General features: G+C 60.5%; 52 protein-coding genes and 1 tRNA gene (2 of these 53 running past the window's edge). 33 read left to right on the top strand and 20 right to left on the bottom strand.

Going from position 1 to position 57,476, the window contains the following annotated elements; genetic code table 11:
* The 5 genes from ACN19L_RS18045 to ACN19L_RS18065 form a co-directional block, all read right to left on the bottom strand.
* A protein-coding gene (locus ACN19L_RS18045; RefSeq protein ID WP_426490856.1) for a ribonuclease Z crosses the window boundary here: on the bottom strand, window positions 1-816 show its 5' portion. It extends 102 nt beyond the left edge of the window; the window shows 816 of its 918 coding nt (coding positions 1-816); the start codon lies at window positions 814-816; the stop codon falls past the left edge of the window.
* A gap of 162 nt (window positions 817-978) precedes the next feature.
* A complete protein-coding gene (locus ACN19L_RS18050; RefSeq protein ID WP_044002696.1) occupies window positions 979-1,353 on the bottom strand; it encodes an STAS domain-containing protein in 375 nt (124 codons plus the stop codon).
* 101 nt (window positions 1,354-1,454) lie between these two features.
* Complete coding sequence (locus ACN19L_RS18055; protein ID WP_426490857.1) at window positions 1,455-2,285, bottom strand: DUF4198 domain-containing protein; 831 nt, start codon at window positions 2,283-2,285, stop codon at window positions 1,455-1,457.
* Window positions 2,286-2,351: 66 nt separating this feature from the next.
* Window positions 2,352-4,190: a glycosyltransferase gene (locus ACN19L_RS18060; protein ID WP_426490858.1), complete on the bottom strand. Its 1,839-nt coding sequence runs from the start codon at window positions 4,188-4,190 to the stop codon at window positions 2,352-2,354.
* 146 nt (window positions 4,191-4,336) lie between these two features.
* Window positions 4,337-6,157, bottom strand: a complete 1,821-nt coding sequence (locus ACN19L_RS18065) for an alpha-amylase family glycosyl hydrolase (protein WP_426490859.1) — start codon at window positions 6,155-6,157, stop codon at window positions 4,337-4,339.
* Window positions 6,158-6,476: 319 nt separating this feature from the next.
* Here ACN19L_RS18065 and ACN19L_RS18070 point away from each other — a divergent pair, with 319 nt between their 5' ends.
* Window positions 6,477-6,878, top strand: coding sequence for a DUF6960 family protein (locus ACN19L_RS18070; RefSeq protein WP_426490860.1), 402 nt, complete (start codon window positions 6,477-6,479; stop codon window positions 6,876-6,878).
* 101 nt (window positions 6,879-6,979) lie between these two features.
* Here ACN19L_RS18070 and ACN19L_RS18075 read toward each other — a convergent pair whose 3' ends face one another.
* A complete protein-coding gene (locus tag ACN19L_RS18075; protein ID WP_426490861.1) occupies window positions 6,980-8,329 on the bottom strand; it encodes a YfcC family protein in 1,350 nt (449 codons plus the stop codon).
* A 193-nt stretch (window positions 8,330-8,522) separates the two neighbouring features.
* Here ACN19L_RS18075 and ACN19L_RS18080 point away from each other — a divergent pair, with 193 nt between their 5' ends.
* Both ACN19L_RS18080 and ACN19L_RS18085 read left to right on the top strand, forming a co-directional pair.
* A complete protein-coding gene (locus ACN19L_RS18080; protein ID WP_426490862.1) occupies window positions 8,523-8,768 on the top strand; it encodes a hypothetical protein in 246 nt (81 codons plus the stop codon).
* A gap of 33 nt (window positions 8,769-8,801) precedes the next feature.
* Complete coding sequence (locus ACN19L_RS18085) at window positions 8,802-10,352, top strand: glycosyltransferase family 39 protein (RefSeq protein ID WP_426490863.1); 1,551 nt, start codon at window positions 8,802-8,804, stop codon at window positions 10,350-10,352.
* A 14-nt stretch (window positions 10,353-10,366) separates the two neighbouring features.
* On the opposite strand, the gene ACN19L_RS18090 is transcribed toward ACN19L_RS18085, so the two are convergent.
* From ACN19L_RS18090 to ACN19L_RS18115, 6 genes are all read right to left on the bottom strand, one after another.
* Complete coding sequence (locus ACN19L_RS18090; RefSeq protein ID WP_426490864.1) at window positions 10,367-10,993, bottom strand: hypothetical protein; 627 nt, start codon at window positions 10,991-10,993, stop codon at window positions 10,367-10,369.
* 137 nt (window positions 10,994-11,130) lie between these two features.
* A complete protein-coding gene (locus ACN19L_RS18095) occupies window positions 11,131-12,732 on the bottom strand; it encodes a M28 family peptidase (RefSeq protein WP_426490865.1) in 1,602 nt (533 codons plus the stop codon).
* 97 nt (window positions 12,733-12,829) lie between these two features.
* The gene (locus ACN19L_RS18100; protein WP_426490866.1) at window positions 12,830-13,180 is read right to left on the bottom strand and encodes a hypothetical protein; all 351 of its coding nucleotides are present in this window, start codon (window positions 13,178-13,180) and stop codon (window positions 12,830-12,832) included.
* Between the two features lie 48 nt (window positions 13,181-13,228).
* Window positions 13,229-14,530 carry a PAS domain-containing protein gene (locus tag ACN19L_RS18105; RefSeq protein ID WP_426490867.1) on the bottom strand — a complete coding sequence of 434 codons (1,302 nt, stop codon included), beginning with the start codon at window positions 14,528-14,530 and terminating at the stop codon, window positions 13,229-13,231.
* A 214-nt stretch (window positions 14,531-14,744) separates the two neighbouring features.
* Window positions 14,745-15,194, bottom strand: a complete 450-nt coding sequence (locus ACN19L_RS18110; protein WP_426490868.1) for a GNAT family N-acetyltransferase — start codon at window positions 15,192-15,194, stop codon at window positions 14,745-14,747.
* A gap of 71 nt (window positions 15,195-15,265) precedes the next feature.
* On the bottom strand, window positions 15,266-15,742 hold the full coding sequence (locus ACN19L_RS18115) for a hypothetical protein (RefSeq protein WP_426490869.1): 477 nt from the start codon (window positions 15,740-15,742) through the stop codon (window positions 15,266-15,268).
* A 164-nt stretch (window positions 15,743-15,906) separates the two neighbouring features.
* Here ACN19L_RS18115 and ACN19L_RS18120 point away from each other — a divergent pair, with 164 nt between their 5' ends.
* From ACN19L_RS18120 to ACN19L_RS18150, 7 genes are all read left to right on the top strand, one after another.
* A complete protein-coding gene (locus tag ACN19L_RS18120) occupies window positions 15,907-17,910 on the top strand; it encodes a tetratricopeptide repeat-containing sensor histidine kinase (protein ID WP_426490870.1) in 2,004 nt (667 codons plus the stop codon).
* A gap of 32 nt (window positions 17,911-17,942) precedes the next feature.
* On the top strand, window positions 17,943-18,494 hold the full coding sequence (locus ACN19L_RS18125) for a 2OG-Fe(II) oxygenase (protein ID WP_426490871.1): 552 nt from the start codon (window positions 17,943-17,945) through the stop codon (window positions 18,492-18,494).
* A gap of 35 nt (window positions 18,495-18,529) precedes the next feature.
* Window positions 18,530-19,249 carry a phosphodiester glycosidase family protein gene (locus ACN19L_RS18130; RefSeq protein WP_426490872.1) on the top strand — a complete coding sequence of 240 codons (720 nt, stop codon included), beginning with the start codon at window positions 18,530-18,532 and terminating at the stop codon, window positions 19,247-19,249.
* Between the two features lie 103 nt (window positions 19,250-19,352).
* On the top strand, window positions 19,353-21,551 hold the full coding sequence (locus tag ACN19L_RS18135) for a TonB-dependent receptor (protein ID WP_426490873.1): 2,199 nt from the start codon (window positions 19,353-19,355) through the stop codon (window positions 21,549-21,551).
* Window positions 21,552-22,106: 555 nt separating this feature from the next.
* Window positions 22,107-22,802: a hypothetical protein gene (locus tag ACN19L_RS18140; protein WP_426490874.1), complete on the top strand. Its 696-nt coding sequence runs from the start codon at window positions 22,107-22,109 to the stop codon at window positions 22,800-22,802.
* 69 nt (window positions 22,803-22,871) lie between these two features.
* On the top strand, window positions 22,872-23,963 hold the full coding sequence (locus ACN19L_RS18145; RefSeq protein WP_426490875.1) for a sensor histidine kinase: 1,092 nt from the start codon (window positions 22,872-22,874) through the stop codon (window positions 23,961-23,963).
* Window positions 23,964-24,033: 70 nt separating this feature from the next.
* Entirely contained in the window at window positions 24,034-24,831 is a 798-nt protein-coding gene (locus tag ACN19L_RS18150) for a LytR/AlgR family response regulator transcription factor (protein WP_426490876.1), read from the top strand.
* Window positions 24,832-24,871: 40 nt separating this feature from the next.
* On the opposite strand, the gene ACN19L_RS18155 is transcribed toward ACN19L_RS18150, so the two are convergent.
* The 4 genes from ACN19L_RS18155 to ACN19L_RS18170 form a co-directional block, all read right to left on the bottom strand.
* Window positions 24,872-24,953, bottom strand: a tRNA-Leu gene (locus ACN19L_RS18155).
* Window positions 24,954-24,978: 25 nt separating this feature from the next.
* A complete protein-coding gene (locus tag ACN19L_RS18160; RefSeq protein WP_426490877.1) occupies window positions 24,979-25,518 on the bottom strand; it encodes an iron-sulfur cluster co-chaperone HscB C-terminal domain-containing protein in 540 nt (179 codons plus the stop codon).
* Between the two features lie 44 nt (window positions 25,519-25,562).
* Window positions 25,563-25,880, bottom strand: coding sequence for a putative quinol monooxygenase (locus tag ACN19L_RS18165; protein WP_426490878.1), 318 nt, complete (start codon window positions 25,878-25,880; stop codon window positions 25,563-25,565).
* A 119-nt stretch (window positions 25,881-25,999) separates the two neighbouring features.
* Window positions 26,000-26,773 carry an SAM hydrolase/SAM-dependent halogenase family protein gene (locus ACN19L_RS18170; RefSeq protein ID WP_426490879.1) on the bottom strand — a complete coding sequence of 258 codons (774 nt, stop codon included), beginning with the start codon at window positions 26,771-26,773 and terminating at the stop codon, window positions 26,000-26,002.
* A 185-nt stretch (window positions 26,774-26,958) separates the two neighbouring features.
* On the opposite strand from ACN19L_RS18170, the gene ACN19L_RS18175 reads away from it, so the two are divergent.
* The 14 genes from ACN19L_RS18175 to ACN19L_RS18240 all read left to right on the top strand — a co-directional run bounded on the left by ACN19L_RS18175 (window position 26,959) and on the right by ACN19L_RS18240 (window position 42,791).
* Window positions 26,959-28,065 carry a PhoH family protein gene (locus ACN19L_RS18175; protein ID WP_426490880.1) on the top strand — a complete coding sequence of 369 codons (1,107 nt, stop codon included), beginning with the start codon at window positions 26,959-26,961 and terminating at the stop codon, window positions 28,063-28,065.
* Window positions 28,066-28,213: 148 nt separating this feature from the next.
* Window positions 28,214-28,654 (top strand): GNAT family N-acetyltransferase, encoded by a 441-nt coding sequence (locus tag ACN19L_RS18180; protein WP_426490881.1) that lies wholly within the window; start codon window positions 28,214-28,216, stop codon window positions 28,652-28,654.
* 161 nt (window positions 28,655-28,815) lie between these two features.
* Window positions 28,816-31,053: a ComEC/Rec2 family competence protein gene (locus ACN19L_RS18185; protein WP_426490882.1), complete on the top strand. Its 2,238-nt coding sequence runs from the start codon at window positions 28,816-28,818 to the stop codon at window positions 31,051-31,053.
* A 198-nt stretch (window positions 31,054-31,251) separates the two neighbouring features.
* Entirely contained in the window at window positions 31,252-32,064 is an 813-nt protein-coding gene (locus ACN19L_RS18190) for an enoyl-CoA hydratase/isomerase family protein (RefSeq protein WP_426490883.1), read from the top strand.
* A gap of 141 nt (window positions 32,065-32,205) precedes the next feature.
* On the top strand, window positions 32,206-32,727 hold the full coding sequence (locus tag ACN19L_RS18195) for a fatty acid hydroxylase (protein ID WP_426490884.1): 522 nt from the start codon (window positions 32,206-32,208) through the stop codon (window positions 32,725-32,727).
* A gap of 4 nt (window positions 32,728-32,731) precedes the next feature.
* Complete coding sequence (locus tag ACN19L_RS18200; RefSeq protein ID WP_426490885.1) at window positions 32,732-33,661, top strand: MerR family transcriptional regulator; 930 nt, start codon at window positions 32,732-32,734, stop codon at window positions 33,659-33,661.
* Between the two features lie 252 nt (window positions 33,662-33,913).
* Window positions 33,914-34,429 carry a sigma-70 family RNA polymerase sigma factor gene (locus ACN19L_RS18205; protein ID WP_426490886.1) on the top strand — a complete coding sequence of 172 codons (516 nt, stop codon included), beginning with the start codon at window positions 33,914-33,916 and terminating at the stop codon, window positions 34,427-34,429.
* Between the two features lie 189 nt (window positions 34,430-34,618).
* Entirely contained in the window at window positions 34,619-36,106 is a 1,488-nt protein-coding gene (locus tag ACN19L_RS18210) for a phytoene desaturase family protein (protein WP_426490887.1), read from the top strand.
* Window positions 36,107-36,115: 9 nt separating this feature from the next.
* On the top strand, window positions 36,116-36,958 hold the full coding sequence (locus tag ACN19L_RS18215; protein WP_426490888.1) for a phytoene/squalene synthase family protein: 843 nt from the start codon (window positions 36,116-36,118) through the stop codon (window positions 36,956-36,958).
* 101 nt (window positions 36,959-37,059) lie between these two features.
* Window positions 37,060-37,587 carry a hypothetical protein gene (locus ACN19L_RS18220; RefSeq protein ID WP_426490889.1) on the top strand — a complete coding sequence of 176 codons (528 nt, stop codon included), beginning with the start codon at window positions 37,060-37,062 and terminating at the stop codon, window positions 37,585-37,587.
* Between the two features lie 144 nt (window positions 37,588-37,731).
* Window positions 37,732-38,928 (top strand): carboxypeptidase-like regulatory domain-containing protein, encoded by a 1,197-nt coding sequence (locus ACN19L_RS18225; protein ID WP_426490890.1) that lies wholly within the window; start codon window positions 37,732-37,734, stop codon window positions 38,926-38,928.
* A 100-nt stretch (window positions 38,929-39,028) separates the two neighbouring features.
* Window positions 39,029-39,877, top strand: coding sequence for a 4-hydroxy-3-methylbut-2-enyl diphosphate reductase (locus ACN19L_RS18230; RefSeq protein ID WP_426490891.1), 849 nt, complete (start codon window positions 39,029-39,031; stop codon window positions 39,875-39,877).
* Between the two features lie 16 nt (window positions 39,878-39,893).
* Window positions 39,894-40,640 (top strand): fatty acid desaturase, encoded by a 747-nt coding sequence (locus ACN19L_RS18235; protein ID WP_426490892.1) that lies wholly within the window; start codon window positions 39,894-39,896, stop codon window positions 40,638-40,640.
* 156 nt (window positions 40,641-40,796) lie between these two features.
* A complete protein-coding gene (locus ACN19L_RS18240) occupies window positions 40,797-42,791 on the top strand; it encodes a tetratricopeptide repeat-containing sensor histidine kinase (protein WP_426490893.1) in 1,995 nt (664 codons plus the stop codon).
* Here ACN19L_RS18240 and ACN19L_RS18245 read toward each other — a convergent pair.
* Window positions 42,772-43,509, bottom strand: coding sequence for a LytR/AlgR family response regulator transcription factor (locus ACN19L_RS18245; protein WP_426490894.1), 738 nt, complete (start codon window positions 43,507-43,509; stop codon window positions 42,772-42,774). The genes ACN19L_RS18240 and ACN19L_RS18245 overlap by 20 nt on opposite strands.
* A 273-nt stretch (window positions 43,510-43,782) precedes the next feature.
* Between ACN19L_RS18245 and ACN19L_RS18250 the strand changes: the two genes are divergently transcribed.
* Window positions 43,783-44,352 (top strand): hypothetical protein, encoded by a 570-nt coding sequence (locus ACN19L_RS18250; RefSeq protein WP_426490895.1) that lies wholly within the window; start codon window positions 43,783-43,785, stop codon window positions 44,350-44,352.
* A 57-nt stretch (window positions 44,353-44,409) separates the two neighbouring features.
* On the opposite strand, the gene ACN19L_RS18255 is transcribed toward ACN19L_RS18250, so the two are convergent.
* From ACN19L_RS18255 to ACN19L_RS18265, 3 genes are all read right to left on the bottom strand, one after another.
* Window positions 44,410-44,775, bottom strand: a complete 366-nt coding sequence (locus tag ACN19L_RS18255; protein WP_426490896.1) for a heavy-metal-associated domain-containing protein — start codon at window positions 44,773-44,775, stop codon at window positions 44,410-44,412.
* 58 nt (window positions 44,776-44,833) lie between these two features.
* A complete protein-coding gene (locus ACN19L_RS18260) occupies window positions 44,834-47,131 on the bottom strand; it encodes a TonB-dependent receptor (RefSeq protein ID WP_426490897.1) in 2,298 nt (765 codons plus the stop codon).
* Between the two features lie 88 nt (window positions 47,132-47,219).
* The gene (locus ACN19L_RS18265; protein ID WP_426490898.1) at window positions 47,220-47,666 is read right to left on the bottom strand and encodes a hypothetical protein; all 447 of its coding nucleotides are present in this window, start codon (window positions 47,664-47,666) and stop codon (window positions 47,220-47,222) included.
* 308 nt (window positions 47,667-47,974) lie between these two features.
* Here ACN19L_RS18265 and mraZ point away from each other — a divergent pair, with 308 nt between their 5' ends.
* From mraZ to ACN19L_RS18305, 8 genes are all read left to right on the top strand, one after another.
* Window positions 47,975-48,451 carry a division/cell wall cluster transcriptional repressor MraZ gene (gene mraZ, locus ACN19L_RS18270; RefSeq protein WP_426490899.1) on the top strand — a complete coding sequence of 159 codons (477 nt, stop codon included), beginning with the start codon at window positions 47,975-47,977 and terminating at the stop codon, window positions 48,449-48,451.
* A 9-nt stretch (window positions 48,452-48,460) separates the two neighbouring features.
* Window positions 48,461-49,390, top strand: coding sequence for a 16S rRNA (cytosine(1402)-N(4))-methyltransferase RsmH (rsmH, locus tag ACN19L_RS18275; protein ID WP_426490900.1), 930 nt, complete (start codon window positions 48,461-48,463; stop codon window positions 49,388-49,390).
* A 138-nt stretch (window positions 49,391-49,528) separates the two neighbouring features.
* Window positions 49,529-50,263, top strand: a complete 735-nt coding sequence (locus tag ACN19L_RS18280; protein WP_426490901.1) for an FtsL-like putative cell division protein — start codon at window positions 49,529-49,531, stop codon at window positions 50,261-50,263.
* Complete coding sequence (locus ACN19L_RS18285) at window positions 50,247-52,577, top strand: penicillin-binding protein (protein ID WP_426490902.1); 2,331 nt, start codon at window positions 50,247-50,249, stop codon at window positions 52,575-52,577. The genes ACN19L_RS18280 and ACN19L_RS18285 overlap by 17 nt, the downstream gene beginning before the upstream one ends.
* Before the next feature lie 71 nt (window positions 52,578-52,648).
* Window positions 52,649-54,118: a UDP-N-acetylmuramoyl-L-alanyl-D-glutamate--2,6-diaminopimelate ligase gene (locus ACN19L_RS18290; RefSeq protein WP_426493600.1), complete on the top strand. Its 1,470-nt coding sequence runs from the start codon at window positions 52,649-52,651 to the stop codon at window positions 54,116-54,118.
* Between the two features lie 229 nt (window positions 54,119-54,347).
* Window positions 54,348-55,568 carry a phospho-N-acetylmuramoyl-pentapeptide-transferase gene (gene mraY, locus ACN19L_RS18295; RefSeq protein WP_226266687.1) on the top strand — a complete coding sequence of 407 codons (1,221 nt, stop codon included), beginning with the start codon at window positions 54,348-54,350 and terminating at the stop codon, window positions 55,566-55,568.
* Window positions 55,569-55,714: 146 nt separating this feature from the next.
* Window positions 55,715-57,103: a UDP-N-acetylmuramoyl-L-alanine--D-glutamate ligase gene (gene murD / locus ACN19L_RS18300; RefSeq protein ID WP_426490903.1), complete on the top strand. Its 1,389-nt coding sequence runs from the start codon at window positions 55,715-55,717 to the stop codon at window positions 57,101-57,103.
* Between the two features lie 143 nt (window positions 57,104-57,246).
* Window positions 57,247-57,476, top strand: the start of a protein-coding gene (locus tag ACN19L_RS18305) for an FtsW/RodA/SpoVE family cell cycle protein (protein ID WP_426490904.1). The gene runs 949 nt beyond the window's last position; the window shows 230 of its 1,179 coding nt (coding positions 1-230); the start codon lies at window positions 57,247-57,249; the stop codon falls past the right edge of the window.

The following is a 57,476-nucleotide window of genomic DNA, read 5'->3' on the forward strand; positions in this document are numbered from 1 at the left end:
GCTGAAGTGGCCGATGAGCAGGCGGTGCACCCGGGCCCGGCGGGCCAGCAAACCGGCCTGGCGGGCAGTGGAGTGGTGCGTAGCAGCGGCCCGCTCGCGCATATCGTCCAGGAAAGTGGCTTCGTGGTAGAGCAGATCTACACCGTGGACCAGGTCGGCCAGGTTTTCTGTGTACAGCGTATCGGAGCAAAAGGCGTAGCTGCGGGCCCGCTTGGGCTCGGCGGTTACCTCGGAATTGCGCACCTGGGTGTGGCCGTAGTCATCGAGCAGGTCGTCGCCGGAGGTGAGGGCCGTGAGTTGGGCAGGGGTGAGGCCGTTAGGCAGGCGCTCGGCCAGCAGGCGGCGGCGCTTGGGCTTCTCCCGGAACAGGTAGCCGCAACATGGAATGCGGTGGCGCATGGGCAGCGTATGCACCGTCAGGTTCTTGTCCTCAAAAATCTGGAGGTGCTGAGTGGTATCGACGGGAGTAAATTCCAGCTCAAAACAGAGGTGCGTATAGGAGTGCCGGAACTGCGTAGTCAGCACTTCATCTAAACCAGGCGGGCCAAACAGGCGTAGCGGCTCGGTACGGCCGTTCAGATGCATGGTGCCCAACAGGCCAAATAGCCCAAAAAAATGGTCGCCGTGCAGGTGGCTGATGAAAATGGTATGGATGCGCTGATGCCGGATTTTATGCTCCATCAGCCGGCGTTGGGTACCCTCGCCGCAATCGATAAGGTACTGGGTACCGCCCACCGTAAGGACCTGCGCCGTGTGGTGACGATCCAAGAAAGGGGTGGCGGAGGCACTACCCAGAATTTTCAGCTCGAACTCCAAAATTTAGCTGTTAGCTACTAGCTGCGGGCTGCTAGCATATGCGGTAAAACAAACTAAGGGCGCGGTTGCGGAATCACAGACGGAAATAAAAAAGCTGTTGGCTATTAACTATCAGCGGAAAGCTAACAGCTAATAGCCAACAGCTAACAGCTTCTATACCGGCTATTCCTTGCTGGTCAGGTCCCGCTCGATGGCGTGAAGAAAAATCCGGTCGATGCCTTCCTCCACCGTGGGCAGGATGTGCAGGACCGATTCCAGTTTGCTGATGGTAATCAGCTTCATGACGTGGTCCTGCAGGCCGGTGAGCACCAGCAGGCCGCCGGTAGAGTTGCACAGGCGGTTGGCAATCAGGATAGAGCTCAGTCCCGAAGAGTCCGTGTATTTTACGTTGCTCAGGTCCAGAATCAGATTATTGATGCCCTCGGCATTCAGCTTCACGAATTCCGACTTCAGATCCGGCGCAACAGTCGTGTCGAGCTTTTTCTCATCAATCGTGATAATCGTGTAGGTTTCTTTCTTATCGATGGAGTACTTCATACCGCAGGTTATTCGGTGGTTACGGGAGTTGCGAAGGTAACAAAAAAACTCTTGAGACGTGAGGAGTTGATGAAGGACGGAAAGTAGGCCAAAACGATGCACTAAGGCCGTTTTTTACCGACTATTCCAAAGGTCAGGGTGCTCCAGGTGCTCTGCCAGTCGGCGGGGAAGCCTGACGGAGTTGGTTGCAGATACACAGTGCTGGCAAGGTACTCACCAGCCTCCGATAAACGAAACAGCACCCGACCATTTTGGTTGCTGCGGAGCCTATGCAAGAGAGCCTGCGGCCGATGGCCACGTAACCAGAGAGCTACCGGCTGACCAGCTACCGGACGCCCGCTGCGAAGTACACGCACCGTAAACGCGGCACCCGGAGCCAGCGTGTACGGATTCTGTTCCGGTACCAGTTCCAGTGGCAGATTCAGTACCCGAGCCCAGGCGCGGGCAGTATCGGTCAGAACTGCCGGACCCGCCTGCACCAGGGTTTTGGCGCACCTGCGGTACGATTCCCGGACGAGCTTGGTTGCGTTGTCGGGACTAGGTGGTTGGGTGCCTGTGGCTTGTAAATTTTCCTGTTCTACGTAGGCGGCAAAATCAGCGGCTGAGAGGGAGAGGTAAGCATTATCGGTGGTCAGGGCCAGCAGGTGAGTGCCGGGTTGAGCCAGCGTAACGGTACTGGCCAGCGTGTCAGAAGCAGTAGGAAGGGCCAGCAGGCTAGCGGGGGGCTGGCCCGGGGCGAAGTGCCAGAAACTGATAAGGCGGTTACGCTTTCCGGCCCAGGCTTCCCCCTGAAAATTGCTGCCAATCAGCCGTCGGATGTGCACCTGCGCGCCTGGCAGCACCTGAAAGCGGGTTGGCTCCAGCCAAAACTCGCGGGCGGCCGCCGCAGTAACTACCAACACGCTCAGACTGAGGAACAGGTACTTGCGCATGAGGCAAAAAAGAAGTGAAGCCAGCCCTACGCCGCTTCACTTCAGGGGATGAACTGGTACACGTATCTAGTGTCGCTCCAGGGCTAGTTGATAAGCCCGGTCATAATGCACCCGCAGGTTTTTCCAGTCAAATAGCTCAGCAGAGCTTTCCACGTTGTTACGCTGCATGATTCGCTCACGGCGGTTGAGCTGCACGAAGTTCCAGAGCATATCGGTTAGTTCCTCGGCGGCTTCATCGAAGCTCTTTTCCTGGCGCTGCACCACAAAAATACCTTTGTCCTCGTGGTTGGGCACAGTCTGCATCACATAGTCGCCGAAGCCGGACAGGTCACTGGTAATGGCCGGTACGCCGCGGGCCACGCACTCCAGCGGGGTGTAGCCCCAGGGCTCGTAGTAGCTCGGGAAAATACCCAGGTGGCAGCCACGCACAAACTGCCCGTACTCCATGCCGAAGAGAGGGGAGGTGGGGGCCACGAAATCGGGGTGGTACACGATTTTCACCCGGTCATGCTGGTTGTTCACGAGGTTGGAGCGGCGCAGGAAATTCAGGATGTCATCCTGGGCGTCGTCCACCAGGTTGTGGGTAATGACGGGGGGCAGGTTGGAGGTTTTCCAGGTCTGGAGCAGGCGGCGGTAGCGCAGCTTCCAGTAGTCGTCCACCATGCTGCCCAGGTCGGGCAGGCGGTGGTCGGTGCTGGCGGCGGCGGCGTAGAACAGCCGCTCGCCCACCTGCTGCTCAATGGCTTCGCAGGTGGCCTGCACTTCTTCCAGCACGGCCCGGCTCTGCAGCACCTGGGGGTTGATGCTGTGGAAGGGCCGCTTGGTGATGAAGAACATGACCACGTTGCCCTCCAGCCCACTTTGCTGGAGGCGGTAATTGAGGCGGGCCAGGGCTTCCAGCGTCAGGTCGAAGCCCTTGTTGTGGTACTCGTAGCGGCCCGAGGTGAACAGGTACAGCGTCTTATCCAGGTCGAAGGAATACGACTGGAAAAAATGCGCCATTACAAACTCGTGAATCTTGCTTTTGTACTGCTGGTGCAGGTTCTGGAACTCGTGCAGGGCCACAAACCGCTCAATGTTGAGGCCGTTGGGCAGCACCGCGTCCGGAATCCGGTCGAGCAGGTAGATGCACTCCCGCACCGTTAGCTCGCTCACGGTGGTAAACACGTGGGAGCCGTGGGCGGCGGCCCGCTCCATCGTCACGGCCGGCTCAATGTTGAAGTGCCGGGCTTCGGCCTGCCAGTCCACCTGCATGAGGTGGTCGTAGAAGTTGGGGTCGTTCATGGCCAGGTAGCGGCCCAGCAGGGTGGCATGGGTGGTGAATACCACGTGCACTGGTACCTGCTCGCGGCGCAGCGCCGGAATGGCTACGCCCGTCATCCACTCGTGAAAATGGGTGATAACGCGCTGGGGGGGGACCACCTCGGCGGCCAGGATCTGCAAAAACACTTTCGCCAGCTCCCCAAAGGCCACTACCTGGTGCAGCAGGTCGTCGTTATCGGGCACCGGAATGTGATGGTGATGCCAGAGGTCGGACTTGATCTGGCCGAGGTGGGGGTAGGCCTGGTAGGGGTTGATGAGCACCACCCGGGGCCGGCCCGTTACCAGCCAGATGCCCATGCACACATCGTAGCCACGCTTGCGCATTTCCAATACGGCCCGGGAAAACGGATCAGAGAGCTTGGCCAACTGGTAGTCATCGTAGGGCTCAAACTCGCCCTGGGCCTGGTGCGCGAAATAGGGGCCCAGCAGACAATACCGGTCGTCCCAGACCTGCACGGTGGCGGGCACTTTGCTGCGAATAACGGTGTAAATCCCGCCAACCTGATTACAGACTTCCCAGGCGGCTTCCACCAGCAGGGCATCAGGAGCCACAGGCTCGGGCGTGGGTAAGGGAACTTGCATGAACAAACAACTACGGATGGGAGTACCGGCAAGATATACGGCCTACCGGAGTTTCCGACGGCCGTTGCAAGAAAAAGCGGCGTTTTACGGCTGGCGTGAAGCGCTACCGTAAAACGCCGCTCTGGCGTTGCTGAGAAAAACCAGGCTTACTGCGGATCCTGAGAAATAATCAGCACCGAGTACGGAGCCAAGCCAAATGTGCCGTGGAAGGGCTGGTCGTCGTACACACCGTTCTCCGCCTCCGAGTCCACGCTTTCAAAGTTGCCAAACTCGTGGTCGTAGCCCTGCCAGTCGGAGTTGAAGCGTACCCGCCAGGTACCGCCGCGGGGCAGGCCAATGGTGTAGTTGGGGTGGGCCCGGTCGGCGAAGTTGCAGAGCACCACGGTGGTGTCGCCGGGGCCACCCTGGTCGCGGCGGATGAAGGCCAGTATCTTGTCGTCGTTGTTGAGGTGGTGCACCTCCACGTACTGGCCCAACAGCCCGCGGGTGTGGCCATCGAAGTTGCGCCGCAGCCGAATCAAATCCTGATACAAGCGGCCCAGCCCGGCGTGTTCCTCAGCCCGGTTCCAGTCCAGGGGCTGGTCGTCGGAGAAGGAGCCATCGGCCAGCATGGTCTGCCCCTGAAAAATCATGGGAATGCCGGGTACCGTGAATACCAGCGCTGCACCCAGCGTAGAACGTTTTTTGGGGTACCAGGAAGCCGCGTTGCCGGGCATGATTTCCTCGGTGACGCGGGCTTTGCCGTTGGCCACTTCGTCGTGGCTTTCGGTGTACACCACGCGCTGAAACGCGTCACCGTTGTAGCGGGCCTCAATAGCCTCGGCCACGGCAAACATGTTGCGGTCAGCATCCTGGGGCGTTACCAGCGCGTCGCGCACGGGGTACACAAAGCGCGCGTCCCACTGCGTTGAGAAGCCCTGCCCGTCTTCCTCGGGGCTCTTGGTAATGTACTCATTGCCCATGAGGTCCTCGGCAATGGTGATTTTCCAGGGCATCCGCTCCCGGATTTCCTCGTTCACCCACTTCATCAGGCTCCAGCCGTCGGGCAGGTCACGGGAGGGGTCGTTGGTGCCATCCACGTTGCGAATGTGGGCAATAGCGTCGCAGCGCAGGCCATCCACGCGGTAATCTTCCAGCCACATCAGGGCGTTGTCCCGGATGTAGCGGCGCACGGCTTCGCGGCCGTAGTCGGGGCGGTTGTGGCCCCAGGGCGTTTCAGCCCGCCAGTCGTTGTAGAAGTAGATGCCGCCGCCGTCGTTTTCCTGCCAGCCGTCAAACTGCCACAGGTCCAAATCACCGGGCCCGAAGTGGTTGTACACCACATCCAGAATTACGGCAATGTTGCGGCGGTGGGCCTGCTTGATAAACTCCTTAAACGCTTTCGGGCCACCATAATCAATTTCAATGGCAAAAGGGTGGGCGGGGTTGTAGCCCCAGCTCAGGCTGCCCGGAAACTCGGTAGCCGGCATAATCTCCACGGCGTTGATGCCCAGCTCCACCAAGTGGTCGAGCTTCTCGATGGCGTCGTAGAACGTACCCGGCCGCTCGGGGTCGGGCGCGTGGAAGGTGCCGATGTGGAGCTCGTACACCACCAACTCGTTCCAGGCGGGCATCTGAAATGCCTCGTCGTCCCAGTCAAAACTGGGGTCATGCACAACGGAGTTGCCAGCCGAATGGGTTACCTCGCGAGTGTAAGGGTCGTTTTTGGTAAGCTCGCCGGTGGGCGTCGTCAGGTGAAATTTGTATTCCGTGCCGGGGCCGAGGTCAGAGAAGTCCGCGGCCCAATAGCCGTCGGCTTCGTGGGTGAGAGGATGAGTGGTGGCGTCCCAGTTGTTGAACGGGCCGACCACCGAAACGGCCGAAGCGGCCGGAGCCCACACCCGGAACGTGGTGCCGTGCTCATGCGGAATAGCGCCCATACCGGCCTGAAGCACGGCGGGGGCAGAAGGGGAGTCGGTTACAGGCATTGTAGTGTGTAAGAAAGGCAGCACAAAAGGTCAACAGTTAATGCCCCCTTTACTACAACTAAAGCATTAAGGTTGTGCTATGTATAGTGCTTTGACAATATGCCGGATGTCGATGTAGAGCGCAGAAAACCATTTTTTAGCTTGCCGAAACCCACCAGACAGGGTTAAGGCGGTTTGTTGCGGTGGTGCAAATACACCACAGGCCCGCCGGAAAAGCTGCATTTTTGCCGGGCGGCTGCCGGGTGCGCCACCGCAATGGTGCGGAACCGTCGCCCGCGCCCGGCTGTTCCCTATTCACCACCGTTAATACCTCCGCTGAGTGCCTCGTCCCAAACCTGTTGTGTACGGCCTGTATTCCTGGACGCCCGAGTATGGGCTGCGTTATATCCATCCTGCCAACCGCCGCGCCTTTGAGTGGCTGGAGCCACTGGGCAAGGTGTTTGAGAAGATTGATGAAACCGACGACTGGATTTCGCTCCGCTACGATGAGCAGCAGTTCAAGGTGAGCAGTGAGCTGTTCAAGGAGCTGTACGTGAAGCCCCCGTTTAGCTTCGGCGACTTAGTGCAGGAAACCAACCCCGCCGACGACCAGCCCGCCCATGAAGGCCTGATTTCCGACGTGTACTACGATGAAGCCACCGATGCTTTCCGGTTTCAGCTGGTGGAAAAAAAGCGCAAAATCAAGCGCGTGTTCGAGGCCAATGAACTGGAGCTACAGTAGAAAGTAAATGAGCAGCGGAGTAACTGAGTAATTGTTCTGCGGGCCGGCGCCGCCTGTGCAAACCGAACGGTTACTCAGTTACTCCGCTGCTCATTTACTTTCTACACGCCCACCGCAATACCGATAACTACGGCCACGGCGCCCAGTGCCAGCAGCAGCAGGTACAGGGGCAGCACAAATTTCCACCACTCATCAAACCGCACGCCGCAGGCCGCCACAATGGCCATGAGGGCCCCGTTGGTGGGCGTAATCAGCTCGCAGAGGCCGGCGCCGTACTGGTAGGCCAGCACCGTAACCTGCCGGGAAAGGCCGATGAGGTCGGAGAGGGGCACCAGCAGCGGCATTGTCAGCACGGCCTGGCCGCTTACGCTGGGCACGGGCAAATGCAGGGCCGTGTGCACGCCCATCATGCCCAGAGCCGCCGTCCAGGCCGGCAGGCCAGCCAGCGGAGCCGAGAGGCTGTTGACGATGGTATCGACCACCTGGCCCTGCTCCAGCACCACGAAAATGGCCCGGGCAAACCCGATCAGCAACGCCGAAAACGCAATATCCCGGAAGCCGGTAATGAAGCCCTCGGCGGTGCCCGTGAGCCCCAGGCCGCCCACGAGGCCGGCTACTACGCCCAGGGTGAAAAACAGGGCGGCCATCTGCTCAAACTCCCAGCCCAGCGTTAGCACGCCGTAGGCGAAGAAGGCAAACCCGCCGAACAGCAGGAGCAGTACCAGCCCGTGGTTACGGCCGGTAATGGCGGTGCCGGCCGGGTCGGCAGTATCAGTGGTTTCGGGCTGCACGCGGTGGCGCAGGGCGTAGCGCACGGTGCCGCCAATCCAGATAACCAGGGCCAGGGCCAGGAATATCAATCGGAACCCACCGCCTGAGAGCAACGGCAACTGGGCCAGTTTCTGGGCAATGCCCACCTGAAACGGGTTGAGCGGGCTGAACGCCGCCCCCACTGCTGCCGACCCAATGCTAACGGCCGCCGCCGTGAGTGTGGGGTAGCCGATACGCCGCATCAGAATGAGCAGTACCGGTACCAGCGGCACAATTTCCTCCTGCATATTCTCCAGCGCCCCCATGGTAGCAAACAGCACCGAAATGATGGGAATCACCACGGCCTCGCGCCCCCGAAACTTGCTTAGTAGCCAGTCAACACCCTGGCGCAACGCACCGGTAAGGTCCACTACCGTAAATGCCCCGCCGGCCAGAAACACCAGGAAAATTACGGACGCCGCATCCACCAGTCCTTTCGGAATATCGACTAAGGCCTGCAGAGGGCTAACCGGCGTGGCGGCTACCCGGTGGTAGGAGCCGGCTACTACCACTTCCCGGCCGGTAGCAGCATCGGGGTGGCGGGCAAACACGCCGGCGGGCAGCACGTAGCTCAGCAGGCAGGCCAGCAGAATAAACCCCACCAACAAAACCAACGGGTGCGGAAAGCGAATCGTTTTCATGCCGCGAAGGTAGGACGTGCGGGGAGTTATAAATGATGAGTTATGAGATACGAATGGCTATTCTGGCTGCTCTGAGCTAGGCGGCGCGAACCACAAGGCCTGCAGTAGCTGTTTACCGCAAGCCCTAGGGACCGGCTGGGTAGTATTGTCCGCTTATAACTCATTATTCATCTTTCATCACTCACCTCTGACCATGAAGTACGCCGAGTTCAAGCAGCTGCACATGTACCGGCAGGCAGCGCACTTGGCGCAGCACGGCCACTTGCTGGCCGAGCGGCGGCAGGACAGCTTTCGGCTACGGCTGTTTGCCTTAGGCGACTTCTACGCCGAGGAGTGGCGGGAATGGGAGGCGGAGCGAATTCTGTTCATCCATCTGTTTCAGCATCCGGCCGGCCTGCACGACTACCTCAGTGCCATTCGGCTGCCCGAGGAGCTATGATGCCGCATATCCGGCGGCTGCTATATTGGGGCGATGAAGCCTGCCCGTTTCCTGCCGCTGCTGCTGGCCCTGCTGAAGTTTACTACCAGTATTGTACTGGCCAGTCAGGAGTACGAGCTGCACCGCGACGAATACCTCTACCTCAATTATGGTCACCATCTGGCCTGGGGGTACCTGGAAGTGCCCCCGCTGATGGCCCTGCAAAGCTGGCTGACGCTGGCTTTGGGCGGAAGCTGGTTCTGGGTAAAGTTTTGGCCGGTACTGTGGGGTAGCCTCACGGTGTACACGGTAGCCCGGGCTGCGCAACGGCTGGGTGGCGGCCGCTGGGCGGTGGCGGTGGCCGGAATATGCTACCTCGTGGGGGCCTATACCCGGCTTAACTTTCTGTTTCAGCCCAATTCGTTTGAAGTATTGGCCTTCACGGCCGTCAGCTACCTACTCATCCGGTACCGGCAGGATGGTCGGCCGCGCTGGTGGCTGGCTATTGGCGCGCTGCTGGGACTGGCCCTGCTGAACAAATACTCAGCACTGTTCTTTATTGCCGCGCTGGGCCTGGCCCTGTTACTGACGCCGCTGCGGCGGGTGCTGCTCACGCGAGCCTTCTGGCTGGGAGCCGGCCTGGGCCTGCTGCTATGGCTGCCCAACTTAGTGTGGCAACTGCGGCACGGCATTCCGTTTCTGCACCACATGGCACTACTGCGCGCTACACAACTGGTAAACGTATCCGGAGCGGATTTCTGGAAAGACCAATTGCTGATGAACTTGCCGGGGCTGTGGGTGTGGACGGCCGGGCTGGTGGCGTTGCTGGCTGGGCCGTTGCGGCAGTACCGGGTCGTGGGGCTGACGTTCTGCGGTGGGTTGCTGCTGCTCACTGCGCTGCACGGCAAGAGCTATTACGCGCTGGGGTATTACCCCATTCTGTTTGCGGCCGGCGGGGTATGGTGGGAGCAGAGGTGGGCCCAGCGGCCGGCAATTGCCCGCCTGGCCCGTCCCGTCCTGCTGCTTTTGCCGTTGCTGCTGTGTTTGCCCCTGCTGCCGCTGCTGTTCACCGTGGAGCCCCCGGCCCGTATGCAGGCACTGGGGCCCCGTTATCAAAGCACCGGTGCATTCCGCTGGGAAGATGGCCGCAACCACGCCCTGCCCCAGGACTTTGCCGATATGCTGGGCTGGCGGGAGCTGGCCGACAAGACCTGGCGGGCCTACCGGGCGCTACAGGCGGCCACCCGTGCCCATACCCTTATTCTGGCGGCCAACTACGGGCAGGCCGGGGCCATCAACTACTACAACCGCCGCCGCCCACTGCCGGCCGCGCACAGCTTCAATGGTAGCTACCTGCTCTGGCAACACCAGATGCCGTCGCTGCCTTGGCACTACGTACTGCTTATTGATGATGAACCCGACAACCTGGCGGCGCATTTCAGCTCTTTCTGCCGGGTAGGAGAGGTGCAGAATCCATATGCCCGGGAACGGGGCACCGCCATCCTGCTCGGCATCCGCCCGGATAGTGCCCTCGTGCAACGCATCCGCCAGGAGCAGCGGCAGGGCCTGGCCGAATGGGGCGCGTTTCGGGAGCAGAGCCGTTGAGGTCAAGTGTGTGGTTACCGTTTCACCACCACGCTAGATTCCGGGCGCTCTACCTCCACTATCTCCTGCTTTTCCAGCATAATTTTCAGGTCGTAGCGAGTAAGCTCCAGCGGGTCGGGAGCAAAATACTCTGGCTGGTTCAGCGCCTGAACCTTTCTTTCATTATCAATTTCGTAGTTATTGGCCAGCAGCTTCACTGCATTGCCGGTAACGTCCTGCACCTTCCATAGCGAGTAGTGACCATTGCTGGTGCGCACGTGGTACAGGTCGCCTTTGTGAGGATTGGTGATGAACGTCTGGTTGGCCCGGTGGTTGTTGCTGCTGGCTACCAGCCCCCACATAACCAGGGCGGCCAGCCCAAGCAGGCCGATAAAATGCCACACGGGTACCTTGGCGCGCTGTTCCAGCTCCTGAAACGTCTGCCGGAGACGGGAATCCATTTCCTGGGGTTTGAGCACCTGCTGGCAGTGTCCGCACTCAGAGGCCCCAACCTTCCCAATGGAGAACAGCGGAACCCAGTACACGTGGGCGTAGCGACCAAATACGCTCATGCGCATTCCAGTGGAGGCCGAGCAGGCCAGGCACTCACCCGTGATGGGCTCAGTCAGTAAATGCGAGGAACGGTAGCCGTAGATAATCATGTGGAGTAAGCCAGGATGCGGAGTAACAGAACCGAAACACTGTCAAGGGCTAATATTCGGAATTTTTACCCGGAATCGAACAAGAAATAGTCCTAATATCCGCGCAGTTTGCCCGATTATTTTTCCAGGCGCCGGGGCTATTGCTTACCAAAGCGGAGCCCGAAGAAGTCGTTGGGGTTCCAGGCAGGCCGGGTTGGATTCTGGGCCACCAGATATCCAATCAGAAAATTGAGCTGCACGTATTTCCGGCCCGCTTCGTAGTCGAAGATGCCAGTGCTCTCGTCCTGGGGTTTATGGTAAGTGGCGGCCCGCCATTTCTGAACCTGCTCGGCCAGGTTGTTTTTGCCATCGGCGGTGCGGTTGCCGTATTTGATGTGCAGGGCCGGAATGCCTTGGGCGACAAAACTGTATTGGTCGGAGCGGATAAAGCGGTTCTGCTCTGGCTCCGGGTCATCCTCCACCATCAGGCCCAGGTGCCGGGCCGCCATGGCCACTGGTTGAGCCAGTGTGGAGTGCTGGGCCCCCAGCGGCACCACCGACAACAGCGGGGCAATGATGGTCGGCATGTCGGTATTGACATCGGCTACCAGGCTGGTTTTGGGCACCGTGGGATGGGCGGCAAAGTAGGCCGAGCCCAGCAGCCCCAGCTCCTCCCCGGTTTGCAGCACCAGCAGAATGCTGCGCCTGGGTTTGTGCTTCAGATGCGCGTACAGCCGGGCAATTTCCAGTACTGAGGCCACGCCCGAGGCATTATCGTGGGCCCCATTGTAGATAGAGTCGCCCTGTACGGGTGCGCCCACGCCCAGGTGGTCGAGGTGGGCGGAGTGTACCACGTATTCGGTACGCAGAGCCGGGTCGGAGCCGGGTATTTTGCCGATTACGTTGTACGAATCAATATCCTGGTACCCGGATTCCCAACTGGCGCTCAGCGTGCCGGGCAAGGCTACTGGGGCCGGGGTGCCCTGCCGCAGACGACTGAATACCTGGCCCGAATCGGTGGCGGCGTTGAGCAGCAGCGCCTGCAGTCCGGCCGCCGACAGCGTGCCCAGCAGCTCCACGCCCGAGCCGCTGACGAAGCCGCGGGAAGCGGCTACTTTTCCATCGGGCCCCAGTACGCTGGTAGTGGAGAGCGGGCGGGCCGGGGTAGCTGCCGTGGCGGGAGCCGGGCGGGGGCTGGCAAACAACACGCCCACGGCTCCGCGCCGGGCAGCCGTTTGGACCAGCAGCGTCTGGTCCTGGCTGGCGGCGGCCACGGTGCTGGGAAAGCGGCGCGGGGCACCCCGCACAATCACCACTACTTTGCCCCGTACATCCAGGTTCTGATAATCGTCGTAGCCTTGGTCGGGGGCAGAAATGCCGTAGCCCACAAACGCCAGCCCGGCTGGGGCCAGCCGCGCCTGGGGCTGCTCGGGGTGGGGCAGCAGGTGAATTTCGGCGGGGGCAACAACCGCCTGGCCTGAACCCGGCAGATACGTAACGGTAGCGCCGGGACGTACGGTGGCCCGGCGCAGGCGCACGCGCTGCGTAAACGTGCCCCCCTCTCCAGCCGGCTGCACGCCGAAGCTCCGGAGCTGGTCCGTTACGTAGTCAACGGCCAGTTGGTAGCCGGGCGTGCCGGGTTTGCGGCCCCGCAGCTTATCATCGGCCAGGTACTGGATGTGGGCTTGCAGGTCGCTGGGCCGCACTTGCTCCAAGGCTTTCCTTGCGTTGGCAGAAATTAGCTGGGCAGAAGCCGGCAAAGCGGCCAGAGGCAGAAGCGCTGACAGGAGCAGGTATACGGGGCATTTCATGAAGCCAAAGTACAACGAAACGCCTGGCTCCGGCCACCTGATTAGATTACCCCAGCTGCTCCAGCTCCTGCAACAGATCCTCGATAATGGTAGCGTGGTGGTCCAGCTGCTCCAGCCCAGCCCGCGACTCCTCCAACTGCCCGCGCTGGTACTGCTGCACCAGCTGCTGCCCGGTGCGCAGCATCCGCTGGAGCTCCTGCTCCAGGCGTTGATAGGGCATGGAGGTTCCGTATTTAGGTTTTACCGTATTCTGCAGCCACATACCCAGTGGATTTTCGGCCAGGGAAAACAGGCTGGGGTCCGGCTCCCGTACGCCGTACAGCACCGAGCGCAGCCGCGACTTAAACAGCACCTGCTTGATGCGGGCCTGCTGGAAATCCAGGTTGGTCAGCTCCATACGCAATACTGTTCAGCCCGAAAGCTCATCCTAAGAAAGAGGTGACGCTTACTGTGCATCCGGGGAAAGGTTTTCAAGTGCCCGCCGGGCCAGCGTGAGTTCGGTCACATCGTAGGCGAATACCGTAATGCCGGCTTTCTCGCCGTTTTCACGCAGCTGCTGGTAAGTAAAGTTGAAATAGGATGTTTCCAACTGGCCGGTTTGCTCATTGGCAATAGCTACAGGTATTTCATTGCCTACGAACATCTCACCTGTGTTGTATACGTTGTCGAGCAGGGTAATAAAGCCCTGATTCACTACCTCAGGTATGGCTTCGGCCACGGGTAGCCCCAACAGCTGCCGGCCGGCAAACATGCTCTGGTACTGTGTGTTTACGAACTCATAGTGGTGCTCCGGCCCGCGCAGCACACAAATAAGAGCCGGCGTGTGCATAAACAGGTTGTAGAAGGTTTCGCGCTGCTGTTGTACCTGCTGGAAAGCCTGATAAGCCTGATCTGAGAGCTGGGCCTGCTGCTCGTTCTGCTCCAGCAGCTCCTGCACCATCTGCTTCTGGTCGTGAATATCGGTGCCGCAGCCCACCCACATCAGCAGGCTGCCATCGGCAGCCAGGCGGGGCTGGGCCCGCACCAGCACCCAGCGGTACTGCCCGTCGTGGCGGCGCAGGCGGTATTCTACCTGGTAAGGCTGGGCCGAGGCCACGCACTCCTGCCAAGTCCGCCACACCCGCTCCTGGTCATCGGGGTGGAGGTTGCTGAGCCACTGCCGGCCGGTCTGCTCTTCCTGCGGACGTCCCGTAAACTGCAGCCAGCGGGAATTAAAAAAGTCCCGGTTGCCATCGGGCAGAGCCGTCCAGATCATCACCGGCAACGATTCCAGAATGAAGCGGGTCCGCTCGTTTTGCTCATCCAGAGCCCGCTGCATTTCCCGGCTGCGCAGCTCCGAGAGGTGGCGTTCCGTAACGTCCTGGGTGCGCTGCAGAATAAATGCCAGCTCGCCGGTTTCGCTTAGAACAGGATAGTGTGTGGCCTCCCAGTACAACTCCTGCAGACCTCCGTCGGCCGCCGGATCGGGCAGGTCATAGCGGATCAGGGGCATCGTGTGGGGCTCCCGGTAGCGGCGCACGTGCTCGTGCGATTCGCGGATAATGCGGGCCGATGCTTCATCGGTGGCCGGATAAGCTTCAAAGAAGGGCTTGCCCACGGCCGCTTCCCGGCTCTTGAGCGATACTTCCACATGGCTGTCCGTGTTATCCACGATGGTGGCATCGGCATCGGGCGCAATTAGCAGGAAGTTGTCGGGTAGAGCGCGGAATAACCGTTGATAATCAATGGGAAAAGCGGGCGTGGGCATATGCTCGAAAAAAGTAAATCTGGAAGCGGTGGCCGTCTCACAGCCATCGGTTGCGGCTGGTATAAGCCAGGTGGAAGTAGTGGCAGCAGCTCGCCATTCTAAAACCTGACGAATACGAAGGTGAAAAAAAATCGTTGCCGGGACGATGGTAAACAGTTCGGATTGGCGGCGGGAAAATTGCCTTGTCTGGTACCGCGGAAACGAGCATCCGCCGCTAGGCCCGTACCATGTGTATATGCGGAATACCGTCTTCCAGGTAGCCGGCGCCCACCTGCCGAAAACCGAAGCTCTCGTAGAAAACCTGCAAATACTGCTGGGCCCCAATCTGAATGGGCTGAGGGCCGAATTGCTGCCCCACGGCGGCCAGAGCCTCGTGCACCAGCGCCCGGCCCAGCCCAAAGCGGCGGTAGCGGGGACTCACCACCACCCGCCCGATGCTGGCCTCGGGATAAGCAACGCCGGCCCCAAACAGGCGGGCGTAAGCGGCCAACTCGCCAGTGGGCGCGTAGCCTAACAGGTGCAGGGCCATTTCATCGTGGCCGTCAATATCCTGAAACGGGCAGGTTTGCTCCACCACGAATACCTCGGAGCGTAATTGCAGCACTGCGTACAGCTGAGGTACGGTGAGGGCCGAAAAGGGAATTAAGTGCCAGGTCAGGGTCATAGGCGGGGCGTAGGCAGCGGCGGAAAGAATGCCGCAAAGCTACAACACCGGTGTCGGCTGGGCCAAGCGGCTCAGGCCCGCAGCCAGCGGTGCATCCTGGGGAAGTCAGCCGCGGTGGTCAGCCCCATCCATACCAGCAGGGGCAGTCCCAGGCTACCGCCGGACTCGTACTGCTCCACCAGCCACTCGGCCTGGCCCTTGTAGCCATCCGGATGAAACACGACCGTTGGCGGCAGGTCCAGGTAACAGCAGGCGGCGTAGGTCCAGGCCAGCACAGCCAACTCATCGCCTCCTTTTTCGGGGTGATGCTCGGTGATGTTGCCGCCCACACCCACACGCTCATCAGCCGGGGTTACGGCCAAATGGCCCGCCTCGTGCAGCAGGTCGCCGGGGTATAGCAGGCAGCTCCGATCCACCAGCAGCCGGCCCCGCTCCAGCAGGATACCGGGCAGAAAGGTGGGGTGTTTCATGGCTGTTTCGCGCACCTCCAGTCCGATTTCCCGCACGAAGGCCAGGAGCGTATCAACCAGCGGAGGGGCCGGGACCATAGGGGGAGAGCAAAGCAGGGACATAGCGCAGCGGGGAAGGAGACTGGCGGGGGCAGCAGCGTTGCCAACTCGATGAAGGACAGTAAATATTCAGGTTTTTTGATCAATATTTGTACTGGTTCAGCTTACCGGCTTGCCCCACTGGCCGTTCTGAGCTTTGCACTGTGTCCTACCCGTTCCCTATTGCTTGTCGACTGTCGTTCTGGCTGCACTGCCTGTTGGTGGTGGCACTGGTGTGGCTGCCGTGGCCGGGAGTAAGCCAAACACCCAAGCCCCACTGGCGCTCTGCGCTTGACAGCCTCCAGGCCCTGGAGCGGCAGCCCCAGTCCGACAGCAGCCGCGTACAGTTGCTGTGCCGCATCAGCGACCAGCTGTGGGCCTCCGATACCGAGGCGGCGGCCACCTACTCCCGCCGGGCCCTGGCCCTGGCCCGCCGCACACACGACCGGGCCGGTGAAAGCGCCGCCCTGAACCGATTGGGGGCCGCCCTGCGGGAAAGTAACCTGTCGCGGGCCCTGGAGCTGTTCCAGTCCTCCTTGCGCCTGGCCGAGCAGCTGCACGACACCACCCTGCAGGCCCAGAACATGCGCAGCATCGGTATCATTTACGTGTACCTGCGCGACCGGCAGCTGGGCCTCTCGTACTACTTCCGGGGGCTGCGGCTGGATAGTCTGCTCCGGGATGAGCGGCGGATTGTGGTGGATTTGAGCAACATTGGGCTGGCTTATGATCTGTATAACCAGGTCGATTCGGCGGCGTACTACCAAACGCGGGCCTATGCGCTGGCGCAGCGGCTGCATTCTTCCACCAACTACATCCTGTACGGGCTAGGCAACGTGGCCCGCAAGCAGGCCCGCTTCCCGGAAGCCCTCGGCTACTACCGCCGCAGCGTAGCCGAATCGAAGCGGCGGCGGCACCTGCGTAGCCTCAATTTCTCGTATCTGGGCATGGCCGCCCTTTACCAGCAGCTGCAGCAGCCCGATTCCAGCATCTATTACGCCCGGCTGGGGGCGCAGGCGGCCCGGGCCAACGGCTTTCTGCGGGGCCTGCTCAATGCCAGCGTTATCCTGACTCAGGAGTTTGAGCAGCGTCGGCAGCTGGACAGCGCCTACCGCTACCAGAAAGTGCTGGTAGCCATGAAAGACACGCTGTTTGGGCAGGAAAAGGTGATGCGCCTGCAAAACGTGGACTACCAGCAGCGCCAGCGCGACCAGCAGGCCGCTGCCGCCCAGCAGGCCCTGCGCAACCGGTACCAGACCTACGGGCTGCTGGCCGGCGTGGGCGGGCTGCTGCTGCTGCTGGCGTTGCTGGTGCGCCACGACCGGCAGCAGCAGCGCACCAATGCGGCTTTGCAAACCTCCCTGGCCGAGCTGAAGCAGGCACAGCTGATGCTGGTGCAGCGCGAGAAAATGGCCTTCTTGGGCGAGCTGACGGCCGGCGTGGCCCACGAGCTGCAAAACCCGCTGAGCTTTGTAAAGCGCTTTGCTGAGGTGAGCACCACGCTGGTGGATGAAATCAACGGGGCCCAACAGCTGGCCCGCGACGGGCGGCTGGAGCGGGAAATCCTGGATGGCCTCAAGCAGAATCTGCAGAACATCAGTCAGCACGGGCAGCGGGCCACGGCCATCATCAAAGGTATGCTGGAGCACGCCCGCACCGGTCAGCAGCCCCGGCAGCTCACCAACCTTAATCAACTGGCCGAAGAAAATCTGCACCTGGCCTATGGGGCGGCGCAGCAACAATTTGCCGGGTTTACGGCCAACCTGCGCACGGCCTTCGACCCTGCCTTACCCGCCATACCAGTAGTGGCCGCCGACCTAGGGCGCGTGTTGCTCAACCTCTGCTCCAACGCCCTGCACGCAGTGCGCCAGCGCCAGCTCAGCTCCGCGCCGGGTTACCTGCCGACGGTAGAAATCGGGAGCCGCCGGGCCAACGGGCAACTACAGCTGTGGGTTCGTGACAATGGGGCGGGGATAAGCCCGGAGGTGCAGCAGCGCATCTTTGAGCCGTTCTTCACCACCAAATCCGTGGGCGAAGGCACGGGCCTGGGGCTCTCCCTGGCTCACGATATTGTAGTAAATGGCCACCACGGCACACTAACCGTGGAGTCGGGCATGGAGGAGGGCACCACCTTCTGGCTGACGCTGCCCGGCGCAGCTATAGCATAAGAAAATCCGGTATGTAAACTCTGTATTGGTAGATGAAATTGACGCAAATAACCGATTCGATTTTCACGATTGAGGATTTTCTCACGCGCAAGGAATGCCTGGATTATTTGGTGCTAAGCGAAACTATTGGGTATGAGCTGGCCAAAGTGAATACGGCCAGCGGTAGCCGGGTGCACACAGGCGTGCGGAACAACAACCGGGCCTTCTACAAAAACGAAGAACTAGCTCAAACGCTATGGGAAAAAGCGCAGCCGTTTCTGCCGGCTCAGCTCGGTAATAGCCGGGCTATAGGGCTCAACGAGCTGTTTCGATTTTACCGCTACCAGCGGGGCCATCAGTTTAAAGGGCATTTCGACGAAAGCTACATCCGCAATGAGACGGAGGCCAGCTACTACACCTTCATGATGTATCTCAATGATAATTTTCAAGGTGGCGATACTACTTTTCAGAAGCTGCACATCCAGCCCAGGCAGGGAATGGCATTGATATTCCTGCATAACCTGTATCATGCCGGCAGTGAGGTAACGCAAGGCGTGAAGTATGTGCTGCGCACCGATGTGATGTACCGTACGCAGGTTGGGTAGTGAGCATCAGGCTACCAAAGTACGCAACGTGGGTAGTGGCCCTGTTCGGCCTGCTCAGCGCCTGTAACTCCACCACCACCCCGGAGCAGCCGGCCGCCACGCCCCGCTTCCTGACCTATACCGCCGACCCGGCCCGCCAGCGCGTGGCCCTGTACTGGCAGGACGAGGCCGGCCAGCCTCTGCGCAGCCTGGGCCGCCTGCGCGACTGGCTGCAGAGGCGGAATGAGAAACTGCTGTTTGCCTGCAACGGCGGCATGTTTCACGCCGGCAACGTGCCCGTGGGGCTGTTCATTGAAAACGGGCGGGTGCGCACGCCCCTGGATACCAGCCGGGGCCGGGGCAACTTCTACCTCCGGCCTAACGGCGTGTTCTATCTCACCAAGCAGCGGCGGGCGGGCGTGTGTCCTACTGATTCGTTTGCCCGCGTGCCGCAGGTGCAGTACGCCACTCAATCGGGCCCTATGCTGCTGCTGGCGGGGCAGCTGCACCCGGCGTTCCGGCCGGTGTCCGACAACCGCCACATCCGCAACGGGGTGGGCGTGCGGCCCGATGGGCGGGTAGTGTGGGTAATGTCGCGGCAGAAAGTCACGTTTTATGAGCTGGCCCAGGAGTTCCGGCGGCTGGGGTGCCGCAACGCGTTGTACCTGGATGGCTACGTGTCGCGCACCTACCTGCCGGCCCAGGGCTGGCGGCAGACGGACGGGGACTTCGGGGTGATGATAGGCGTGACGGAGCCAGCAAAGCCGGCCAACTGAGCGGGGACGACGCTTCATCCGCCTGATCCGACGCTTCGGTAACGCGGAGTTTCAGCGGCGGCGGCAGCGGGCCACTTTCGGGCATCACTTCGCCGCTGCTGCTATGAAACTGCTCTGCCTCCTGTTGCTGTGCCTGCTGGCCGGCTGGCCCTTCGCCCAGGCCCAAACCGCGCCCATCCACTTGCTCCAGGGCACCGTCCGCGACGAGCGGAACCAGCCCCTGCCCGGCGTCAACGTATTCGTGCAGGGCTCTTTTGATGGGGCGGCTACCGATTCGCTGGGCGCGTTTCGCTTTGAAACTACCCAGACCGGCACGGCCACCCTGCAGCTGAGCCTGCTGGGCTTCCAGACGCTCACGCTGCCCCTCAACCTAACCACCAGCCCCGCCCCCCTGACGTTGCGCCTGCGCACCGACCTCCACCAGCTGGGCGGCGTCACCATCACGGCCGGCTCCTTCGAGGCCAGCGACGAAAAGCGCAGCGCCGTGCTGCGTCCCCTCGATATTGTGACGACGGCCGGGGCACTGGGCGACGTGGCCGGGGCCCTCAACGCCCTGCCCGGCACCACCCGCGTGGGCGAGGAGGGCAAGCTGTTCGTGCGGGGCGGGGCCGCCGGCGAAACCAAAACCTACCTTGACGGCCTGCCCGTGCAGACGCCCTACGGGGGCACCGTGCCCAGCGTGCCGGCCCGGGGCCGCTTCTCGCCCTTCCTGTTCAAAGGCACCGTGTTCAGCACCGGGGGCTACTCTGCCGAGTTTGGCCAGGCCCTGAGCTCCGTGGTGCAGCTCAATACCACCGACTTGGCCCCTGAAACGCAGACCGGCATCAGCCTGATGTCGGTAGGGGGGAGCCTGAGCCGGGTGCGCCGCTGGGAGCGAACCTCCGTAGCCGTCACCGCCGACTACACCAACCTGCGGCCCTACTTCGGCCTCGTACCCCAGAGCTTTGGCTGGCAGCAGGCCCCGCAGGCCCTGGCGGGTTCCCTGAGCCTGCGCCACCGCACCGGGCAGGCCGGTATGCTAAAAGTGTACGGCGTGTGGCAGCACCAACGCCTGGCCCTGCGCCAGCCCGATGCCACCCTGGCTACTGAGCAAACCGTGGGCCTGCGCAACGGCAACGGCTACCTCAACGCCAGCTTCCGCAGCCCGTTGCGCCGGGGCTGGAGCCTGAATACCGGCGCCGCCCTCACCCGCGACGACAACCAGGTACGCCCCGACAACGTGCGCCTGCGGGAGCTGGAGGAAAGCGCCGTGGCCCGCCTGCTGCTCACCAACGACTCGGCCGGCACGCGCTGGAGCCTGAAGCTGGGCACCGAATTGCTGGCCCAGCACTACCGCCGCACCTTCCAGGCTGACCCTGAGGAGCCCGTATGGAGTGCGGGCAGCTTCCGGGAGCAGCGGGCCGCCGCTTTTGCTGAGGCCGACCTCCATCTCACCGACCGCCTGGCCGCCCGGGTGGGCAGCCGGGCCGAGTACTCCCGGGTGCTGGGGCGCTGGAACGCGGCCCCGCGTCTGGCCCTGGCCTGGCAGGCCAGTGAAAATGGTACGGTATCGGGGGCCTACGGGCTGTTTTACCAGACGCCCGCCAACGACCTGCTGCGGGTGAGCCAGCAGCTGCGCTTCGAGCGGGCCCGTCACGCCATGCTCAGCTACCAGTACAGCCACCAGAACCGCACCCTGCGCCTGGAAGCCTACCACAAAGCCTACCAGCACCTCACCGTGTACGCCGCCGCCCAGCCCCTCAACCCCCAGGCCTACCAGAGCACCGGCACCGGCTACGCCCGTGGCCTCGACCTGTACTGGCGCGACCGGCACACACTCAAAAACACTGATTATTGGGTGAGCTACAGCCTGCTGGATACCCGCCGCCAGGCCCGCCAGGACCCTGTGCTGGCCGTGCCCACCTTCGCCGCCCGCCACAACCTGAATGTCGTGGGCAAATACTGGGTGCAGCAGCTGCACACGCAGGTGGGCTTCACGGCCAGCTACGGCAGCCCCCGCCGCTACCACAACCCCACCCAGCCCGGCTACAACCAGGGCCGCCTGCCCAGCTACCAAGACCTGAGCCTGAACGTGAGCTACCTCACCCGCCTCTGGAATCAGTACACCATCGTGTACGCCTCGGTGAGCAACGTGCTGGGCCGCCCCAACGTGTTTGGCTACCGCTACGCCAGCCAGGCCGCCCCCGATGGCACCCTGGGCCGCACCGCCGTAACCCCCGCCGCCCCCCGCATGCTGTTTCTGGGCGTGTTCATCTCCATCAACAAAAACAAGCCCGCCGACCTGAACGCCGCCCCGGAGTAAACGGGGGTAAATTGTTCCGATCCGGCGGCTGCAAGCCGTCGGATCAGTTGTCGTGCACGGCCATTGGGAGTAGTGGCTACAAGCCAGAAGAACGTCACGTCAACAAAGAGCAAAAGAGCGTCATGCGGAGCCGAAGGAGAGGCGTCTCGCGGGCTGATGTAGGAGCAGTGACTCAACGAAGCGGTAAAGGCATTTCAACAAGCGCAGCAGGACGTGCTGAAGGTGCGCAGGCCGGGAAGGCGGCGAGCCTGGTCTTTCCTGGGTTCTGCAGCGGCCTCATTGGTTGCTGAAACGCCGGCCCGGCCGACACCCTCTGTTGCCAGACCATTCGTCATCCTCGCACGGTTGACACAGGGCATTGTGCGGCGGTCAGCAAGCGTCACGTGGGTGTAAACGCCCAAAGCGCCGACGAACAGTCCCGGCGTACCCAAATCAGTCAGGCTCCTGCCCCTGTCGCTTCATCCGGGTAATCCGACGCTTCGGTAACGGCAAGTTTCAGCAGCCCCGGCCGCGCCCCACCTTCGAAGCATCAACCACCACAACCCCCTTACTACCATGAAAACTGCTTTGCTCACTCTCACACTTGCCTGCGCCGCCCTCACCACCCAGGCCCAGGCCCCAACCACTACGGCCGCCGCTACCACTCCAACTCCGGCCAACGCCTACACCGCCCAGCTCGCGGCCACCATTCAGGAGCTGATGAGCACCGGCGACCCGGCCCAGCTGAAGCTGGTGTTCAACAAACTGGAGCGCGCTGCTGCCGTAGCCCCCCAGGACTGGCTGCCTCGCTACTACCAGGCCTACGCCCGCGCCATCACCTGCTTCGTGAGCAAGGAAGACGGGGACGTGAAGGACGCCTACCTCGACCAGGCCGAAGCCGCCCTGGCCCAGGCCCGCAAGCTGCGGGGCGACGAATCAGAGCTGCTGGTGCTGCAGGCCTACATCCACCAGGCCCGGCTGGGCATTTCGCCCATGCTGCGCTCCATGAAATACTCCGCTCTGGTCACCGAAACCCTTTCGCAGGCCAAGAAGCTGAACCCCGCCAACCCCCGCATCTACCTGGTGCAGGCGAACAACGTGTACTACACGCCCGCCATGTTCGGGGGTGGGGCCGAGGCTGCCAAGCCGCTCTACCAGGAAGCCCAAACCCGGTTTGCGGCCTTCACGCCCAGCTCAGCCGTGGCCCCTAACTGGGGCGAGCGGCAGCTGAAAGGCCGCCTCAAGCAGTACGAAACTGCCGCCGTGAAATAACGCTCGTTGCTGAAAAAGAGGTGCTACACATCCGGAAGCATCCTCTTTTCGGTATTTTTCGCCCTTCCCATGTTCCTGCTCATGCCCACCAATCAGTATTCCTCCATTTTGGGTAAATATTATCCCAAGCAAAAGCACTGGTTGAAGATGCTGGGCCTGATGCTGGTCCTGTCCGTGAGCCTGACTCTGCTGAACCTGCTGATCTGCCGCAGCTGCTCCCAGACCCGGGCGGATATGCTGGTCACGTTCGGCTACAATTTCTGCTACACCACCGGGCTGTGGCTGGCCAACGGGCTGCCCTCCGAGCTGCTCAACCGCTACGTCGACTGGACGCAGAACCCGCTGCGCCGCTTCCTGACCACGGTGCTGGTTTCGCTGGTGGCCTCACTGGTGGTTATTTTCGTGGTGTCGGCGGCCTTCCGGGTCGGGTACTTTCACCGGCCGCTCTGGAGCATCAACTGGCAGTCCTACGCCATTCCGCTGGGTATTACGCTCATTGTGTCGTTGTTCATGCACAGCCGCTCGTTTCTGCTTAGCTGGCGGGAAGTATCGGTGCGGGCCCAGCGGCTGGAAAAGGAAAATGCCCAGGCACAGGCCGACAGCCTGCGCCGCCAGCTGGATCCACATTTTCTGTTCAACTCCCTCAATGCCCTCACCTCGCTGGTGGAGGAAAACGACCCCGCCCGCGCCGCCCGCTTCATCCGCCAGCTCAGCCAGGTGTACCGCTACGTGCTCGAATCTCAGAATCAGGAAGTAGTAACCCTACCGGAGGAACTGCAATTCGGCGAGGCCTACCTGTTTTTGCAGCGCACCCGCCTGGGCGAAGGTCTGCAGGTGGAACGCCATTTTCCGGCCGCCGCTCCGCTGGATGAGTGGCTGGTGCCACCGCTGGCCCTGCAGTTGCTGCTGGAAAACGCCATCAAGCACAACGCCACTTCCCAGCGTAATCCGCTGCACATCAGCCTGACCCTGGATGAGGTTGACCGCACGCTTACCGTGCGTAATTCCCGCCACGTCCGCCGCTTGGGTGCGGGCGAATCGGGGGGGGTGGGCCTGAAAAACCTGCAGGCCCGCTACGCCTACCTCACGGCCCGGCCAGTACTGATTGAGCAGTCGGCTACTGAATTTACGGTAGTTCTGCCGCTGCTGGAGCTACGTTAGGTCATGGTGTTCCACTACATTTTCGCGTAGCACCGCCTGTGCGGCCGCAACTTCCGCCTACATTCACTGCATGACTCCTCCTGCCGCCCCACTTCGTGCCGTTCTGATTGAAGATGAACCTCTGGCTGCAACCCGCCTGGCGGGCCTGCTGCAGAAGCAGCCCCAGCCGGTGGTGGTAGTAGGGCAGGCCGAATCGGTGGCGGAAGCCGTAGAGCTGCTGCAGCGCCTGCAGGCCAACCCGCCGGATGTGCTATTTCTGGATATTCACCTAGCCGATGGCCTGAGTTTTGAGCTGTTCGAGCGGCTGTCCATCACCAGTCCCGTCATCTTCACCACGGCTTACGATAAATACGCCCTGCGCGCTTTTAAGGTCAACAGCGTGGACTACCTGCTCAAGCCCATTGACCCCGAGGAGCTGACGGCCGCCCTGGCTAAGCTACGCCGCCAGCAGCAGCCTGCCACCACCCAGTTGGATGCCGCCCTGCTGGCTCAGATTCTGCGCCAGGCCCAGCCCGCCAAGGAATACAAAACCCGATTTGTGGTACGGGTAGGGGAGCACCTGAAGGCTATTCCAGTGGAGCAGATTGCCTACTTCGCCAGCCTGGAAAAAGTAACCCTGCTGCACACCCGCGAAGGCCGCCGCTTCGTGGTGGATTACACGCTGGAGCAGCTGGAAGGCATGCTGGATCCGCTGGAATTCTTCCGCCTCAACCGCGCCTACCTGGCCCACGCCGAAGCCATCCAGGATATTATCCACTACACCAACTCCCGCCTGCAAACCATCCTCAAGCCCGCCGCCCCCGACAACGACACCGTGCTGGTCAGCCGCGAAAAAGTCGGGGCTTTTAAAGCCTGGCTGGACAGGTAAAGAAAAAGCCCCTCAACACAACTGCTGAGGGGCTTTTCTGTACCCGGAGCCGGGGTCGAACCGGCACATCTTTCGATATCGGTGTTTGAGACCGACGCGTCTACCGATTCCGCCATCCGGGCGCTTCCAGCCGTGCCTGCTGGTAGATCAGGAACGGGTGGCAAACTTAGCCAGAGATTCGCGAATGCGCAACAGGTAGCGCTTTTTTAGGTAATAGGTCCGCACCTGCGCCAGTGCCTGCGGGCGGGCATCCTGGGGTAAGCCTTCGTAGCCGGCTAGTACGGGTTCGATGCCTGCTTCCAGGGTGTCATTCAGAGCGTTAACTGCTGATTCAACGCGGGCGGCAACGGCTGGGTCGGGCTCGAATTCCAGCTCCATCAGCTGCTCATTCAGCTCCATCACTTCCAGTAAAAATTCTCCAGGAAGCTCCTGTTTCCCTTCTTCCAGCAGCCCGTGCCGGTTCAGGATGTAGGCCATACGCTGGTCAGTGTCCGACAAGATGCGGTAGGCATTGGTGTTGAGCGTGGCCAATTGCAGGATTTCCTGCTGCTTTTCGGGTGAGGCAGTAGCGTGAAAATCGGGGTGATACTCGCGGCTCAGCGCGTAGTATTTCTGCTTCAGCGCCGCAGCATCGGGGCGGAATGATTCGGACAAGCCGTAAAATTCAAAGTAGTCAGGCGTAGGCATGCGGAAAGGCGAGGGAAGAATAAAGCCACCAAAAGGTGCACAGGTTACGAAGAGTGCTTGGCTGAAGCAGGCGTCAGCACGGCCGGGTGTACGGAAAAAGCCAGGGGAGGGGCGGCAAACAACACTTTGGTAGCCGGCCATACCTGCCCAAACAGCGCGGAGCGTCGATACGCATTCAGGTGCTCCTCCGACTCCCAGTGGCTGTGCGTGCAATACACTGCCGGATCATGCAGGTCCTGCCACAACTCCAGAAACTGGCACCCCGGCATCAGGCGGATTCGCTCTTCCGATTCCTGAAAAATCTTCAGGAAAGCGGCTACTTGCTCCGGCTGGAACGTCATGCGCACAATGCGAATCAGCATGCTAAAATCAAAAGAATGAGGGAAAAAGGCGCCCTGTCAGGATGACAGATTTAACTTAACATAATAAATAGATAAAGGGTCTATTCCCGTCTAGGGCCGGACAAGCATGGTTTTACGGCTTATTCCCCCACAAACCGCACATCTACCTGGGAGTCGAAATGCAGACCAAGCAACTCGGAGGCATTGCCTTGGTTGATGCCGATGCAGAGACGGTCCTGACTGTTAAAAATGCACACGGCTTCACCGGGTGCGGCCGCCTGAAAATGGGGGGCAATTTCGCGCACGGTTTCGCGGGCGAAGTGGATAGTGCAGGGCCGGTCCCGGCCCACCACCTCCACCGCGGTGCGGCTGATATCCGTGACGAGGTTGCCGTAGTGGTCCACGTGCACCACATGGCCCGTAATGCGGTTATCCTGCAGGCGCATCTGCCGGTTCAGGAGCTGGTAGGTTTCAGTGGTGGCGGGCCCGAGGTCGGCAAGGGTACCGCCCTGGGCCAGATGCACAGCGGCGGGTACCAGCAGGTCGCGGGTGGGAGAGGCGGTGGCGGTATGATGGGTACCGAGCACTACCAGCTCCTCGGGCATGCCGTCGCAGAGCAGCGGCAGCAAGCCGTTATCAGCCGAAACAAAAAAATGGCCCCGAAACCGGGCCGCGTGCCAGGCTGCTTTAGGAGAGCCCAGGTCGTTTACACCCACCAGGTGCACCGTGCCGCTGGGAAAATCCTGATACACAGCCCCGAGTACGTGTACGGCGTGAGCAATGTTAAAGGGTTCGATGCCGTGGGTGATATCCAGTACCGGCACCAGGGGCGCAAGCTGCAGAATCCGCGCCTTCACGGCCGCCACATAATGGTCGCGGTAGCCGAAATCGGACAGAAACGTAATCAAGCCCATGACCGGAAATTGGGAGTTATTCGTACTATTGCCAGGACCCCGTGGGGGCGGCAAAAGTAGGCCTTTTGCCGCGAAACGGCAGCAGCAACGAACTACTGATTTTTGTTGTTATTGCTTTTACCCATGTGTGCTGTATCCGTCCGGCACGTTGTTACTTTCCTTTCGCTCTTAAAATTCCCTTCAGTTTGGTCGAAAAAATCATCACCCTGGAAAACGTGTCCCTGGTTGAGTTCCTGGGACCCGATAACCAAAATATCCGGCAGCTGGCGGCGGCGTTTCCGGGTAGCAAAATCATTTCCCGCGGCAACGAAATCAAGATTCAGGGCCAGACGGCCGTTATCAGCCGCATCAACGAGATTCTGTCGGCCTTGCTGGAGCACTACCACCAGTACGGGCAGATTACCGACAAAACGGTAAGCCAATACCTGTCGTCGGCCGATGAGGATCTGGACGAGGCCCGCATGGCGGCTTCGCCCGATGTTATCCTGTTCGGGGCCAAAGGCGGCGTTATCAAAGCCAAAACGGCCAATCAGCAGCGCTTGGTAGATGCCGTGCTTCGCAACGATCTGGTGTTTGCGCTGGGGCCGGCCGGTACGGGCAAAACCTACATTTCGGTGGCCCTGGCCGTGCGGGCACTCAAAAACAAGGAGGTCAAGAAAATCATTATTTCCCGGCCCGTGGTGGAGGCAGGGGAGAGCCTGGGCTTCCTGCCCGGCGACATGAAGGAGAAGGTGGACCCCTACCTGCGCCCGATTTATGATGCCTTGGAGGACATGCTGCCGCCCGAGAAATTCAAATTCTACCTCGAGAACAAGACCATTGAAATTGCGCCGCTGGCCTACATGCGGGGCCGCACGCTCAATAATGCCTTCGTGCTGCTGGATGAGGCCCAGAACACCACGCCCTCGCAGCTGAAGATGTTTCTGACCCGCATGGGCCCGAACGCCAAAGTGATGGTGAACGGGGACCGTAGTCAGATTGACCTGCCTACCAAGCAGAAATCGGGGCTGATTCAGGCCCTGGATATTCTGCAGGGCGTGAACGGTATCGGGTTCGTGGAAATGACGGCCGACGACGTGGTGCGGCACCGCTTGGTGAAGCAGATTGTGCAGGCCTACGATAAGTTCGACGTGCAGCAGCAGAAGGACCAGGCTAACCGCCCCGTGCGGGAGTATCGCCCCAGCTACCAGCGCCGTCAGGATGAAATTGCCCACCACGACCCCGGCAAGCACCCTGATGCCCGCCGCGAGGATGATGGCACGCAGGCGCTGCCCGTCAACCATGAGCAGTAAGCCACTCCGAACAGTACTTGAAAAGCGGCTACCGATTCAGGTAGCCGCTTTTTTGTGGTTCTGACTGCAGTAGGCTGCGTATGTTTGGAATCGTTACTTCCTTTTTACCACTGGCCGGCTGCTGTCGGCTTGTTCTCACTGCCTTCCCGTGATTCTTGTACACCGCGTTACCACCGAGCAGGACTTGCTGGCGGCCCTGGCTATTCGTCACACGGTATTTGTGCTGGGCCAGAGCGTACCCGCCGACCTGGAAAACGACCACCACGACCGCACCGACGCCACTCACTACCTGGCCCAAACCGAAGCCGGTACGCCCTGCGGGGCCGCCCGCTGGCGTACCACTGAAAACGGCGTGAAACTGGAGCGGTTTGCTGTGCTGGCTGAGTACCGCAACCAGCAGGTGGGCGCGGCGCTGCTGGCGGCCGTGCTCCAGGACGTACAGGCAGCCCATCCTACGGCCGAGATATACCTGAATGCGCAGGTTGCGGCCGTGCGGTTCTATGAGCGGCATGGTTTCGTGAAGGCCGGTGAGGCCTTTTGGGAAGCCGGGATTGAGCACTACAAAATGACGTGGCAGCGGCCGGAGTAAGCGGCCGCATTGGGGTGGATATCTACAAGCCGGGGCTGGTTTTCTGCAACTGCGGAATGCCAGCCCCGGCTTTTGGTATTCGGGCTATTTTCAGCATTTTACCTGCTGGTTGCGGACGAGCTTAGCGCCACGTATTACAACTATCCATTTAGTGTGCGGATATGGAAATAAAATGGGCTCCCAACGCCGCAGTTCGGCTGGTGCTGCCGCTCATGGCGGGCATTCTGCTGTACCTCTACACCGGCGAGGCGCTACCCGATTTGCGGTGGCTGACACTGGCCTTGACCTTTGGGTTTATGGCGCTGCAGCTGTGGGCCGCGGGCCGGCCCACGCCCGGCGCTACCGATGCGGCCGGGCTGCTAGCCTTCCTCACGCTGGTAGTAGCCGGAGCCGCCCTCACTCAGCAAACCACCGAAAACCGCCGTCCTGACCATCTGTACCGCTTCGGGAGCCGGATAGAATATTACCGGGCCGTGGTGGATGACTATACAGTGATACGGCCGGCTACCTACGCCACGACCGTGCGCGTGTCGGCGGTGCGGGTGGCGGGGCACTGGCAGCCGGCGCAGGGCGGTATCCGGGTGAGTATTCCGCGCGAAGAGGGCCTGGCTACCCCCCGGTACGGCGACGTGTGGGTGGTGCGCGGGGCCCCGGCCCCCAGCAAAGCCCCGCTCAACCCCGGCGAGTTCGACTACCGCCGTTATCTGCAGTACCATCAGGTATATCATCAGCAGTTTATTCACCCTGATCAGTTTCTGAAAATAGCCAACGACCCGCCCAGTACATGGCGGGCCATAGCCATGCGGGCGGCGCGGGTGCTGGACGGCGTATTCCGGCAGTACGTGCACGCCAAACGGGAATATGCGCTGGCCTCGGCCCTGGTACTGGGCATTAAGGATGAGGTGGATCAGGAAACCAAGCAGGCCTACGCCAACACGGGCACCACGCACATTATGGCGGTATCGGGGCTGCAGGTGGGGCTGCTGTTTGGGGCCGTCACGTGGCTGCTGAGCCTGCTACCTGGGCGTCGGGGTCCCTGGTTTCGGCTGGTTACGGCCCTGCTGGGACTGGCCGTTATCTGGAGCTACGCTTTCCTGACGGGCTTATCAGCCTCAGTGCTGCGCGCTGCCGTGATGTTCTCATTTATCATTCTGGGGCGCGCTTTTAGCCGGCAAGTGTCCATGTACAATCTGCTGGCCGTGGCGGCCTTCTGCCTACTCTGCTACGACCCGTACCTGCTTTGCGACGTGGGTTTTCAGCTGTCATTTCTGGCGGTGCTGAGCATCGTGTACCTGCAGCCACGCATCGTAAGCTGGCTAAACCCACTGGCGTATTTCCTGGGCAAGCAGCGACCCTGGCAGCCGAAAGTGGTGCAAAAAAGCTGGGGCTGGCTGGGCAGTTTTCTGCACTACGTGTGGGCGGCCACGGCGCTTTCCCTGGCGGCCCAGGTGGCTACTTTCCCGCTGGGGCTGTATTATTTTCATCAGTTTCCGATGAGCTTTCTGGCTTCCAACCTCATTGCAGTGCCTATTTCCAGCGGCGCGGTGTATGTGGGGCTGGGGCTGCTGGCCTTGAAGGGACTGGTAGCCCTGGTGGCGTTGGTGCTGCCTGACCTGGCGGAAGTTCTTGATTGGTTGCCATACGGGCTGGGGCGGGTATTTGAGTTTATGATTTGGGTGTTCAACAACTATATCTTCTGGATTGGGCGGATAATGCCCAGCGCGCTGATTTCCGGTATTCACGTAACCACTCCGCAGGTCTGGCTTATTGGGGGTGCTATTCTGGCCGTATTGCTGTTTCTGGCGTTGAAAAAGCTGCCCTGGCTGGCGCTGGCGTGCACCCTGCTGGGCGTGTTTGCCGGCAGTAAAGTGTGGGCGGCGTATCAGCTGGCACCTACCAAGCAGCTGGTTATCTATAGCATTCCGCGCCGCTCGGTGATAGGGTTTTGGCAGGGGGCCAGCGCCGAAATTGTTACGCTCGACTCGCTGCCGCTCACTGAAACCGAGCGGACCTACCGCATCGTGCCTGGCATTATTCAGCGGGAAGCGCGCCGGGTCAGTTACCGGCCCGGCTGGCGCGGCTGCCCCGTACCAGCTGTGGTAGCCGAGCCCGGCCTGACGCTGGCGGCTTGGCAAGGTCGGAAACTGGCCTTCGTGAGCGGCTGGCTCAGTAACGCCACCGCGCCGGTTCCGGGCCTCACGGCCGTAGTGCTGCGCCGCAATGCCCGGGTGCAGCCCCGGCAGCTGGCGGCTTTGTTCGGCTCCGAGGCTCCAGTGGTGTTCGACTCGTCCTGCAAAAGCTGGTATGTACTCCGGCAGGATTCTTTGCTGCGCGCCAGCGGCTTCAAAACCCACGATGTAACGCTGCAGGGCGCATTTGTCGTGACGCAGGGGCAGTAGGTGGGCGGAAGGCAGGCGTTGGCCGAAACCGAAGAGGCCCTTTTCATAGTATAGTGTATACTGTCAGGCTGGTAGCATCGCCTCAATTTTGCTACGTTTGGTTTTTACGCCCCCTGCTCTGTTTCAGCGCCTGCAGCCGCTCCCGCCCGGACTACCGCACCCGCTGAATTTCTTTCACCGTACTGCAACTCCCTGATTATGGAAGATATGCCCACTCAGGAACTGGAAGACCTGCGCTTCATTCGCTACGAAGCCCAGGACTCCATCGGCTATATTACCCTCAACCGCCCTGAAAAGCGCAATGCGCTGAGCGCCGAAATGGTCACGGAATTAAAGCTGGCCTTTGAGCACGCCGAGGACGATGCCGCCTGCAAAGTAATTGTGCTGCGGGCCGAAGGCGAGGTATTCTGCGCCGGTGCCGATCTGGCCTACATTCAGGAGATGCAGGGCTTCGGCTACACTGATAACCTGGCCGACTCCACCCACCTGATGCAGCTGTTTCACCAGATATACACCCTCAAAAAGGTGGTCATCGGGCAGGTGCAGGGCCACGCACTGGCTGGGGGCTGCGGCCTGGTCACCATCTGCGACTTTGCTTTTGCTGTGCCCGAGGCCAAATTCGGCTACACCGAGGTGAAAATCGGGTTTTTGCCGGCTATTGTGAGCGTGTTTCTGCTGCGCAAAGTAGGAGAGGCCCGCACCAAACAGCTGCTGCTCACCGGCGACGCCGTATCGGCGCAGATGGCACAGGAGTTTGGACTGGTAAACTTCCTGGTACCCCGTGAAGAATTAGCGGCTAACGTGTACCGCTTTGCCCGCCGCCTCTGCGTGGAGAACTCAGGTCAAAGCATGGAATCGACCAAGGAAATGCTGGCCCGCATTCCGGAAATGCCGTTGGAAGACAGCCTCCGCTACGCCGCCCGCCTCAACGCCGAAGCCCGCGGCTCCGACGACTGCCGCCGCGGAATTGCCGCTTTCCTGAGTAAGGAAAAAATAGTGTGGGATAACTAAGCCGCCCACCCCGGCAGCCTTGGCAAGAATACCCTGTTGGCTGGTGCCAGCAGGGTTTTTTTGTCGGGAGCCTGCCAATTTTTTGTACCTTTCTTCCTTATCTGGTTTCAAACTTCTTTTCCTCAGGCTGGTTTGCCCTCTATGACAACGCTGGCAGCCGTAGCCGTTACCACGGCTACTTTTATCGGAATGGAATTCGTGGCGTGGTTCATGCACCGGTTTGTACTGCATGGGCCACTCTGGTTTCTGCACCGTTCTCACCATGTGCGCCACCCCCACCGCTTTGAGCGCAACGATTTCTTTTTCCTGTTTTACGGCTCTTTGTCGATGCTGCTGATTATAGCTGGCTCCGACGAGAAAGATGCCCGATTCTGGATGGGAATTGGTATTGCCAGCTACGGTACGCTTTATTTCTTCGTCCACGATGTACTGATCCATGGTCGGCTGCGCTTTTGGCGCAAGTCGCGCAACGCATATCTGCGAGCGTTGAACATGGCCCACAAAATCCACCATAAAACCACCGGCCGCGACGGGAGCGAGGAGTTTGGACTGCTGTGGGTATCGCCGAAATATTACCAGCTGGCCCTGCGCCGCCCGGCACCTACCCGCGTGCTGCCCACCCGTCGAGCCACCGAATCATATCAGCCAACCAAGGAGGGGTAGTACAGTGGGACATTTTTCTATCAGCGACCTGGAGCAGCTTTCGGGAATCAAGGCGCATACGATTCGTATCTGGGAGCAGCGCTACGGCATTTTGCGGCCCGTGCGCACCGCTACCAATATCCGCACGTATTGCGACGACGACCTGCGCCGCCTGCTGAACGTGGCAACCCTGTGCGACCGGGGCTACCGCATCTCACAGGTAGCTAAACTCACGGAGCAGGAACTGGCCAAGGCTGTTATCTCCTGCGACGATGAAAGCCACTCGCACCGTTACTGCCACCATGTAAACGGCCTGCTGGCTGCCATGCTCGAAATGAATGAGAGCCGGCAGGTGTGCATCATGAACCAGGTGGTGGAGCAGTACGGCTTTGAGCAGGCGGTTTTACAGGTAGTGTATCCATTTCTGCAGCGTATTGGCGTCATGTGGCAGGCTGGCACCGTCAATCCGGCTCAGGAGCACCTGGTTACCCATCTGATCAAGCAGAAACTGATGGCCGCCACCGATGCGTTGCCCTCGGTGCAGCCAGCTACGGCCCGGCGCTGGGTGCTGTTTCTGCCGGAAGGCGAGATGCACGAGCTGGCGCTGCTCTTCATGAACTATGTGTTGCGCAGCCGCGGCCACCACGTACTCTACCTCGGTCAAAACCTGCCGATGGCTGAGTTAGGGCAGGTGTGCACGGCTTATCAGCCCTACGCCGTGGTAACTGTGCTGACGGCCGTGCCGGAGCGCCACGAGGTGCAGGATTTTGTGCACCAACTAGGACAGCTTTGCCCCGATGTTCAGCTGTACCTCTACGGTCCGCTGGCGCAGTTAGTGACTGAGCTTCCGCGCAATGCCGCTCGCCTGGGGCTTATAACGGAATTTATAAAACTGGCTAGCGACTTAACCCTGGCCGAAACGTGCGTGGCACTACCCGAGTTAATAGAACGATAATCTGCCCTTGCCCAACCTCGCGCTGCCCCGGCCGTACTGCTTACTGCAGTGGGCCGGGGCAGCGTGCGTAATAGCAGATGACAGCAGCTAATGAAAAGCTGCAGAGGGCTTGTAATGAGGTATTTGCGGAGATAAGGAGCGGAGAGCCGTATGAAATACGGGCATATCAGAAAATAAAATGATGTAGGTACGCTCAACTTTCAAATCGACGCGTATATTTGTTTAACTTTTTGCCACGAAAAGCTAAACAGCATGACCTCTCTGGAATTCACCGATCAAGTACAGAAGATTTCTTACTCCCTGAAGCCCGTGGCAATGAACCTGACGCGCGACGCAGACGATGCCAAGGACCTGGTACAGGAAACCTTGCTCAAAGCCATGCTGAACAAAGACAAGTTCAAGGCGGGCACCAACTTGAAGGCGTGGTTGTACACTATTATGCGCAACACCTTCATTAACAACTACAACAAAATCACCAAGCGCAATAGCAATATTGACAGCACGGAGTACTTTCAGTACTTCAATACCAACGAAAGTTACATTACGCACAACGGTGCGACGTCGGATTTCGTAGTAGGGGACATCAACGAAGCCATTGCCGGTCTTTCCGCCGATTATCGGACTCCGTTTATGATGTACTATATCGGTTACAAGTATTTGGAAATTGCGGAGAAGCTGCAGATTCCGATTGGGACCGTGAAAAACCGTATTCACATCGCCCGCAAAGAACTAAAGCAGGCGTTGAAGACATACGCCCCCGGCGTGTAGGGAATAGGGAGAGAGTACAGACCCGCCCCGGGCGTATCGCGGGCCGCAGATTACGATTACCACTCCAGGTAGCGTAGTTTGCGGCCCGTCTGTTTGTGGTCGGCCCCAGTAAAGCTGGTGGCCAAGCCAAACAATTGCGTATGCCCGCCTGATTGTAGCTTGCACTCCATCTCATCTGAATTCTTGCGTTTGGCTTCTCCCGTCTCTTCCCAACACGTTCTCGTCATCGGTGCCGGCTTTGCGGGCTTATCGGCGGCTACCTCCCTGGCTCAGCGGGGCTACCAGGTTACCATTCTGGAGAAAAACGAAGGTCCTGGGGGCCGGGCCCGGGTGTTTAGGGCCAAGGGCTTCACCTTCGATATGGGCCCAAGCTGGTACTGGATGCCGGATATCTTCGAGCAGTACTTCGCCCGCTTCGGCAAAAAAGTGTCCGATTACTATGAACTGGTGCGGCTGGACCCCTCGTACCAAGTTATTTTCAAAGGACCCGAAGCCGTGGATATTCCGGCCGCCATGAGTGAGCTGCGGCAGTTGTTTGAACGGTACGAGCCCGGCAGCGGGGCCCGTTTGGATGAGTTTCTGCGGCAGGCAGCCTATAAGTACGAGGTGGGCATCGGCAAATTTGTGCACATGCCTGGCCGTTCCCTGCTGGAGTTTATGGATCCGCGCCTGGTAGTGGACGCCGTACGGCTGGATTTGCTGCAGAGCATGCACAAGCATGTGCGCAAGTTCTTCCGGGACCCACGCCTGCTGGAGCTGGTGGAGTTTCCGATTTTGTTTCTGGGGGCCACTTCCGAGAATACGCCGGCCCTGTACTCACTCATGAACTACGCTGATCTGGCCCTGGGTACCTGGTACCCGATGGGCGGTATGCACAAGATTGTGGAAGGCATGGTGCGCCTAGCCGAGGAGCGAGGCGTGAAGCTGGAGTATAATCAGGAAGTGCGGCAGATTGTGGTGGAAAACGGCCGCGCTACCGGCGTGCAAACCGCCCAGGGCTTCCGCCCCGCCGACGTAGTAATTGCTGGGGCCGACTACCACCACGCCGAGCAGCACCTGCTGGCCTCGGAATGGCGCACCTACGACGAAGCGTACTGGGACTCGCGCACCATGGCGCCATCGTCGCTACTATTTTACCTGGGCATCAACAAGCGTCTGCCCAACCTGCGCCACCACAACCTGTTCTTCGACGAGGACTTCAGCCTGCATGCCCAGGAGATTTACGAAGACCCGAAGTGGCCCAGCCGCCCGTTGTTCTACGTGTCGGCCCCCAGCCAGACGGACCCCAGCGTAGCCCCGGAGGGCTGCGAGAACATCTTCCTGCTGATTCCGGTGGCCCCCAACCTGCCCGACCCTGAGGAAACCCGGGAGCGGTACTACAACCTGCTGATGGACCGGCTGGAAAAGCACTGCGGCACCAGCATCCGCGACGCGGTGGTGTACAAGCGCAGCTACGCCCACCAGGATTTCATGCAGGATTACCACAGCTACAAGGGCAACGCCTACGGGCTGGCCAATACCCTGCGCCAGACGGCCATCCTGAAACCCGGCCTGAAAAGTAAAAAGGTGCGAAATCTGTACTTTACGGGCCAGCTTACCGTGCCTGGCCCCGGTGTGCCCCCGTCCCTGATTTCGGGCCAGGTAGTAGCCAAGGAAGTGGAGAAGGAGAACCAGTAACTCAGCAGAATGGACCACGTTGCCCTTTTTACCGAAACCAGCCGGGCCTGCGCCAAGCTGATAACCAAACGGTACAGTACTTCCTTCACGCTGGGCATCCGTACGCTGGACCGGCGGTTTCACCTGCCGGTGTACTCGGTGTATGGCTTTGTGCGCTGGGCCGATGAAATTGTGGATACCTTCCACGACCACGACAAGGCCGCTCTGTTCGCCAATTTCAAGCGCCAGACCTACGAGGCCCTGGAAATAGGGCTGAGCCTGAACCCGGTGCTGCATGCGTTTCAGGACGTGGTGCGCCGCTACGGCATCGACCGGGAGTTCATTGATGCCTTCCTGTTCAGCATGGAAATGGACCTCGACGACCGGAGCTACAACCAGTCCCTGTACGAGCAGTACATCTATGGCTCGGCGGAGGTAGTGGGGCTGATGTGCCTGCGCATTTTCTGCGAGGGGGATAAAGCCCTGTTCGACCACCTGCGTGAGCCGGCCCGGCGGCTGGGCTCGGCTTTTCAGAAAGTGAACTTCCTGCGCGACGTGCGCTCCGACTATGAGGAGCGGGGCCGCGTGTATTTCCCCGGCGTGCAGTATGAGCGGTTCACCGATGAGGTAAAGCGCACCATTGAGGCCGATATCCGGGCCGATTTTGAGGCCGGCTACGCGGGTATTGTGCAGCTGCCACGGGCCGCCCGGCTGGGCGTGTACCTGGCGTACGTGTACTACCTCAAGCTCTTTCACAAAATCCGGCAGTTGCCGGCCGCTACCATTCTGGGGGAGCGGGTGCGGGTGCCCAACAACACCAAGCTGCTGCTGCTGCTGGGCTCCTACTTCCGGTACCGGCTGGCCCGGGTGTAAGGCCAGCGCGCGTTGGCAGGCTAATTGCCACAGGAGGAAGAAATCGGGCGCGCTACCAAATAGCGACGTTACTTTGTGTTCTTCTACCAACCCTGTTGCGCGTGAAGCTGAATCGATTCCTGTTCCTATTTCTGATCCTGACGTTCTCCACCCTCGTGTCAACCGAAGCCAACCCCTACGCGGTGCACCATCTGCGCCGCCAGTACCAGCAGGCCGCTACCAGCAAAGAAGCCGGCGAGAAATTTCATAAGCTTATGGCCGCCTATGATAAGCAGGATGCCGTGGTGCTGGCCTACAAAGCCGCCGCCGAAGCCATCCGGGCCCGGGATGCCTCCATGTTCAACAAGCTCACCTACGTGCAGCAGGCCGGCAAGCTGTTCGATCAGGCCGTAAAGCTGGACGATGATAACGCCGAAATCCGGTTTCTGCGCCTGAGCGTGGAAAGCAACCTGCCCAGCTTTCTGGGTATGAGCCAGCACGTGGAAGACGACCGGCAGTTTCTGGTGAGCACTCTGCTGAAGCACCCCAAATCCGGCCTCGACGCGGAATCCTTCGGGCTGGTGCGCGACTTTCTGGTGCAGCGCGGCCACGTATCAGATGCCGAGGCGCAGAAGCTCGCACAGCTCTAAGCAGTCGGCTATGTCCAGCTGCGCTTAGTGCTCGTGGCCCCGTATTCCGGCTGGAATGCGGGGCCACGGTGTATCAGAACGGGCGCGAAGTGCGTTTTAGGGAGCCGGGCACTGCCCGTCAGTTGCTTCGTTTTTCTGTCTGCTATGAAACCACTCCTGTTACTGTTGCTGACCACCACCGTTTCCACCGCCGCCTACGCCCAACAAGCTGTGCTGAAAGGCAAGGTACTGGATGAGCAGGGGCGGCCAGTACCCTTCGCCAACGTGGGCCCGCCCGGGGCTGAGCCGGGCACCGCCACCAATGAGGCCGGCGAGTTCAGCCTGCGGGTGAGCAAGCTGCCCCAGAAGCTGGCCGTTGTGAGCCTGGGCTACACCACCGCCTTGCTCGAGGTGACATCGGCCGCGCCGGTAACCGTTACGCTGAAGGCCAGTGCTGTGGCGCTGCCCGAGGTGAAAGTGCGCAACCCCGATCAGCTGGCCGCCGCGCTGGTGAGGCGGGCTTACGCCAAGCTGGCCCGGCACCAGCAGGAGGAGGAGTTTGGCAAAGCCTTCTACCGCCAGAAACAGGCCCATAACGGCCGCTACACCGAATTCGTGGATGCGTTTTACGATGTGCGCTTTACGGGGCAGGGCGTCAGCGGCTGGCAACTGGAGCAAGCCCGGTACGGCTCAGCCCAGGAGGATACGGGCGTGGAAATGACCAATTTCTCGGCCGCCCTGCGCCTGATTCCGGTATTCGACCCCAAACCCAGCCGCCGGACCCTGGCCGTACCCCTGAGTCCGGGCAGTGAGCGGATTTTTGCTTTTCAGCTGCGCGAAATTCTGGAAAGTCCGGGCCAGGAAACGGCCGTCATCGACTTCAGCCGCCGGCCGGGCGTCGATATCTTCGTGCCCGAAGGTACTCTGTATATTGACAGGCAGACGGCCGCTCTGCGCCGCATTGAGGCCACCGTGCCCATCGACCACCTCATGACGCTGCAACTGCGCCAGGGAACTACCCTCGATGCCCAGACCATGCGCATGACCACCGATTTTGCTCCGCACCGTGACTCCCTGAGCCGGGTGCAGGCCATTCGGGCCGAGCAGCAGATTGTGCTGCGCTACCAGAACCGGCCCGATACCACCACGCTCAACGGCAACCTGTTTTTTTACCGCTACACCGCTCGACCTGCCGGCAAAGGCTACAAAACTACCGGGGCCAGCTACAACGACCTGAAACAGGCCCGAAAAAAGCCCTACGATGCCGGATTCTGGCATAACCGGGAAATATTGCGGGCCTCCCCGGCCGAGGAACGGGTAATCCGGGATTTGGAACAACGCAAGGCATTCGGAGCGTTTTAGGCATACGAGCCGAAAACCTACGGTTGGGTTTTTCGGTTTGTGTCCTATCTTCCGCTCCAGGCGTAACCTTCTACCAGCCTCAGCAGTTAGTCCGTTAGCTATGCCGCACCACCTGAGCGTCCGTATCGACCCCAATTCCGGCTTTTGCTTCGGCGTTATTTATGCCATTCAAATGGCCGAAGACCTGCTGGAGGAGCAGGGGTACTTGTATTGCCTCGGCGACATCGTGCACAACGATGAAGAAGTAGAGCGCCTGCAGCGCCGGGGGCTGCGCATCATCGATTACGAGCAGCTGGCTGCCCTGCGCAACGAAGCGGTGCTGATTCGGGCTCACGGGGAACCGCCGGCTACCTACCAGATGGCGCTGACCAACAACCTGACGCTCATTGACGCCTCCTGCCCGGTAGTACTAAAGCTGCAGAACCGTATCAAGAGTAGCTTCGACCGCCAGGAAAAGATTTTTATCTATGGCAAACACGGCCACGCCGAGGTGCGAGGACTGCTGGGGCAGACGCACGGAGAGGCGGTAGTATTTGAAAATCTGGACGAGCTGCTGCGCTACGAGCTGCCCCAAAACATCACGCTTTACAGTCAGACCACCAAAAGTACCGACTCATTCTACCGCATTAAGGAACAATTGGAAGGGCGGGGGCACCAGGTAGTCGCCAACGATACTATTTGCCGGCAGGTAAGCAACCGGGACAAGGATTTGCGGCGGTTTGTGGCTCAGTTTGATCAGATTGTATTTGTGTCGGGCACGAAAAGCTCCAATGGCAAGGTGCTCTACCAAGTGTGCAAGGATACCAACCCAGCCACCCACTTTGTGTCAAAAGTAGAAGAAGTGTGCCCGTCCTGGTTTAAGCCGGGTCAGACAGTGGGCATCTGCGGAGCTACCAGCACGCCCATGTGGCAGATGGAGCAGGTGCGCGACACGCTGCTGCAGTTTTAAGCCGTACCTTCAGCAAATGCCCGTGTTGCCCGATACTTTCCCTGCGCCGCCTGCCCGGCGGGTAAAGCCGGCTCCCCTGGGTTGGTGGGGGGTAGGCGTAGCCGCTTTGGTAGTGCTGAGCTGGGCGGGGTTGTTGACCTACCTGCTGGCGTTTTACCAGCCAGACTGGCGTACGCCCTGGCCCTACTTGCTGGCTTTGTTGCAAACTCACCTGTACACTGGCCTGTTCATTACGGCTCACGATGCCATGCACGGCGTGGTAAGTCCCAATCGACGGCTGAATAATGCCATTGGAATACTCGCAGCGGGGCTTTTTGCCTTCAACTGGTTTCCGCGGATGCTGCCCAAACACCACGCCCACCACCGCCACGTAGCCACTGAGGAAGACCCCGATTTTCACGACGGCCGGCATAGCAGCTTCCTGGCGTGGTTTGTACGTTTCGCCTGGAACTACGTCACGGTGGCCCAGGTGGTCCTGATGGCCGTTACGTACAATGTGCTGAAGGCTTTTTTCCCGATGGCCAACGTTATTGCCTTCTGGATGATACCGGCCGTACTGGCCACACTGCAGCTGTTTTACTTTGGTACCTACCTGCCGCACCGCGGGGAGCACGCGCCCGACAACGTGCACAGGTCGCGCAGCCAGTTCCGGCACCACCTGTGGGCATTTGTCAGCTGCTACTTTTTCGGGTATCACTACGAGCACCACGATCAGCCCTACCTGCCGTGGTGGCGGCTGTGGCAGGCCAAGCCTACCCGGTAAAATGAGTAAGATGCTGGGAATGAGTGAAACATAAGTCTTTTTGTATATTGGGCTGATAAGTGTGCTTGGTGCGCCCTGCTTCAACAAGACGGTTTGCCCAATATGTTTTGCTGGTTCTCACAGTATGCTGCTTTTCGGCCGTGGGCTTTCACCCTGATGTTTCTGCTGTGGGCCGTGGGCAAAAGCCGGGCGACGCCACCATCAGGCCTGCTGGGGCCGGAGGAATTGCCGGCTGTGGAGGCACACCGGGTAATCAGGCAGATGACGCGGCAACTGCCTGCCGCGCTGCAACGGCAGGATACGGCCCAAATCAGACAGCTACACTGGTGGGTCGGGCGGGCCTGGGGCGGGCTGAACAGGCCAGAGAAAGCGGCCTGGCATTACAGAAAGGCCTTAGGCCTGAGCCAAGATGGGAGCGAGGCATCTGCGTGGCTGGAGTGGCTGTTGGGTAGGGCTCTACTGAGCCAGGGCGACACGGGCCAGGCCCGGCAGGCGTACCGGTTGGCCTACAGTATTTTTCAGCGGCGGCGACACGTAAGGGGGCAAGGGCAGGTGCTGGAGCAGTTAGGGGACCTGTTTGGGCGCATGGGGCATTGGAACCAGGCGCAAAAAAGTTACGAGCAGGCATTAGCGGCCTGGCAACTTACCCATGATAAGGCCAGGGCTGCCCACGCGCTAAACCTGCTGGGCACCGCGCACCGGGAGCAGCGCCACTATTTTCGGGCCCAGTACTACCTGCAAAAAAGCCTGAGCTGGGCTCAACAGCAGCCCGATAGCGCTTTGGTTAGTGAGGCCCTGACGGGTATTGGCAGCGTCCACCAGTCGTTGCGAAACGCCGAAGCTGCTGCTCCTTATTTCAAGCGGGCTTTACAGACGCTGCCCCACCACGCTCCACCGCACAAACGGGCGGCGGCTTTGGCCAGCCTGGGCATTGCGTATGACTCGTTAGGCAACGCTGCATTGGCAGTTCAATACTTCCGAACTGCCCTGCAGCCAGCCCGTCAGGCCGGCTCCTACGTGCTGCTCAGCCAGCTCTATAATTCTTTGAGCAAGCTGTACCGTGGGCAGGGGCAGTGGCAGGAAGCGCTGGCTGCCCTCGCGCGCTATACGGAACTGCAGGATAGTGCCTACGCCGAGCAGCATCTGGCTCAGGTGGCGGAGCTGCAAACCCGGTTCGAAACTGAGAAAAAGGAAAAGGAAATTCAACTCCTGACCAAAGAGCGTCAGCTCCAGCAGGCCCACCTGCGCCGCCAAACTGTGGTGCGCAATCTGCTGCTGCTAGGTACGGCGCTGCTGCTACTGATGGTGGTAGTGCTGTATCGGGCGCAACGGCGGCAGCAGCATACCAACCGGCTCCTGCGCCAGAAAAATACGGCCATCAACCGGCAAAAAGAGGAGCTTGACCGCCTCAACCGCACCAAAGACACGCTGTTTTCCATCATCTCTCACGATTTGCGCGGGCCGCTGACCTCGTTGCATTCCTTACTGGCGCTGCTCAAGCTGGGCCGTTTGCCTGCCGACCGGCTAGCCTCCCACTCTGAGCGGCTGACCCGTATGCTCGACGGAACCCTGCACCTGCTGGATAACCTCCTGAACTGGTCAGCGGCACAGCTCAAGAGTGGGGGCAGCGTCCGGCCCGAGCGCATCCGGCTGGAAGAGCTGGTTCAAGAAACAGTGGCCCTGTTTCAGGGCGACGCCGAGCGCAAAGGCATCCGGCTGCGCAGCGAAACACCCGACTGGTGCCCTGCCCTGGCCGATATAAACATGGTACGACTGGTGCTTCGGAATCTGCTGAGTAACGCCCTGAAATTCACGCAACCCGGCGGCCAGGTGCACATTTCGCTAATGGCGCGTACTAACTGCTGGGAGATTACCGTGCAGGATACCGGCGTTGGAATTGATGCCGCGGGGCAGGCACGTTTGGCCGAACCCAGCAATTATTTTTCCACGCCAGGGACTGCCCGCGAAAAAGGAACGGGCCTGGGGCTCCCGCTGTGCCGCGAGTTTGTGCACCGTAACGGCGGAGAGTTCTGGTTCCGGAGTCAGTGGGGCGCTGGCTCCAGCTTTCATTTCACGCTGCCAATAATGCCGGGGGAAACGGATAGCTTCAAGCCGGATCAGTTGGCTTACATCAGTGCTGCCGCCGAATAAGGGAACGATTCACGATGCGCTCCGTTACCCGCTCCCGGTAGGTTTGGCCCAGGGGCAGGGCGTGCCCGCCCACTTTCACTTCCAGGTTGCTCACGGAGTCAATGCGGGAGGCATTGACGAGGTAGGAGCGGTGGGTGCGCACAAACATGCCGGGCGGCAGCTGCTCCTCCAGGTTTTTCAGGTTCACCAGCGTTAGGTGCGTGCGCCCATCGGCCGTGTTGATTTTGGTAAAATCCTTGAGCGCCTCAATGTAGAGTACCTCCCGGTAGTGCAGCCGCACAAACTGTGCGTCCGTTCGGATAAAAAATGAGCCCCAGCCTGTGAGCGTATCGTTTTGCACATCAGTAGCTGACGGGTTCACCCGCAGAATACCTGCTACTTTGGTAACAGCTTTTAGAAATCGGTCCAGGGAAATCGGTTTCAGCAGAAAATCAATAACATCCAGATTAAAGCCCTCCATGGCATATTGCGGGTAGGCTGTCATCAGAACTACCAACGGTGGCTGATGCAGCGACCGAACCAGATCAATCCCACTGAGATGGGGCATGGTCACATCTGAGAACAATACCTGCACCGGGTTCTGCATCAGGTAGCGGTGCGCATCCAACGGATCGGTAAAAGCAGCCTTCACATCCAGAATATCCGTCATGGCTACGTACGCTTGCAATAGGTCCAGCACAAGCGGATCGTCATCAAGGAGCAGGCACGAAATCTTCATACAGAGGTGTTAGTTGCAAGTATTAAGGTGAATATAGAAATATAAAAGTGATTAGTCTTATTTATTATTAAAAGAAAACAATTTAAGCTCGTAAAAATGGCCGGCTGGTCGACTTTTCTACTGGCTTGCTATACTTTCTTGCGCAGCATACGCAGGTCCTAAGTAGCTTATAACGTACACAACTTGTTCTTTTTTGCTCCGTGTCTGTTACCTACCACCGTTGGTACTCGATGTCATTTCCTATGCCCGTCCAACAAGCCACACCTGTCTGCTATGACACCTGCTTCTTTTACCACGTTGCCGGGCGCGCCCCCAGTTATTCTGGGCGTAGCTCTCACTATTTCCACGCATGAGGGCCTGCGCCGTTCCTTACGTTCGGCGTTTGGCCTAAGCACCCGGGCTATCAACCTGCGCATCGACCCCGGCATGGACCTTATCTTTTTGTGCGAAACCACGCTGCCCGGCTCCTTGCCCTGTCTGGCCTCCCTGACCCACCCTGGCGTGACGGCCGTTACGCTACAGGAAGCATCCCTGGAGTGGGTGCCCGACCCGGAGCACGCCATTGGCCGGGGTACGCCTACGCTGGGTGCGCTGGAAAGCGGTAGCTGCTTTCTGACGGCTAATAGCCGCAAAATTCCCATTGCCACCTTTGGCCCCCGTAACGTGCACCCCACCCATATCGAAATGGAATTGCTGGGGCAGCCTAACCTGCTGGAGTTTCTACGCTCCGAATGGTTCACGCTGGAAATATCCGGCACCAACCGCCGCCGCCTGAACCGTCCTCTGGCTTTCACCGCCAACCTACAGTTTGAAGTACGCATGCAAAGCTCGGCAGCCGCCTGATCCTAAGTGAGGAAGGTGCAACAAAAAAAGCCTCCCGGCATTCGGGAGGCTTTTCTGCTAATGGGTGCTGTTCGTCTTTTTGCAGCAATCAGGCAGTCGGTCGTATGCCCGGGCATCGGCCGTTACCTCATCGGCGTCGTAGCCGGTTTTCTGGACAGCGGTGCGCAGGGCCGCCGGCGTGGTTTTATCGGGGCGGTAAGTTACCGTGAGCACCTTGCTGGGCACATCCAGCGAAGCAGACTGTACGCCTTTCTCGTAAGCCAGCGACTTTTCGAGGCGGGCCTTGCACATGTCGCACACGGCAGAGGTTTTGAGGTGCAGGGTTTCGGTACTGCCTTTGGCTTTGGGGGTGGTTTGCTGGGCAAACGAAGTAGCTGAGGCCAGCAACGAACCGGCGAGCAGGAGGGAAGACAGAGCTTTCATACGATGGAAAACAGAGAAGCGGAGGCTAAAATTCAGCAAGAAAGAATTTTGACTGGAGTTATTGCAGCGTAAACCGGAGGCCGGCGTAAGTGAGGCGGCCGTACACCGGGCCCCAGATCATGGCCGCGTCAAAATTCGGGCCGAAGGGCGCGGCAGCACCTTCAATGGGATTGGACTGACGGTAGTTGGTCAGGTTTTCCACGCCCGCGTACACCTCAACCCGCTTGAAAGCCCGGGTGAGCTGCGTATTCAGCAGCGCGTAGCGCGGGGCAAACGGCAGCGCCGCCTCGCCGGAGCTATGTTGGTGACCCATGCCGCCGGGACCGTCAGCCAACGGGCGGCGGCCGAAGCCCTGCACCGTAAAATCAGCCCGCCACTTATCAAAAGCCGTGGCGTAGCCCAGGTTCAGAAACAGCCGGTGCCGGGGTGTGAGCACCTTGGGCAGCAACTGGCCATTGTAGGTGGTGCGCACATCCAGGTATTTGTAGGCTGCTTTGGCCTGTAACCCTTTCACGGGCTCTACCTGCACCTCTGCCTGGAAGCTGCGCGAGAAGCTGCGTCCGCCCGGCTCCAGGTTGCCGATGCGCAGGTAAGTCGGTACTGAATAGGGGTCCGATACTACCTGATTTTGAAACTCGGTATGGTAGTAATCGGTGATGAAGGTGCCGGGCCGCCCGAAGGCGTTGAAGTACTGCGTAAACGAGCCGCCCACGTTCCAGGCCGTTTCGGGGCGCAGGTTGGGGCTGATAACAAACTCCCGGGAGCTGACCAGCATACCGGCATTTTCGGCAATGGGATTGGCCGTGCGCTGGCCCCGGCCGGCGGCCAGGCGCAGCACCGTGTTTTTGGCCGGGTCGTACTTTACATTAAGGCGGGGCGTGAGAAACCAGCCGTAGAGGTTGTGGTAGTCGAGGCGCAGGCCGGTTACTACCGTCAGGTTACGGGCGTTCTGGTAGGTGTATTCGGCAAAGGCTCCGGGCACCTGCTCCAGGCGGTTGCGGTGCTCCCGGGCGTAGCGCTCCGCCGGGGTTTCGGTTACGTACGTGAAGCCCGTGCGGAATACCTCCCGGTAATCATCGTGCAGAAAGCTCAGGCCCGCCCGGTAAGTGTGGGCCGTGGTGCCAATGATGCTCTGGAACAGCAACGTGGCCAGGCCCGTGTACTGGGTGCCGTCGTAGGTGCGCAGGCCGTAGCGGGAGGTAAAGTCGTGGCTGGTGCCGCTCAGCAGCAGGCCCAGGCTCTGGTAGGGGCGGCCGGGCCAGGTGTAGCTGGTTTTGGCGTAGCCCGTGTAGCGGTTGGTTTCCTGCGTGGTACCGTAGGATGGGCCCGGCTGGGGCTGGCCTTCCCGGTAGCCCAGCTGCCCGCCCTGCCGGGTTTCGCGCAGTGCACCCAAACCCAGCTCCGTCACCAGCCCCTTGCCCGATAGGTACTTCCACTTGTTGAACAGGTTGAACTGCGTAGCCAGCGGCAAATCCAGAAACGAGTCATTGTTACGGTCGACGCGGCGGCCCAGGTGGTCGGTGTGCAGCAGCAGGGCGGTGCTCACCTTTTTGCTCACGCGGGAAGCCAGGTTCAGGTTTACATCAAATTTGCCCAGGTCGTTGGCGTAGGCATTGAACAGCAGCCGGTCGGCTTTGTCAGGCTCCTTCAGGCGCACGTTCACCTGGCCCGAAATGCTCTCGTAGCCATTCACCACCGAGCCCATGCCCTTGATGATGTCGATGCTTTCAATCCAGGGCCCCGCCAGGTAGCCCAGGCGGTAGGGAGTAGAGAGGCCCCGAAGCGCCGGCAGGTTGTCGATGGTGAGCAGGGAATACGCACCGTCCAGCCCCAGCAGCTGAATCTGCTTGGCCCCCGACACGGCATCGGTAGTTGAAACTTCCACCGAGGCATTGGTTTCAAAGCTCTCGGCCAGGTTGCAGCAGGCCGATTTGGTCAGGTCGCGGCTGGTGATGACCTGAGTGTTGGTGGGCGTAAGGCCGGAGTACGCAAGGGCCCGGCCTTCCACCGTTACCTCGCCCAGCTCCTGCGAGCGGCGCAGCGCCACGCGCACGTAGCCGCCGCCGGCCTGCACGGTATCGGCCTGGTACCCCAGAAAGTTGATGATGAGGCGGGTATCGGGCGAGGCGGGCCGCACCAGGGAAAAGGCGCCCTGATTATCAGTAGTGGTGGCGCTGGCGGGCGTGCTGAGCCAGCGTACCACGGCACCCGGCACCGGCGAGTTGGTGGTGCCGTCCAGCACCTGCCCGCGCACGGGCGCCACCGAGGCGTCGGGCACTTGGGCCACGGCAGCGGTACTGCCCAGCAGCAGGCCCAGGGCCGCGGTAAACCGACCAGGGCTTGATAGTAAATTCATGGCAAGCAAATGGTTAGCGTTTCTGACAGGTGGTTCCGACGGAGCACACCAGAAAATCCTCGGGAGGCGAGGAAAACTCAGAAAAACGCTAAACCACCAGTACGCCCACAAACGTGAGCAATTGCCGCCCCGCCCGCAACGGAGGCGAGGAATCCGACGCGTGCCAGCCCTGCGGGGCTCCCACGGGGGCCGCAGCCACTATTGGCCACACGGGGCTGGCAGGCCACTGGGGCAGCACGGTCGGGAGCGGATACGTTAACCAGCAGAGCTCCGCCGAGGGGGCATCCAGCTTATGAAAATGCGCCCCAAACTCGCAGCAGGACTTCGGTAACTGCGCCTTGCTGGTTTGGTGGGAGTTGTGCTGAATTGCCCGCGGAGGCGGACAGCCGTGCCGTATGGGGCTGAATATAACCGCCGCCGTGTGCCGACCACTTTGCCGGCAGGTGTGCTGCTGCACCGTGAGCCCTACCGAGGAGGTGAGGATCAGCAGAGCCAGCCAGAAGCTGAAGAGCCGATGCAGCAAAGGGCGTTTCATAGGTGGGGCAAATATACAGCTTAAACCCTACACCGCGGGGTGCGAAATGCCGCGGCGAACTGTGCAAAATTCCGGAACTTTGCCGGGCAGTTAGGTGCCGCAGGCAGAGAAAAAGAGTTGGAGTGCTCCCTGCTGCCATTTTGACGCAACGCAGGGGTTCGGTAAAGTTGAGGAATGAAAAACTGCGTTTAGAGCGAATAGGCGGGGATTTAGCGGGTGGTAGAAAATGGTAAATAGTGGTGGGGTTTTCCGAGGGGTTGCGTACTTTTGCTATGTCCCGTCGCTATGTCGTCTCATTCCTCCTCCGCATGTCTCAGCTGCTCTCCGGCGAATACGAGTGCAAACTCGACCCCAAAGGTCGGGTGGTGCTGCCGGCGAAGGTGAAGGCCAGCTTGCCCGAAGCATCCGGCAACCAGCTGGTGCTGGTGCGCGGCTTCGAGCCCTGCCTGGTGCTGTACCCCCGGGCCGCGTGGCGCTTGATTCATGAGAAGGTGATGGCCCTGGACGAGTTTAATGAGGAGTACCGGCAGTTTCAGCGTAATTTCTTCCGGGGTATGACGGAAGTGGAGCTGGACAGCATTGGCCGGTTTATGCTGCCGGGCACCATGCGCCGCTACGCCGGCATCGAGAAGGAAGCTATTGTGGTGGGGCTGGGCAACCGATGCGAAATCTGGGACCCCGCGCGTTACGACGACTTCCTGATCAAAGACCAGCAGAGCTTCTCCAAGCTGGCCCAAAAATTTCTGACCACCGACCCCACCGCCGGCAATCCGCTGGCGGCTTAACCTGTTGCCTTGAACCAGTACGCCAACGATACCGACTACCACCGCCCCGTGATGCTGGCTGAGTGCCTGGAGGCCCTGCAGCTGCAACCCGGCGGCCGCTACGTGGACGTGACGTTCGGGGGCGGCGGGCATTCGGCCCGCATCCTGGAGCGACTGGGGCCGGGTGGGCACCTGTACAGCTTCGACCAGGACGCCGACGCCGAGCAGGAGGCCGCCAAGCTGGCCCGGCCCGGGTTTACCTTCATCCGCAGCAACTTCCGTAATCTGTTTTCGGAGTTGAAGCGGCATGATGCTCTGCCCGTGGATGGTCTGTTGGCCGATTTGGGCGTGTCGTCGCACCAGTTTGATACCCCGGAGCGGGGCTTCAGCACCCGGTTCGATGGGCCGCTGGATATGCGCATGAACCCCGAGGGCGACGAACCCTCGGCCGCCGACATCATTGCCGACTATTCGGAAGCCGAGCTGCACCGCATTTTTGGCATGTACGGCGAAGTAACCAACGCCCGCACGCTGGCTGCTACCGTGGTGGCCGCCCGCCGTGGGCAGAGCATTACCACCATCGGGGGCCTCAAGAAAGCCATTGCCCCGGTAACGCCCCGCGGCAAGGAGAATAAGTACCTGGCCCAGGTGTTTCAGGCCCTGCGCATTGAGGCCAACGACGAAATGGCGGCCCTGCGCGAAATGCTGGAGCAAACGGCCCAGGTGCTGCGCCCCGGCGGCCGACTGGTAGTAATGAGCTACCACTCTTTGGAAGACCGGCTGGTGAAGAACTTCCTGGCCAAGGGCAAATTTTACGGCGAAGTGGAAAAGGACCTGTTCGGGCGCACCAACGTGCCCTTCGAGGTGCTCACCCGCAGGCCCATCGAAGCCACCGCCGAAGAAATTGCCCTGAACAGCCGGGCCCGCTCGGCAAAGCTGCGCGTGGGCATTAAGAATTAGGAATTAAGAGTTATGAATGATGAATTGCTTGGTTTCTGCGCAGGTCATTTGATGGTAGTGCCGTCAGGCCACGCCAATACTTCCTACCAGAACAGCACGAATTCCTAATTCATAACTCATAACTCAGCACTCAACCAAATGGCCTCCAATACCCTGCGTCCTGCCAACCAGCCCCGCGCCAACACGCCCCGCGTACTGGCTCCTGAGCCGGTATTGGAGCCCGTGGCCGCCCCGGAGCCGCAGCCCCAGCCGGCCCCGCGCGCGCCCCGGCCGCCCCGCACGCCGCGCCCCGAGCCCGAAAAGCGCAGCTCTTGGAGCGTGTTTTCGCTGCTGGAGCGCGTGACGCGGGTAGATGGCCTGTTCCGGGAGGGGCTGCCGGTGCGCTACCTGCCCAAGCTGCTGTTCATTATGTTCCTGACGCTGGTGTACATCGGCAACACGCACTACGCCACCCGCATGAACCGCAGTATTCAGAAGCTGAAGGTGGAAACTGAGGACCTGCGCGCCGACTACACTACCCTGAAATCGGACTACATGGAGGCCAGCAAGCAGAGCGAGGTGGCCCGCAAGGTGGCCGCCTACGGGCTGGTGGAAAGCTCCTCGCCGCCGTTCCGCATTACCGTGCCCGCCGGCCACCTCGACGAGGCCGAGCTGGACATGCTGCCCGTACTCACGGCCGACTCGGTAGCCGCACTGGTGGCCCGGGCCAAGGCCGACTCCCTGCGCCGCGTGGCCGGCCCCGCCGTGGGCGACACCGTGGAAATCGGGGCCCCACCCGTGCCCATCGGCACCGATGCCACCGGGGAGCCGGTTTCTGACACTGAAACTTCCAATCGTTCCGCAACGCCTCGCCGCAATGAAAGGAAACGTTAAAAAAAGCATTGTAACCCGCGTTCGGCTGGCATTTTTGGGCGTGTGCCTGTTTTCAGCAGCCATTGTGTGGCGTGTCACGCACGTGCAGTTCAAGGAAGGAGCCAAGTGGAGCGCCCTGGAGCAGGAGCGCCGCATTGTGTACCAGCCGGTATTTGCCACCCGCGGTAATATCTATTCTGATAACGAGAGCATCATGGCTACCTCGCTGCCTTTTTACCGGGTAGCCTGGGACCCCAGCGTGGTGAGTGAGGCTCTGTATCAAGCCAAAGCGGATTCACTGGCGCTGCTGTTGTCCCGGTTTTTTGGTGACCGAACCAAAGGAGAATATCTGAGTCGGCTGGGCCGCGCCCGGCAGAACAAAGTGCGCTACCTGCGGCTGAACTCCCGCCAGATTAACTTCCAGGAGAAGAAGGAGCTGGCCCAGTGGCCCATTTTCCGGGAAGGCAAAAACCGGGGTGGGGCCATTTTTGAGAAAGTGGACAAACGCTTCCGGCCCTTCGGCGGGCTGGCCCAGCGCACCATCGGCTTCATCAACGAAGACAAGAACGGGGCGGGCCTGGAGTTCACCTTCAACAAGCACCTGGCCGGCAAAGACGGCGAGGCCCTGTTTGAGCGCCTGCCCGGCGGCAACAAGCCCATTTACGACGGTACCGAGGTGAAGCCGCAGCCCGGCTACGACATCAAAACCACCCTCGACATCAACCTGCAGGACGTGGCCGAAAATGCCCTGTATAAGTCGCTGATGGTGAATAACGCCCAGTACGGTACGGTGATTCTGATGGAGGTGAAGACCGGCGAAATCAAGGCCGTGGCCAACCTGGGCAAGGTGGCCGAGGGCGTGTACCGCGAGGATTACAACTACGCAATTGCCGACCAGGGCCGCACCGAGCCGGGCTCTACCTTCAAACTGGCTTCCATGATGGCCGCCTTCGAGGAAAACCCCGATTTGCAGCTCACCGACACCATCAACACCGGCAACACCGGCTCCAAGAAGATTGGCGGGGCCGTGAAAACCGACTCGCACCCCTACGGCCGCATCACGCTGCAGCAGGTGTTCGAGAAGTCGTCGAACATTGGGGTGGCGATGCTGGCGGATAGGGTATTTGGTCGCAACCCCAGCAAGTACACCGATTACCTCAAGAAGTTTGGGCTGGATAAGCCGCTGGGCTTCCAGATGGCCGGCGAGGCCCGCCCCTACATCAAAGACCCCCAGGACCGGAGCTGGAGCCGCACCTCGCTCACCACCATGAGCATCGGCTACGAGCTGAAGCTGGCCCCGCTGCAGACGCTGGCCTTCTACAACGCCGTGGCCAACGGTGGCGTGAAGGTGCAGCCCATCATCGTGAAGGAAATCAAGCAGGCTGATAAGGTGCTGGAGCGGTTTGAGACGCAGGTGCTCAATCCCAAAATCTGCTCTGATGAAACCCTGCAGAAAGTGCGCGCCATGATGGAAGGCGTGGTGGAGCACGGCACCGCCCGCGGCATCCGCACCGCCGATTACCTGATGGCCGGCAAAACCGGCACGGCCTGGAAGTTCAAGAACGGGGCCTATACCAAGGTGTACTCCACCAGCTTCTGCGGCTACTTCCCGGCCGACAACCCCAAGTACTCGTGTATTGTGGTGGTGGACTCGCCCAAGAACGGCCGCATTTACGGGGCCGACGTGGCCGCGCCCGTGTTCCGGGAGCTGGCCGATAAGGCCATGGCCCGCGACGCCGCTTCGCAACGGCCCCTGCTGGCCCGGGCTCCCGTGCATAAGTCGCGGGTGCCGCTGGTGCAGGCCGGTATGCAGGACGAGCTGAGCATGATGTTCTCGAAGCTGGGCGTCACCCACGACGGAGCCGTGTCGGGCGAGGACTGGGTGCGCACATCCCTGAACAACTCGGATAAGGAAACCCTGACCCTGAAGCCCATGGCCGTGCGCCCCGGCCGGGTGCCCAACGTGCAGGGCCTCACCCTGCGCGACGCGCTGTTTCTGCTGGAAAACCGCCGGCTGCGGGTGCGCTCCGTCGGCAGTGGCCGGGTGAAGGCCCAGTCGGTGGCGGCAGGCTCGGTAGCCCGGCCCGGTACCACGGTGGTGCTGCAGCTGGAGCCCATTGGCGGCCGCCCCAACGCCCCGGTGCCGGTAGTACTGCCCGGGGCCGAAGCGCCCGAAACGGCCGGCCTGCCCCAGCCGAAGCCCGCCACGCCGCCCCCCGCGGCTCGGCCGGTAGCTACGGCCCCCCGTTCGGCCCCGAAACCCACACCGGCCAAGTCCACCCCGCCCAAAAAAGAAACGGCCGCCGCTAGGGTGAAGGCCCGGCCGAAAGCCTAGCCGGCGGGCCCCTTTTTCCTGATTTCCTGCGCCGTGAGGCGCGTACTCGTCAACTCTTTGCTTTGAATACGCTGCATACATCCCTTTCCGCCCTGTTGCCCGCCGTACCTGTTCTGGCCCAGCACGGGCCGGCGGAGGTAGTCCTCACCGGCCTCACCCTCGACTCGCGGCAGGCCGGACCCGGCATGGTGTTTTTTGCCCTGCGCGGCACGGCTACCGACGGTCACCAGTTCATTCCGAAGGCCGTGGACCAGGGCGCGGCCGTGGTGGTGTGCGAGGAGCTGCCCGCCGAACTGAGCCCCGCTACCACCTACGTGCAGGTGCCCGATTCGGCGGAGGCCATGGCCCGCATGGCGGCCGAGTTTTACGGTCATCCTTCGCGCAAGCTGCACCTGGTGGGCGTAACCGGCACCAACGGCAAAACCACCTGCGCCACTATGCTGCACAAGCTGTTCCGGGAGCTGGGCTACCACTGCGGGCTGCTGAGCACGGTGCAGAATCAGATTGACGAAGAAGTAATTCCGAGCACCCACACCACCCCCGACGCCATCCGGCTCAACGAGCTGCTGGCCCGCATGCTGAAGGCTGGCTGCACGCACGTATTTATGGAGGTGAGCAGCCACTCGGTGGTGCAGCACCGCGTAACGGGCCTGCACTTCGCCGGCGGCATCTTCACCAACCTTACCCACGACCACCTCGACTACCACGGCACCTTCGACAACTACCTGAAGGCCAAGAAGGGCTTTTTCGACATGCTGCCGAAGTCGGCCTTTGCCCTCACCAACGCCGACGACAAGCGCGGGGCGGTGATGCTGCAGAACGTGCGCGGCCGCCGCGAAACCTACTCGCTGCGCGGCAACGGCACGTTCCGGGGCAAGCTCATCGAAAATGCCGTGCACGGCCTGCACCTGGAAGTGGACGGCCGTGAGGTACAGTTCCGCCTGATTGGGGTGTTCAACGCCTACAACCTGCTGGCTATTTACGGGGCGGCGGTGCTGCTGGGCGAGGAGCCCACGGAGGTGCTCACCGTGCTGTCGGGCCTCACGTCGGCTCCGGGCCGCTTTGAGCCCATTGTGTCGCCGAAAAGCCGCATTACCGGCATTGTGGACTACGCCCACACGCCCGATGCGCTGGAAAATGTGCTCCAGACCATTGCCGACATCCGCCAGCCCAGCCAACAGGTGATTACCGTGGTGGGCTGCGGCGGCAACCGCGACGGGGCCAAACGGCCCGTGATGGCCCGGCTAGCCGCCGAGCTATCGGACCGTGCCGTGCTGACCTCGGACAACCCCCGCTTCGAGGACCCCAACGACATTCTGGCCCAGATGCAGGCCGGCGTGCCCGCCGAGGCGCTAGGCAAGGTGCTCACCATCACCGACCGGCGCGAAGCCATCAAAACCGCCGTGGCGTTGGCGGGCCCCGGCGATATTGTGCTGGTAGCCGGTAAAGGCCACGAAACCTACCAGGACGTGCAGGGCGTCAAGTCCGACTTCGATGATAAGCACGTGCTGGCCACCATGTTTGACCTGCTGGGGAAATAGGCCGAGTCATTGCGAGCAGAGCGAAGCAATCCTTCGCTCTGTTCCGCCCCTCGTTCTACTGAAACTCCCCGGGAAAAAGGCTTTTGAATGGGTCGATTCTGGGCACTGCGAACAGGAAGGATTGCTTCGCTCCGCTCGCAATGACAGAAAACCTCCTTTGACTGCCACCCAAAAAACCGAATCTTTGCAGCTTGGACTACCTCTGACTGCCAACTGCTGACCTCGCGCCATGCTGTATTACCTCTTTAACTACCTCTACAAAACGTATCACCTGCCGGGCACGGGCGTGTTTCAGTACAGCTCGTTCCGGTCGGCGCTGGCGGTGGTTACCTCGCTGATTATTGCCCAGTACTTCGGCGCCCCGCTGATTCGGTTGCTGCAGCGCCAGCAGATTGGCGAGTCGATTCGGGACCTGGGCCTGCAGGGGCAGATGGAGAAGAAGGGTACGCCTACGATGGGTGGCCTCATCATTCTGCTGGCCATTCTGGTGCCGGTGCTGCTGTTTGCCAAGCTCGACAACATCTACATCGTGCTGATGCTGCTGAGCACCGTGTGGCTGGGCCTTATCGGTTTTGTGGACGACTATATCAAGGTAGTAAAGAAGGATAAGGAGGGCCTGGCCGGGCGCTTCAAAATTCTGGGCCAGGTGGGCCTGGGCATTACGGTGGGCTGGGTGCTGTTTTTCAGCAATGACGTAACCGTGCGCCAGTACGCGCTGCCCAACGGCACCTTCTCGGCCGTGGATGCCAGCTCGGTGTACCAGGATGTGAAGCTGATGATTACCACCGTGCCCTTCCTGAAAAACAACGAGCTGAACTACGGCGACCTGTTTGCCACGGCCGGCGACTTCTTCAACGAGTATTACGCCTTCTTCTACATTCCCATCGTCATCGTCATCATCACGGCGGTGAGCAACGGGGCCAACATTACCGACGGCCTCGACGGGCTGGCGGCCGGTACCTCGGCCATCATCGGTATTACGCTGGCCATCTTCGCCTTCGTGAGCGGTAACGCCCTGCTGGCCGACTACCTCGACATCATGTTCATCCCCAACTCCGGGGAGCTGGTTATTTTCTGCGCCGCGTTTGTGGGGGCCTGCGTGGGCTTTCTGTGGTACAACAGCTACCCGGCCCAGGTATTCATGGGCGACACCGGCTCGTTGGCCATCGGCGGCATCATTGCCGTGCTGGCCATCATCGTGCGCAAAGAGCTGCTGATTCCGGTGCTGTGTGGGGTGTTCCTGATTGAGAACCTCTCGGTGATGGTGCAGGTGAGCTACTTCAAATACACCCGCCGCAAATACGGCGAAGGCCGCCGTTTGCTGCGCATGTCGCCGCTGCACCACCACTACCAGAAACTGGGCTACCACGAATCCAAAATCGTGTCGCGCTTCTGGATTGTGGGTATCATGCTGGCCGTCCTCACGCTGGTAACCTTGAAACTGCGCTAACTAAGTAGACATGAGACGGTGAGACATGAGAAGTGAGACAGCCGACCTCGTTCAACGAAAAAAATGGCTGATGTCCTTCTCTCTTCTCATATCTCACCGTCCCGTACCCCGGAGCACCCGTCTCATTTCTCATATCTCACCGTCTCATGTCTAAGATTGTCATTCTAGGAGCCGCGGAAAGTGGGGTAGGGGCTGCGCTGCTGGCGCAGGCCAAGGGCCACACCGTGTTTGTGTCCGATAAAAGCCCCATTCAGCCCGTTTATAAACAGAAGCTGGAGGCGGCCGGTATTCCGTTTGAGGAAGGGCAGCACACGATGGAGCAGGTGCTGGCGGCCGATGAGGTAGTGAAAAGCCCCGGCATTCCGGAAAAAGCTCCCGTCATCCAGGCCCTGCGCGAGAAGGGTACGCCCATCATTTCCGAAATTGAGCTGGCCGGCCGTTACACCCAGGCTAAGTGCATCTGCATTACCGGCACCAACGGCAAAACCACCACCACGCTGCTCACCTACCACCTGCTGAAGGAAGCGGGCTTGAAGGTGGGCTTGGCCGGGAACGTGGGCTACTCCCTGGCCGAGCAGGTAATTGCCGACCAGCACGACTACTACGTGGTGGAATTAAGCTCCTTCCAGCTCGACGACACGTACGATTTCCAGCCCTGGATTTCGGTGCTGCTCAACATCACCCCCGACCACCTCGACCGGTACAACTACTCGCTGGAAGCCTACGCTCTGGCCAAGCTGCGCATCATGCGCAACCAGGACAGCACCGGCCACTTCATCTACAACGCCGACGACGAGAACATCCAGCGCTATTTCCAGGCGGCACTACGACCGGTGCGGCAGCTGCCGTTCAGTCTGCACCACCGCCCCGACTATCATTTGGGTGCTTACTACCTGGACGAAGCCCGCGTGTGTGTGGACTTGCAACCGGGCTACTTCAACGATACGGAGCAAATCAGCACGGCTGCCTCGCCCCTGATTGGGCAGCACAACCGCCAGAATATACTGGCCGCGCTGTTGTGCGCTCGGCTGGCCGGCGTGGGCTGCGAGCAGATTGAGCAGAACCTGGCTACCTTCCACAACGCCGACCACCGCCTGCAGCCCGTGGGCGAAATAGGTGGGGCCCGCTTCATCAACGACAGCAAGGCCACCAACGTGGAAGCCGCCTGGTTTGCCCTCGACGGCATCCGCCAGCCCATCGTGTGGATTGCCGGCGGCACCGACAAGGGTAACGACTACTCCTCACTCATTCCGCTGGCTCAACACCGGGTGAAGGCCCTGATTTGCCTGGGCCTCGATAATGAGAAGCTCAAAGCCAGCTTCGGTGGGGTAGTGCCACACCTGGAGGAAACCCGCAGTATGACCGACGCCGTGCAGCGCGCCGCTGCCCTGGCCGCCCCCGACGACGTAGTGCTGCTCTCACCCGCCTGCGCGTCGTTCGATTTATTCCGAAATTACGAAGACCGGGGCCGGCAGTTCGCCCAAGCCGTGCAGCAGCTTACCGACAACCAAACCAACGAAGAAGCCAACGAATAGCGGAACGTCATGCTGAGCGCAGCCGAAGCATCTCTCCCGCTTCGTTGAATTACCATTGCTACGAAGCCGTAGAGATGCTTCGGCTGCGCTCAGCATGACGTTCGGTTAACTCACTCATTCATCCTTTCACCACTTCACCGCCTATGGAACGCATTACCACCTGGCTCCGGCAAAATCTGAAGGGTGACCCCGTGCTGTGGGGCATCGTGCTGCTGTTTTCGTTTATCTCCATTGCGGTGGTGTACTCGGCTACGGGCACGCTGGCGTATAAAAAGATGGGCGGCAACACCGAGTACTTCCTCATCAAGCACACGGGCCTGATCTTCGTGGGCCTGTTCTTCATGTGGCTGGCCCACCGCATCGACTACCGCTA

It is taken from the genome of Hymenobacter sp. 102, from assembly GCF_049949205.1.
Taxonomy (GTDB): domain Bacteria; phylum Bacteroidota; class Bacteroidia; order Cytophagales; family Hymenobacteraceae; genus Hymenobacter.

Excerpts from the sequence above, each read along its gene's own strand:
- ACN19L_RS18050 (WP_044002696.1), bottom strand. The coding sequence starts at position 1,353 with ATGAAGTACTCCATCGATAAGAAAGAAACCTACACGATTATCACGATT.
- ACN19L_RS18055 (WP_426490857.1), bottom strand. The coding sequence starts at position 2,285 with ATGCGCAAGTACCTGTTCCTCAGTCTGAGCGTGTTGGTAGTTACTGCG.
- ACN19L_RS18060 (WP_426490858.1), bottom strand. The coding sequence starts at position 4,190 with ATGCAAGTTCCCTTACCCACGCCCGAGCCTGTGGCTCCTGATGCCCTG.
- ACN19L_RS18065 (WP_426490859.1), bottom strand. The coding sequence starts at position 6,157 with ATGCCTGTAACCGACTCCCCTTCTGCCCCCGCCGTGCTTCAGGCCGGT.
- ACN19L_RS18075 (WP_426490861.1), bottom strand. The coding sequence starts at position 8,329 with ATGAAAACGATTCGCTTTCCGCACCCGTTGGTTTTGTTGGTGGGGTTT.
- ACN19L_RS18080 (WP_426490862.1), top strand. The coding sequence starts at position 8,523 with ATGAAGTACGCCGAGTTCAAGCAGCTGCACATGTACCGGCAGGCAGCG.
- ACN19L_RS18085 (WP_426490863.1), top strand. The coding sequence starts at position 8,802 with ATGAAGCCTGCCCGTTTCCTGCCGCTGCTGCTGGCCCTGCTGAAGTTT.
- ACN19L_RS18090 (WP_426490864.1), bottom strand. The coding sequence starts at position 10,993 with ATGATTATCTACGGCTACCGTTCCTCGCATTTACTGACTGAGCCCATC.
- ACN19L_RS18100 (WP_426490866.1), bottom strand. The coding sequence starts at position 13,180 with ATGGAGCTGACCAACCTGGATTTCCAGCAGGCCCGCATCAAGCAGGTG.
- ACN19L_RS18105 (WP_426490867.1), bottom strand. The coding sequence starts at position 14,530 with ATGCCCACGCCCGCTTTTCCCATTGATTATCAACGGTTATTCCGCGCT.
- ACN19L_RS18110 (WP_426490868.1), bottom strand. The coding sequence starts at position 15,194 with ATGACCCTGACCTGGCACTTAATTCCCTTTTCGGCCCTCACCGTACCT.
- ACN19L_RS18115 (WP_426490869.1), bottom strand. The coding sequence starts at position 15,742 with ATGGTCCCGGCCCCTCCGCTGGTTGATACGCTCCTGGCCTTCGTGCGG.
- ACN19L_RS18125 (WP_426490871.1), top strand. The coding sequence starts at position 17,943 with ATGAAATTGACGCAAATAACCGATTCGATTTTCACGATTGAGGATTTT.
- ACN19L_RS18135 (WP_426490873.1), top strand. The coding sequence starts at position 19,353 with ATGAAACTGCTCTGCCTCCTGTTGCTGTGCCTGCTGGCCGGCTGGCCC.
- ACN19L_RS18140 (WP_426490874.1), top strand. The coding sequence starts at position 22,107 with ATGAAAACTGCTTTGCTCACTCTCACACTTGCCTGCGCCGCCCTCACC.
- ACN19L_RS18145 (WP_426490875.1), top strand. The coding sequence starts at position 22,872 with ATGTTCCTGCTCATGCCCACCAATCAGTATTCCTCCATTTTGGGTAAA.
- ACN19L_RS18150 (WP_426490876.1), top strand. The coding sequence starts at position 24,034 with ATGACTCCTCCTGCCGCCCCACTTCGTGCCGTTCTGATTGAAGATGAA.
- ACN19L_RS18160 (WP_426490877.1), bottom strand. The coding sequence starts at position 25,518 with ATGCCTACGCCTGACTACTTTGAATTTTACGGCTTGTCCGAATCATTC.
- ACN19L_RS18165 (WP_426490878.1), bottom strand. The coding sequence starts at position 25,880 with ATGCTGATTCGCATTGTGCGCATGACGTTCCAGCCGGAGCAAGTAGCC.
- ACN19L_RS18170 (WP_426490879.1), bottom strand. The coding sequence starts at position 26,773 with ATGGGCTTGATTACGTTTCTGTCCGATTTCGGCTACCGCGACCATTAT.
- ACN19L_RS18185 (WP_426490882.1), top strand. The coding sequence starts at position 28,816 with ATGGAAATAAAATGGGCTCCCAACGCCGCAGTTCGGCTGGTGCTGCCG.
- ACN19L_RS18190 (WP_426490883.1), top strand. The coding sequence starts at position 31,252 with ATGGAAGATATGCCCACTCAGGAACTGGAAGACCTGCGCTTCATTCGC.
- ACN19L_RS18195 (WP_426490884.1), top strand. The coding sequence starts at position 32,206 with ATGACAACGCTGGCAGCCGTAGCCGTTACCACGGCTACTTTTATCGGA.
- ACN19L_RS18205 (WP_426490886.1), top strand. The coding sequence starts at position 33,914 with ATGACCTCTCTGGAATTCACCGATCAAGTACAGAAGATTTCTTACTCC.
- ACN19L_RS18215 (WP_426490888.1), top strand. The coding sequence starts at position 36,116 with ATGGACCACGTTGCCCTTTTTACCGAAACCAGCCGGGCCTGCGCCAAG.
- ACN19L_RS18225 (WP_426490890.1), top strand. The coding sequence starts at position 37,732 with ATGAAACCACTCCTGTTACTGTTGCTGACCACCACCGTTTCCACCGCC.
- ACN19L_RS18230 (WP_426490891.1), top strand. The coding sequence starts at position 39,029 with ATGCCGCACCACCTGAGCGTCCGTATCGACCCCAATTCCGGCTTTTGC.
- ACN19L_RS18235 (WP_426490892.1), top strand. The coding sequence starts at position 39,894 with ATGCCCGTGTTGCCCGATACTTTCCCTGCGCCGCCTGCCCGGCGGGTA.
- ACN19L_RS18240 (WP_426490893.1), top strand. The coding sequence starts at position 40,797 with ATGTTTCTGCTGTGGGCCGTGGGCAAAAGCCGGGCGACGCCACCATCA.
- ACN19L_RS18245 (WP_426490894.1), bottom strand. The coding sequence starts at position 43,509 with ATGAAGATTTCGTGCCTGCTCCTTGATGACGATCCGCTTGTGCTGGAC.
- ACN19L_RS18250 (WP_426490895.1), top strand. The coding sequence starts at position 43,783 with ATGACACCTGCTTCTTTTACCACGTTGCCGGGCGCGCCCCCAGTTATT.
- ACN19L_RS18255 (WP_426490896.1), bottom strand. The coding sequence starts at position 44,775 with ATGAAAGCTCTGTCTTCCCTCCTGCTCGCCGGTTCGTTGCTGGCCTCA.
- ACN19L_RS18260 (WP_426490897.1), bottom strand. The coding sequence starts at position 47,131 with ATGAATTTACTATCAAGCCCTGGTCGGTTTACCGCGGCCCTGGGCCTG.
- ACN19L_RS18265 (WP_426490898.1), bottom strand. The coding sequence starts at position 47,666 with ATGAAACGCCCTTTGCTGCATCGGCTCTTCAGCTTCTGGCTGGCTCTG.
- mraZ (WP_426490899.1), top strand. The coding sequence starts at position 47,975 with ATGTCTCAGCTGCTCTCCGGCGAATACGAGTGCAAACTCGACCCCAAA.
- ACN19L_RS18280 (WP_426490901.1), top strand. The coding sequence starts at position 49,529 with ATGGCCTCCAATACCCTGCGTCCTGCCAACCAGCCCCGCGCCAACACG.
- ACN19L_RS18285 (WP_426490902.1), top strand. The coding sequence starts at position 50,247 with ATGAAAGGAAACGTTAAAAAAAGCATTGTAACCCGCGTTCGGCTGGCA.
- mraY (WP_226266687.1), top strand. The coding sequence starts at position 54,348 with ATGCTGTATTACCTCTTTAACTACCTCTACAAAACGTATCACCTGCCG.
- murD (WP_426490903.1), top strand. The coding sequence starts at position 55,715 with ATGTCTAAGATTGTCATTCTAGGAGCCGCGGAAAGTGGGGTAGGGGCT.